We start from the raw sequence: 57,549 nt of genomic DNA, 5'->3' as shown, positions 1-57,549 counted from the left end.
GGCAAAATATACGCATATCTTCGAACGGGTTCATTGTCACGACCTGGTGGACAGTTAAACACTTTATAACGGCTTTTCCCCTTTTCAACACCCGTCTATGCTCTGTTCGCTGCAGGTGTATCCGTGGGAGCGAGCCTGCTCGCGAAGCGCTTCACTTTTAGAGCCTTCGCGAGCAGGCTCGCCCCCACGAATTCCCCTCTCTCATTTCGGAGTTTACCCATGCCCTTTCTCCTCGATCACCCCCTGTCCTGGGGTGCTGTACTGCTGGTGATCGACGCCGCGCTCTGGCATCTGGCGCCATTCAAGCAGCGTGTGACTCGGGTATGCGTGCGACTGGCACTGTTTGCGATGTTCAGCACAATCATCATCAACGCCGGAGTCAGCCCGTTGCAGGCGCCGCTGTTTACCGATGACCGCGTGGAGCAATTAGGGGCTACGGCGCTGGGAATTATGTGGTGGCTGTACGCGGCGCGGGTGCTTACGGAGGTGCTCGGCCTGGTGCTGATGCGCCGCATCGGTCACAGCGGCCGCCTGCTGCAGGATGTGATCGGCGCACTGGTGTTCCTGGCGGCTATCGTCGCCGCAGCCGGTTACGTTCTGGAGTTGCCGGTGAAAGGCTTGCTGGCGACGTCCGGGGTGGTAGCGATTGTGGTTGGCCTGGCATTGCAGAGCACCTTGAGCGACGTGTTTTCCGGCATCGTGCTCAACACCACCAAGCCGTATCAGGTGGATGACTGGGTGGTGATCGACGGTGTCGAAGGCAAGGTGCTGGATATCGACTGGCGCGCCACCCATTTGTTGACCAGCGCGGGCAGCACGGCGGTAGTGCCCAACTCCGTGGCGGCCAAGGCCAAGATCGTCAACCTGAGCCGGCCCACGAATCTGCACGGCGTGTCGATCAGCATTCAGGTGCCCAACCATGTTCGCCCGCGCCGGGTGCTCGATGCGTTGGAGCGCACGCTGCAGGGCAGCAGCAGTCTGCTGCTCAACCCTGCTCCCAAAGCGGTGCTCAAGGAGGCAGGTGAGATCATGTCCGAATACGTGGCCAGCGGGTTTATTGCCGAGCTGGCTAAAAAAAGCGAAGTCCGCAACCAACTGTTTGACCTGGCACATCGGCATCTTGAGGCGGCAGGTATTTCGCGCCAGCCTGACGCTGTGATCGAGCCCGCGGGTCGGGCACGGGCATTGCTCGACGAGGTGAAAATCTTCCGTTCGCTGAGTGCAGAAGAACGCGACCAGATCGCCCGTTCCATGGTTGCCCAGCAATACGCGGCAGGTCAGGTGGTGCTGGCTCTGGACGAGGTGCCGGACAGCCTGATGGTCATCGCCACCGGCGTGGTCAGCGTGACCGTGCCCAACGCCACGGGGCCTGTTGAAGCCGGGCGCATGGGGCCCGGAGAGATCATGGGCGAAGAAAGCATCCTCACGGACTCGCCGTCCCAGGCGACCTTTACTACCCTGACCTCAAGCATCATTTATCGGCTCGACAAGTCCGTGACCCGCGAATGCATGGGGCAACAGGCTGAGGTAGGACGGGCGTTGAATACGTTGCAGGCAGTACGTCAGCAGAGCAGCCGCATGGCGCTGATGGCCGCACCGGCACCGATCAGGAAAGGGGGGTTTTTGAGTTGGTTGCACAAGCGCTGAAAACATTACGGTGACATCTGTAGATACTCTGTTCCAGGTCAAGCCACTAGTGGGAGCGAGCCTGCTCGCGAATGATCTTCGCGAGCAGGCTCGCTCCCACACTTGAAGTATCTGCGCTGCCGCAGGCTGCGATGAGTTGCAAAGCGACCCCGGATTCCAAAAGAAAGCCAAGGTCCTGCGGCCCTTGTCGCAGCCTGCGGCAGCGGCTACAGAAGCAAATGTGCTGCGTTATTTTGCCGTCAATACCGAGTAGCTGTTCATCAGGTTGCGGTAGTTGGGAATGCGCGGCGACAGCAGGTTGGCCAGGCCTTCCATGTCATTGCGCCAGTCCCCCTGCAGCTCGCACGCCACCGAGAACCAGTTCATCAACTGTGCACCCGCTGCCGCCATCCGCGCCCAGGCGGCCTGTTGCACGGTTTCGTTAAAGGTGCCCGAGGCATCTGTCACCACAAACACGTCAAAACCCTCAGCCAGCGCCGACAGTGTCGGGAAGGTCACGCATACATCCGTCACCACGCCCGCAATGATCAACTGCTTGCGCCCGGTAGCCTTGACCGCCTTGACGAAATCTTCGTTGTCCCAAGCATTGATCTGACCGGGGCGCGGAATATACGGGGCGTCCGGGAACAGTTCCTTGAGCTCCGGCACCATCGGACCGTTGGGGCCGTTTTCAAAACTGGTGGTGAGGATGGTCGGCAGTTTGAAGAACTTCGCCACATCGCCCAGCGCCAGTACGTTGTTCTTGAATTCGTTCGGCGAGAAATCCTGGACCAACGAGATCAGACCGGTCTGGTGGTCAACCAGCAACACCACAGCATCATCTTTGTTCAGGCGCTTGTACGGAACATTGCTCATGTGAAACTCCTCGATGGATAGGTGTTACGGGATCAAAACGCGAAACACGAGCAGCCAAAGGCGCCCCAAAAGCCGGCAAAGTCGCTGACCGGCGCATTCGAAAGACGTGCTTTTTCATGGCCATGGGCATGCACCGCGCACGGCCCACTGCATTGGTGGGCCTGCGCCAGCAACGGCGCGCCAGGGCGCCAGTGGCCTGGGACGGTGACCACCGGTGACCAGTCGGGCAACACCGGTACACGGGCTGGCCCAAGCTTTTCAAAGTCGCCGGCGGCGTACACCACTTTGCCGCCCACCACGGTCAGCACGGACTCGATCCACTTGATGGTTTCTTCGTCGACGCTGAAGAAGTCCGCGCTCAGGGCCGCCACGTCTGCCAACTGGCCGACCTTGATCTGGCCCTTTTTGCCCTGCTCGGATGAAAACCAGGCGCTGCCGTGGGTGAACAGCTCCAGTGCGGTGAGCCGGGGCAAGCCTTCGGCGTGCAACTCAAGGCCGCCGACAGTGCGACCGCTGACCATCCAATACAACGAAGTCCACGGGTTATAGCTGGATACGCGGGTGGCATCGGTGCCCGCCCCCACCGGCACGCCTTCGGCCAGCATGCGCTTGATGGGGGGCGTAGCTTGGGCCGCTTTAGCACCGTAACGTTCGACGAAATACTCACCTTGGAATGCCATACGATCCTGAATCGCAATGCCCCCACCCAGTGCTCTCACACGCTCGATGTTATGCGGGGTGATGGTTTCGGCATGGTCGAAAAACCACGGCAAGCCATTGAACGGGATATCGCGATTGACCTTCTCGAACACGTCGAGCATGCGACTGATGGATTCGTTGTAGGTGGCGTGCAGGCGGAACGGCCAGCGTTGCTCCACCAAATGACGCACCACCGGCTCCAGTTCGTCTTCCATGGTTTGCGGCAAGTCCGGGCGCGGTTCAAGGAAGTCCTCGAAGTCCGCCGCCGAGAACACCAGCATTTCCCCGGCGCCGTTGTGCCGCAAGAAGTCATCGCCCTGGTGCAGTTTCACACTGCCGGTCCAGTTCTTGAAGTCGGTCAGTTCTTCCTTGGGCTTTTGCGTAAACAGGTTGTAGGCAATACGGATAGTCAACTGCTGGTCTTTGGCCAACTGTTCGATGACCTGGTAATCGTCGGGATAGTTTTGAAAACCACCGCCGGCATCAATCGCGCTGGTGAGGCCCAGGCGGTTGAGCTCGCGCATAAATTGGCGGGTGGAGTTCACCTGATACTCCAACGGCAACTTCGGCCCCTTGGCCAGGGTCGAGTAGAGAATCATCGCGTTGGGTCGCGCCACCAGCATGCCGGTCGGGTTGCCGTTGGCATCTCGCACAATCTCGCCACCCGGCGGGTTCGGGGTATCACGGGTATAGCCGGCAACCCGCAGCGCGGCCCGATTAAGCAAGGCCCGGTCATACAAGTGCAGGACAAATACCGGGGTATCCGGGGCCGCCTGATTGAGTTCTTCCAGGGTAGGCATGCGTTTTTCGGCGAACTGGAATTCGTTCCAGCCGCCCACCACCCGCACCCATTGCGGCGTCGGCGTGCGCTCGGCCTGTTCCTTGAGCATGCGCAACGCATCGGCCAGCGATGGCACACCTTCCCAGCGCAGTTCGAGGTTGTAATTCAGGCCGCCACGGATCAGATGCAGGTGTGAGTCATTAAGGCCAGGAATGACACAGCGGCCCTTGAGGTCGATAACTTGCGTACCCGCACCGCGCAGGGCCATCGCCTGAGCATCGGTGCCGACCGCCACAAAGCGGCCCTCGCGGATGGCCACGGCGCTGGCATGCGGGTTGTCGCGATCGACGGTATGAAATTGGCCATTGAATAAGATCAGATCGGCGTTCATCGCGTTTCCTTGGGCTCAGTGGGAGCCGTCAGCCAAGGCGCGAACACACGCGTCGCCATTGGCATAAACAGATAAACCACCGAGACAACGATGGTCAGCGTGATCACAAAGGTGGCAACCAGGTATTGGGAGAAAAAGGGGCTCAAGCCCAGCAAGGGCTTCCAGATCAGCGGCACCAGCAAGGTATGCGGAAAAATCACCATCAGCGTCAGCACTGCCTGTTTCCAGCGGGGTGGTGGCAGACGGGATTCGGTGAGGGGCGCGAACCAGAATTCGTTGGCCGGGTTGACCTCGGTCTGGTCGCCGTCCGCCAGCATCGGCGTGGCTTCGTTGACCAGTTCGCGACGTTGCGGCGAGTCCAGCCAGCGCTGCATGGCGTCAGTGGAGCAAAAGCGCAGTACGCAGGTATAGGTGTCCAGACCGGCACTCTTGCCGGGCACGACATCCACCCCCAGATGCCCTTCCCATTGCCCGGCAATGCGCACGATCTTGCGCAGCCAGTCGTTGTAGGGCACTTCAAAACCGGCCTTGACCCGATGCTTGACCACCAGGGTCACAACCTCATCGAAAACCCGGGTCGGCGGGTCGATCTCAGTGGATTCAGACATGCAAAAGGCTCCAAAGATATCCAGACGAATATCCCCTGTAGATACTTTAACCGTGGGCGCGCGCAGGCTCGCTCCCACAGGTGGCCTTGACCGGTAGAGTGTCTACAGGGTTTCCCGCGTATCAGCCCTTGAGAAACGCCAACAGATCGGCATTGAGCTGATCCTTGTGGGTATCAGTCAGCCCGTGGGGCGCGCCGGGGTAGATCTTCAGCGTAGAACCTTTGACCAATCCTGCCGCCGCGATGCCCGCGGCTTCAATCGGCACCACCTGGTCGGCATCGCCGTGGACCACCAGGGTCGGAATGTCGAATTTCTTCAGGTCTTCGGTAAAGTCGGTTTCAGAGAACGCCTTGATACAGTCGTAGGCGTTTTTATGGCCGCTGGTCATGCCCTGCATCCAGAACCAGTCGATCATCCCCTGGGAGGGTTTGGCCCCTGGTTTGTTGAAACCAAAGAAAGGACCGCTGGCGAGGTCGATATACAGCTGTGAACGGTCCGCCAGAGACGCCTTGCGAATCCCGTCAAAGACCTCAAGCGGCAGGCCGCCGGGGTTGGCTTCGGTCTTGAGCATCAAAGGCGGCACCGATGAAATCAACCCCGCCTTCGCCACCCGCGCCGTACCGTGGCGACCGATATAACGCGCCACTTCACCGCCGCCGGTAGAGAAACCGAACAACACGGCATCTTGCAGATCCAGCAGCTCGATCAACTGCGCCAGGTCATCGGCGTAGGTGTCCATGTCGTTACCTGCCCATGGCTGACTGGAACGACCATGGCCGCGCCGATCATGGGCAATGACCCGATAACCTTTAGAGGCCAGGAACAGCATCTGTGATTCCCAGCTATCGGCGTTCAACGGCCAACCGTGGCTGAAAACCACGGGCTGCCCCGTGCCCCAGTCCTTGTAGTAGATCTCGGTGCCATCACTGGTGGTGAAAGTACTCATGGGGCGGTCATCCTTGTGCAAGTGCAAAGAGTTCTCATCTATCTTGGCAGGCATGGATGACAGCGCAACTGCTCTGGTAGGAGCATTACGGCCATCTCGGTGCGCACAACGGACAATCGGGGCTAGCTGAACTGCTCTCGGTAGTGTGCGGGGGTCAAACCGAGCTTTTCATTGAACAGGAAACGCATGTGCCGGACGCTACCGAAGCCACTTTTGAAGGCCACTGTCTTGAGTGGCAACTCACTGGTCTCCAGCAGGCTTCTGGCGCGATCGATACGCGCGCCCTGGAGAAAGTCCATGGGTGTCATGTTGACCTCCCGGGCAAAAACCCTGGCAAAGTGCCTCGGGCTCATACTGGCCAACCTCGCCATGGATTCGATGCTGAAGGTCTGATCGAGGTGTTCGAGGATGTAGTTCTGAACTCGGGTTATCGGGGTTTCGAGCGTGCCTACGCTGGCCATCAACGGACTGAACTGCGCCTGCCCGCCCTGACGCTTCATCACCACCAGCAGCACTTTTGCCACGTCCAAGGCGACTTTTTTACCGTGGTCATTGGCTACCACCGACAGCGCAAGGTCGATACCGGCCGTGACGCCGCCAGACGTGATGAGGTTGCGGTCCTGCACGAAAATCTGGTCGATCTCAACGCTGGCTTTGGGGAAGGCCTTGATCAGCCGCTCGGTGTAATGCCAATGGGTAGTGACGCGGTAGCCGTCCAGCAAACCGGCGAAGCCCAGCACGAATGCCCCGGTACAGATCGAACCGTATTGCCCGGCCCGGGTGACGGCGCCCTTGAGCCACTCCAGCAAGGGCAGCGGTTTGTCGTTGTAGGCCCCTGGACCACCGGGTACCAGCAACAAGTCATAGTGCCCGCTGGCCTGATCAATATGTAGATCCGCCTGCAAACTCACACCGTTTGAGGCGCGCAGCAGGCCTGGCTCGGTAGCAACAGTGGTCAACTCATACTGCTGATCCGGATGTAAATAGCGGTTGGCAATAGAGAACACCTCCATAGGACCCGCCATGTCGAGCAGTAGGAAGTCTGGGAACAACACGATGGCCACGGTTTTCATAGGTCAGGTATCACTGTGAGCAGCTGCATGAACGAATTCCCCTGTGGGCTTACCGCTGTTGCACTGCCTACGGTCTACTGCTGAAGCGCAGATCATGAGCAAGCGTCGGGAAATAATACGTGAAAAATTCGCTAAAATTGTCAACCTCAAAGAGACAGTATTTCAATTTTAAGCTACTTAATTTACTCCACAGTAACCATTAACCTTCTCCTCACTCGGACGAATTAACGTCCACACAGGAGATGTCATCATGCTGACCCTTCGCAAAGCATCTGATCGCGGCGCCGCCAATCATGGCTGGTTGAAGTCGTTCCACACCTTCTCATTTGCTAACTATCGCAACCTCGATGAGCAAGGTTTCTCCGACCTGCTGGTGATCAACGACGACCGCGTGGCAGCGGGCAAAGGCTTCGGCCAACACCCCCACCGCGACATGGAAATTTTCTCCTACGTGCTCGACGGTGCGCTGGAGCACAAGGACACCCTGGGCACAGGTTCTGTGATCCGCCCGGGTGATGTGCAATTGATGAGTGCCGGCAGCGGCGTGGCGCACAGCGAGTACAACCACTCGCACAGCCAGCCTGTGCATTTTTTGCAAATCTGGATCGTGCCTGACATCGCCGGCGCCAAACCCCGCTACCAACAAGAGCACTTCAACACGCAAAAAAAACGCGGGCGTCTGCAACTGATCATCTCGCCCGATGGCGCCGATGGTTCGCTCCACGTACGCCAGGATGCCCGGGTGTATGCAGCCCTGATAGACGGTAAGGAAAACGCCACACTGGAACTCGCCGCCGACCGCTACGCCTATGTGCACGTAGCCCGAGGCAGCGTCGAACTCAACGGCATGGCCCTTCAGGAAGGCGACGGCGTGCGAGTGCGCAAGGAACAACTGCTGACCTTGAGCAATGGCAGAGACGCCGAGGTGCTGGTGTTCGATCTGCGGGCGCAGGAGTTGCCGCAGATGCCTTGAGGCCTAAGCCAAAACCCACTCGTCCAATCAGTAACGGGCGAGTGGGACACTTTGGGAAAGCTTCAGATATAGAGGTCGGTTGCGGGGGAGCATTGAACTCAAGCTCGATAAAACGGTTGGGGGAAAATCAGAAAATCACCGAAAATCGCCGAAAAACAGCTGAAAGCCTCACGCCTGGATCAATAGATGCAACTCCACCATTTAAAAAGCAGACATTGCGCCAGAATCTTCCACGACTTTTTGGCGCCCACGAAAAATCCCCTGAAATGTTTAACCATTTCAGGGGCTTAGTCTTGTTCAATAATGGCGGAGAGATAGGGATTCGAACCCTAGGTACTGTCGCCAGTACAACGGATTTCGAATCCGTCCCATTCGGCCACTCTGGCATCTCTCCAACGGCGCGAATAATAGCGCGGTTTTTGATTATGGCAAAGCCTTTTTTCAAAAAAACCGCGCTGTATCAGTTGCTTGCGCGCCTTTACAGCTTAAAGCGGGACGCCGAGACGGTTGGCAACTTCTTCGTAGGCTTCGATTACGTCACCCAGACCCTGACGGAAGCGGTCCTTGTCCATTTTCTTGCCAGTGGCCTTGTCCCACAGACGGCAGCCATCCGGGCTGAATTCGTCACCCAAAACGATGCTGCCGTCGTGGAAAACGCCGAATTCAAGCTTGAAGTCCACCAGCAGCAAGCCAGCGTCGTCGAACAGTTTGTTCAATACGTCGTTGACCTTGAGCGACAGTTCTTTCATGCGAACCAATTGCTCGGCAGTGCCCCAACCGAATGCCACTACGTGGGATTCGTTGATGAACGGGTCGCCCTTGGCGTCGTCCTTCAGGAACAGTTCGAAGGTGTACGGATTGAGCTTCATGCCCTCTTCCACACCCAGGCGCTTGACCAGGCTGCCTGCAGCGTAGTTACGCACAACGCACTCGACCGGGATCATGTCGAGTTTTTTGACCAGACATTCGTTGTCGCCCAGCAGTTTGTCGAATTGGGTCGGCACGCCGGCTTCTTCGAGTTTCTGCATGATGAAGGCGTTGAACTTGTTGTTCACCATGCCTTTGCGATCAAGCTGTTCAATACGCTTGCCGTCGAACGCCGAAGTGTCGTTGCGAAACAGCAGGATCAAGCGGTTTTCGTCATCGGTTTTGTAAACCGATTTCGCTTTACCGCGATAGAGTTCTTCACGTTTTTCCATGATGGGCTCCGCATGCTAAGTAAGTGGGCTAGGCGATTGTGCGCCAGTCGAGCCCTGAATCTTGATCGGCCAGTTGCAGCCAGTCCGGGTCGCACCCAAGGGTGTCGACGAAACATTGCCGGGCCAGCTGCGGCAGGTTGTTCTTGCTGCTGAGGTGGGCCAGTACCAGGTGTTGCAGGTCTTGCCAGCCCAACTCGGCCACCAGGCTTGCGGCCTGATGGTTATTCAAATGTCCTTCCTGGCCGCCTACCCGCCGCTTGAGAAAAGCCGGGTAGTGACCACGGGCAAGCAGGTCGCGGCAATGGTTGGCCTCGATCATCAATGCATCCAGGTTGCTATAGCTGTCCAGCACACCAGCGCAGTACGAGCCCAGATCGGTCAGCAGGCCAAAGCGCCGCTTGCCGTCACTGAACACGTACTGGGTGGGTTCCTGAGCATCATGGGCAACCAGGGTCACACTGATGGTCAACGCCCCTATCTGCAACGTCTCGCCACCTGCCACGTAACCGGCAGGCTCCAAGGGTTTGCGCATCCCGCGCTGAGTACCGCGACTCATGTACACCGGCAAATTGTAGCGCCGAGACAGCAAACCCACGCCATGCACGTGATCGGCATGTTCGTGGGTTACCAGTATCGCGCTCAATTGGTGCGCGCTAACGCCCAACCGGGCCAGGCGGCGCTCGGTTTCTCGTAACGAGAAACCGCAATCGACCAGTACATAAGTGTTGTCGCTGGTTATCAGCGTGCCATTCCCTTGGCTACCACTGCCGAGAACGGCAAAACGCATAGAATCAGCCCAGGTTGTCTTGAATCACGCCCAACACTTTGCGCGCCACTTCTGGCGAGGCAACGGTGTTGATGTTTTCTTCGACAGTGACCTGCACGCTGTCACCGACCTTGCTCAGGCGAACCTGATAGCGCTGGGCACGGGCTTCAACTTCTTCCTTGTCCGGCTTGCTGCCGAAGAGGCCAGAGAAGAAACCAGGTTTCTCGTCCTTCTTCTCGGCTTTTTCGGCGAGGTTGATGTAGTACAGGCCCAAGGTGCGGTTGATGTCTTCAACGCGCCATTCGCCCTGCTCAAGCGCACGCCCAACACCTGACCAGGCACGGTCGAGGTCTTCGGTCAGGGTCAGTACCGGGTTGCCGCTGCCGTCTTCGCTCAGGGTGACGCGGGCCGGGGTGTCGAAATCACGCGCTGCAAGCAACGAGACCGAACCGCCCTTCTCGGCGCTGCGGCTCATGCTGATCAGCATTTCATCAACCAGAGCAGCATCCAGACCGGTGTTGACCGAGCGGTTGCCGAAATCGACATTCGCGGTGCTGTCCGCTGGACGGTTGGCACTGACGACGTAGATTTCGCTGGTGTTGCGCTGCACACCCGGCTCGATGCGCACCCGCAGGCGGGTCTCGCTGTCGGAGGCCAGGCCGCTGCTGCCCACGTGACGGGCCATCGGAGCCGAAAGCTCGTCAGCACGCTGCCAGGTTGTGGTGAACTCGCCGGTTTGCGGGCGTTGCTCGTCGATACGGAAACCGTTGTCCTGGAAGAACTGCATCGCTACCGGCCAGACTTCGGATGGAGAGCGTTGCGCCATTACCCAGCGGCTGTCACCGCTTTTTTGCAGGCTGTAGTCGCTGGCGCTGGCAGCAACCGTCAATGGTTGTGGCCGCGGCACGTCAAACTCGCCCGTAACGGTGTCGTCGGGTACGTTGCTCGGGATCGGCAACAGCGGCACAAGGCGCTTGTCTGTCTGGACACCCGCTGGCAATTGCATCGGGGCGGTTTGACGCGCCTCCAGATAATCACTGCCACGGTCACGGAAGTACCCGTCTTGACCCCACAGCCAACCGCAGCCGCTGGTGCTCGAAATAATCACGGCTAGTGCGGAAAGTCCGGCCAATCGCTTCATGCGTAGTGCTTCCTCAATTAAACCAAAACACCGGACTGGCGCATTGCCTGACGCAGCGGTTCGTGGCAAGGCTCGCTGAGCCAGGTGAGTGGCAGACGGATACCGTCCGACATCAAGCCCATCTCGCTCAGAGCCCATTTCACGGGGATAGGGTTGGATTCGATAAACAGGGTTTTATTGAGCGGCATCAGCTTTTCGTGGATCGCGCGGGCAGTGACGGCATCGCCACGCATCGCAGCGGCACACATTTCGCTCATGTCACGCGGGGCAACGTTGGCAGTTACCGAGATATTGCCCTTGCCGCCGAGCAGGATCAGCTCGACTGCGGTGGCGTCGTCGCCGGAGTACACCAGGAAGTCATCGCTCACACCTGCGAGGATGACCGGTACGCGCGTCAGGTCGCCGGTGGCTTCCTTGATACCGATGATGTTCGGCACGGTGGAAAGACGAATGACGGTGGCCGGCAGCATGTCGCAGGCGGTACGGCCCGGGACGTTGTAAAGGATCTGCGGGATATCGACTGCTTCAGCGATGGCCTTGAAGTGCTGATACAGGCCTTCCTGGGTCGGCTTGTTGTAATACGGCGTTACCAGCAGACATGCATCGGCGCCAGCGGCCTTTGCATTAGTGGTGAGTTCGATCGCTTCACGCGTCGAGTTGGCGCCCGTACCGGCAATCACCGGAATACGCCCTGCAACCTGTTTGACAACGTGACGAATCACTTCGATGTGTTCGTTCACATCCAGAGTTGCCGATTCACCTGTAGTGCCAACGGCAACAATGGCGTTGGTGCCCTCTTGCAGGTGAAAGTCCACCAGTTTGCTCAGAGCGTCCCAATCAAGACGACCTTGTGCATCCATAGGTGTGACCAGTGCCACCATACTGCCCGCAATCATGCAACCGCTCCTGCCGGAAAAAGAGAGCCGTAATGGTACTGGCGCCATGACCCTTGCACAAGCAACAGCGCGCCCGATGAGCATTCCCCTTAGCGTTGCTTTTCGCTACCCTTCAGGCTTTGATTGGTACTGATGTGCGTGCGGGTCTGTTTCACGGCCCTTCACCAGACGCTCAAAGCCCCGCCCAAACGCCGCCGAGCGCGGTTTGCAGAGCCTGCAAACCGTCTGTAATGGCGTGTTCTCGGGGTTCAGGCGTTTGAGAGGCAACTGAATATTCGACTCGCAGCCCATCGACCGTACTGACCGCTCATCGTTTTAGGAAGGCTGCATGTCCACCCCCACAGTCCGCGAACAATTCCTTGTCATCAGTGCCCTTGGCGCCAACCCAATGGAGCTGACTAACGTCCTGTGTCGCGCCAGCCATGAAAATCGCTGCGCCGTCGTGACCTCGCGCCTGACTCGCCACGGCGAATGCAGTGCGCTGGTCCTGGAAATCACCGGTAGCTGGGACGCCCTGGCGCGCCTTGAAGCAGGCTTGCCAGCGCTGGCCAAAAAACATGCGTTCAGCGTCAATGTTGTGCGCAGTGCCGCCCTTGAAATCCGCCCTCAAGCGCTGCCGTATGTCGCTTACGTGAGTTCGGCCTACCGCTCGGACATCATCAACGAGCTGTGCCAGTTTTTCATGGACCACCAGGTTGAACTGGAAAACCTGACATGCGACACCTATCTGGCCCCACAGACCGGCGGCACCATGCTCAATGCCACGTTCACCGTAACCTTGCCAGCTGGCGTACAAATCAGCTGGTTGCGTGATCAGTTCCTGGACTTCGCCGACGCGTTGAACCTGGACGCACTGATCGAACCGTGGCGCCCACAGAACCCGATGTAAGGAAACCGACTTAATGGCCGTTGCAATTGACCAACCCGTAGACGACTTCCATATCCCGGCGACGAGTGAAAAAACCGTCAGCTTGTCGCAGCTCAAGGGCAAGCAGGTGGTGATTTACTTCTACCCCAAGGACAGCACACCGGGCTGTACCACCGAGGGCCAGGGCTTTCGCGACCATTACGCTGAGTTCCAGGCGGCCAATACTGAAGTGTTCGGCGTGTCCCGCGACAGCCTCAAGTCCCATGAAAACTTCAAGGCCAAGCAGGGCTTCCCGTTTGAGTTGCTGAGCGACAAGGACGAAGCCCTGTGCCAGCTGTTTGACGTGATCAAGCTGAAAAAGCTGTATGGCAAGGAATACATGGGCGTTGATCGCAGCACTTTCCTGATCGACAAGAATGGTGTGCTGCGCCATGAGTGGCGCGGGGTGAAAGTGCCAGGGCATGTCGAAGCCGTGCTGGAGCAGGCGAAGGCACTGAGCCGGATCTAAGAGCTCCGATCACTTTGTAGGCGCTGCCGAAGGGATACTTCAAGCGTGGGAGCGAGCCTGCTCGCGAAGAGCAATTCGCGAGCAGGCTCGCTCCCACGAGGGGATCGACCCGCAACAGAGTATCTACAGCATTTGCTGTTACTGACGCACCAACCGCACATTCTGGAACTCGACCGCTTCGGTGCTGCGGTACGGGTTGATATCCAGCCCGCCACGGCGCACATAGCGCGCATACACGGTCAACTTCTCGGGCTTGAGCAAGCGCTGCAAGTCGAGAAAGATCCGCTCCACACACTGCTCATGGAAGTCCGAGTGCTGGCGAAAGCTCACCAGATACGCCAGCAGGCTGGCGTGATCCAGCGCCGCGCCACGGTATTGCACCACAACAGTGCCCCAATCCGGCTGGCTGGTGACCGGGCAGTTGGATTTAAGCAAATGGCTGTAAACGCTTTCTTCAACGACCCGCGAATCATCGCACTTGAGCAGCTCAGGACGCGGCTGCGCATAATCGCTGACCGTGATGTCCAGGTCATCAATGCACACACCCGGCAAAACGGCCACGCCATCAGCCTGAAACTCATCCAGACTTCGTACGCGCACGCTGACAGGTTTACCAGATGCAGCTGACAGATCAGCCTGTAATGTGGCCACAAGGCTTGGCGTATCGGCAAACACACTCTGATTCAGCGAGTTCAGGTACAACTTGAACGACTTGGATTCGACAATATTTGGCGAATCAGCGGCAAAGCAGAACTCGCCAATGGCCACCACCGGCTTGCCCGATGGCAACAGCCATGACAGTTCGAAGCAGGTCCAGAAATCCACCCCGACGTAAGGCAGGGTTTCGGCGCTCAGGCCCAGCTCTGCCCATTTCGCCGCACGCGGGATCGGGAACAGCAAGGACGGGGTATAGGTGCTGATGTATTCACTGGACTTGCCCAGCGGGGAATGTTCGGCGGCGGGATGCATGACAAAAAACCTGGCTAGAAAAACCCGGTAATTCTATCGGGTTTAAGCCAGGCTTTCAGCGTTCACTGACGATCAGGGCGTTTTAAGGCGCCACTTTTACCTTGCCGACCATACCCGCCTGGTAGTGACCGGGCACATTACAGGCAAATTCCAGGTTGTCGGCCTTGCTGAAAGTCCAGGTCAGTTCAGCGGTTTTACCCGGCTCCACCAGCACACTGTTAGGGTCGTCGTGCTTCATGCCGGGCATCTCCATCGAACCGTGGCCCATTGCCGAGTGATCCATGGCCCCGCGCCCCATGCCGGTCGGCGTGAGCATGCCGCTTTGCTGCATTTCGAGCATTTCCTTCTGGTGCGCCGCGTGCATCGCCGCATTGCCCAGGTTGAATTCGTGCAGCAACTGCCCATTATTGACCAGTACAAAACGTACGGTCTCACCGGCTTTCACCTCCAGTGACTTTGGCGTGAAAGCCATGTCGGTCATGTCCACCTCCACCGTACGCGTGGCACTGGCGGCTGGCGCAGGCTGGCCGAAATCATAATGGCCGGCAGGCGAGGCCATCACCGGCAAACCCAAAGCCAATAAACAGGCCGCGAGCGACAAACGGATACGTACGGTCATACTTGCTCCCAGAAACCAAAAGTCATATCACCACTTTAAAATCCCGGTACTGGCATTCAACTGACCGTAAGATTACAACTTTGTCAGCTTGACCCTACATAACGAGCTGCAAGGTATAAGGCTGAGGTTAATTTTTACGATGAGTCGACCATGAAACTGCTGATTGTCGAAGACCAGGTTAAAACCGGCCAGTACTTGCGCCAGGGCTTGAGCGAGGCCGGGTTCACCGCCGAACTGGCTGCCGACGGTATTACCGGGCAACACTTGGCACTGACCGGCGACTACTCGCTGCTGATTCTCGACGTCATGTTGCCCGGTCGAGATGGTTGGCAAATCCTGCAAGCAGTACGCAGCGCAGGGCTGACCATGCCGGTGCTGTTCTTGACCGCGCGCGATGCCGTCGACGACCGCGTCCACGGGCTGGAACTGGGGGCCGACGACTATCTGGTCAAGCCGTTCGCGTTTTCCGAACTGCTGGCGCGGGTGCGCAGCCTGCTGCGTCGCGGCAGCAATACACCGCAGGAAACCAGCCTGCAACTGGCCGATCTGCGTCTGGACTTGATCCGCCGCCGCGCAGAACGCAACGGCCAGCGCATAGACCTCACCGCAAAGGAGTTCTCCCTGCTGGAACTGCTGCTGCGCCGCCAAGGCGAGGTGCTGCCCAAGTCCCTGATTGCCTCGCAGGTGTGGGACATGAACTTTGATAGTGACACCAACGTCATCGAAGTCGCGATCCGCCGCCTGCGCCTGAAAATCGACGACAGCCATGAGCAGAAGTTGATCCATACCGTCCGCGGCATGGGCTACGTACTCGAAGAGCGCAGCAGTTGATGCGCCGGCTGTCCCTGAGCAGCCGCCTGGCACTGTTGTTTGCAGGCTGCACTGCGGTGGTATCGCTGTTTGCCGGGGTGCTGTTCGGACGGGCCAGCGAAGTACATTTTGTCGAGCTCGATCAGCAACTGATGGAAAGCCGCCTCGCCGTCTTGCGCAGCACGCTGCAAGGGGCAGACACCCTGGAGCGCTTCACCCTGCGCCTGCCGGCACTGCAACAGGACCTGACCCACCAGCCGGATCTTGCAGTGCGGGTGCGCGGCCCGGACGGGCACCTGTGGTTTGACAGCTCACCGCGCCTGCCACTTGACCTTGAAACCCGACCGGGCCTGGGCAGCCTACAAATCAATGGCACCGATTACCGCGTGCTGGTGCCACAGAACGACAACCCAAACGCCCCGCATCTGACGCTGTTGCTGGACATCACCCACCACCAGCACTTTCTGCAGCGCATGCAACGCCTGATCTGGATGACTGTCGGCCTCTCAGCGCTGGCTACGGCAATTCTCGGCGCCTGGGCAGCACGTAGCGGCCTGCGCCCCTTGCGTCGCATGAGCGCGATTGCAGCCAGTGTTTCGGCTGACTCGCTCAACGCCCGCTTGCCCCAGGAACAAATGCCCAGCGAACTGGCGGACCTGGCCACTGCCTTCAATGCCATGCTTGAACGGCTGGACGAATCATTTCAGCGATTGTCGGCGTTCTCCGCCGATATCGCGCATGAGTTGCGCACTCCGCTATCCAACTTGCTGACCCACACTCAAGTCACCCTGACCCGCCCACGGGGCATTGAAGAGTATCGCGAGGCACTGCACAGCAACCTCGAGGAACTGCAATGGATGGCCCAGCTGGTCAACGATATGTTGTATCTGGCCAAGGCCGACCATGGCTTGCTTACGCCGCGCCGCGAGCCGCTGGACCTCAGTCATGAAGTGGAGGCGCTGCTGGAATTTTATGCGCTATTGGCCGAAGACTCGCAGATAGAGCTGAGCCGCAAAGGCAGCGCGCACCTGGCAGGTGATCGGAGCATGCTGCGCCGCGCCCTCTCCAACCTGCTGGATAACGCACTGCGCTATACGCCAAACGGGGGTGCGATCAAGGTCCTGATTGGCCAATCAACGACCGGGGTACGCATCAGCATCGAGAACACTGGCGACGGGATACCCGCCGAGTTGCTACCGCGCCTGTTTGACCGGTTCTATCGGGCAGACCCGGCGCGCCGTGAAGGCAGTAGCGAGCATGCGGGGTTGGGGCTGGCGATCACCCAGTCGATCATTCGTGCCCATGGTGGGCAGATTCGCTGTGAGTCGCAGGAAGGGATCACACGGTTTGTAATTGAGTTGCCTGCCTGACCTTCTCGCGTGGGAGCGGGCTTGCTCGCGATACAGGCGCTGCGGTCTGTCATGCTAACCGCAGTGATCCAATCGCGAGCAAGCCCGCTCCCACACATAACGGCGAATCCAATCAGGAATAGCGCAGCGCATGGGCCGGCTGGATTTTGGCTGCACGGTACGCGGGGTACAGCGTGGCCAAAAAGCTCAGCACAAAGCCCGCGCCACAGATCAACGCCACATCACCACCTTGCAACTCTGACGGCAGATTGCTGACGAAATACACGTCGGAACTGAAGATGTGCTGCCCGGAAACCCGCTCCATCCAACCCACCAGCTCACTGACATTCAACGCCGCAATCACCCCCAGCACGCCACCAATCAAGGTGCCGACGATGCCGATCACCGTACCCTGGACCATAAAAATCGCCATGATCTGGCGCGGTGTAGCGCCAATGGTGCGCAAAATTGCGATATCCGCGCCCTTGTCGTTCACCACCATGATCAGTGTGGCGATGATGTTAAACGCCGCCACGGCAACGATCATCAGCAGCAACAGACCAATCATGGTTTTTTCCATTTTCATGGCACTGAACAGACTGCCCTGGGTGTGGGTCCAGTCGTCCGCCTTGTAACCATCTCCCAGGCCCGCTGCCACCTGCTGCGAAACCTGCGGCGCCGCGTACAGGTCCTTGACCGCCAGGCGCACGCTTTGCACCTGATTCGGCTCCCAGTGTTGAATGGCAGCAGCATCGGCCATATGGATCAGGCCCATGGTGCCATCCAGCTCAGCCCCGACCTTGAAGATGCCCACCACGTTCAAACGCTGTAAACGCGGGGTGATCCCGCCCGGCGCAGTACTGGCCTCGGGCACGATCAAAGTGATCTTGTCACCGACCGCCAGGCGAAAACGCCGCGCTGTAATATCACCCAGCACCACACCGAACTCACCCGGTTTCAGGTCTTCGAGACTGCCCTGCGCAATATGCTGGGTCACGATCGACACCTTGCCTTCCTGAGCCGGGTCAATACCGCTGATCTGGATCGGCTGCATCAACCCCTTGAAGGACAGCATGCCGTCCAGCTCGGTGAAGGGCACAGCTGCCGTGACTTCAGGATTTTTCATCGCGGCATCGGCTACCGGGCGCCAGTCATCAATCGGTTTTACCCCAACGATGGTCGCGTGCGGCACCATACCGAGGATGCGGTTACTCATTTCACGTTGAAAACCATTCATCACCGACAACACCACGATCATCGCCAGCACGCCCAGGGCGAGGCCGATCATCGAGGTCATGGAGATAAACGAAACAAAACGATTGCGGCGCTTGGCGCGGGTATAGCGCGTGCCGATGAAAATCGATAACGGTCTGAACATTCGCGGGCACCGTATAAAAATTAAAGACCCGACACCTGCTGGCAGGCGCCGGGTTCTGGCCGATCAGATCGCGGTCAGGCAACCTTCCTGGAGGTGCAACACGCGGTCCATTTGGCGGGCCAGATTCATGTCATGCGTCACCACCAGGAACGCAGTGCGCATCGACGTGCTGAGCTCCAGCATCAGATCCTGAATGCCTTGGGCGGTGTGCGAATCGAGGTTGCCGGTGGGCTCGTCGAGCATCACCAGCCCCGGCTTGTTGACCAGTGCTCGGGCAATTGCCACACGCTGGCGCTCGCCGCCCGACAACTCCGACGGCTTGTGCTCCAGGCGATGGCCCAGACCCACCCGGGTCAACAATGCAGTGGCACGCTCACGCGCCTCTGGGATCGCCGTCTTGCCGATCAACAGCGGCATGCAGACGTTTTCCAGCGCAGTGAACTCGGGCAGCAAGTGGTGGAACTGATAAACGAAACCCAACGAACGATTACGCAACAGGCCACGGGCTTTTTCGCCCAGCGCTGACAGCTCTTCACCGGCCAGCCAGACGCTGCCGGTAGTCGGGGTATCAAGGCCGCCGAGCATATTGAGCAGGGTACTTTTGCCCGAACCCGAGGTACCGACAATCGCTACCCGCTCACCGGGATGCAGCTCAAGCTGCAGGCCCGACAGTACAACCACTGATTCCGGGCCTTCCTCATAGGACTTGCCCAGGTTGCGGCAACTCAACACTGCTTGTTCTTTCATGCCCAACTCACTCATAACGAAGCGCCTGCGCAGGCTGGGTGCGCGCAGCACGCCAGGCCGGGTACAAGGTCGCGAGGAAACTCAGAACCAATGCCGCACCGCACACCATCAACACGTCCTGCGCCTGCAATTGCGACGGGAGGTAGTCGATGAAATACACGTCGGCATTGAGAAACTTGTGCCCGATCAGACCTTCCAGGGCCGAGATCGCGGCGCTGACATTAAGTGCGGCAAACATCCCGACCACAGCCCCGATCGCGGTTCCGACCACACCGATCACCGTGCCCTGCACCATAAAGGTCGCCATGATTGTGCCCGGCGTTGCACCCAGGGTGCGCAGGATGGCGATGTCACCTTTCTTGTCATTGACCACCATCACCAGCGTGGAAATGATGTTGAACGCGGCCACGGCCACAATCAGCAACAGCAGCAGGCCGATCATGGCTTTTTCCATGCGAATGGCCTGGTACAGATTGCCGTGGGTACGGGTCCAGTCACGGGCGTAATACTGGTTTTCACCCAACTGCTGGGCGATTTCCCATGCGGTGCGCGGGGCCTCGAACAGATCATCGAACTTGAGCCGCAGGCCCTGCACCTGATCGGGTTTCCAGCGCTGCAAACGCGCCAGATCCTGCAGGTTGGTGATACCTAGATAACCGTCAATCTCACCGGCGCCGACATGGAAAATGCCCTGCACGGTGAAGCGCTTCATGCGCGGGAACATGCCTGCCGGGGTCACGGTGACTTCCGGCGCAACAAAGGTCAGCTTGTCACCAACGGCCACGCCGAGTTTTTTCGCCGCCTTGTCGCCAATGATGATGCCGAAGCTGCCCGGAGTCAGCGAATCGAGCTGCCCCTGCTGCATAAACTGATCGATGATCGACACGTTGCGCTCCTGCGCCGGGTCGATGGCATTGAGCAGTACCTTCTGCACATTGCCGTCATTGGTCAGCAAACCCTGCATCTGGGTGAACGGCGCAACCGCCTCCACCTTCGGGTTTTGCTTGACCTTGGCGGCCAGGCTTTGCCAGTCGCTGATCGGTTGATCGCCGACGATAGTCGCGTGGGGCACCATGCCCAGCACACGGGTGCGCATCTCATGATCGAAGCCGTTCATCACCGACAGCACCACAATCATCACGACCACGCCGAGGGCGAGTCCGATCATTGAAGTCAGAGAAATGAACGACACAAAATGATTGCGGCGCTTTGCACGGGTATAACGCGTGCCGATAAATAAAGAGAGAGGTCTGAACATGTCGGGGCTTGTTCGAGGGAAAAGAAGACGTCCTTGTGGCGGGGCCTGATAAGCAGCTTTACACTCAGACCACAGCCGCCATCACGGGTTCGCCATGTCGACATTAAATGACGCAGATCGCCGCGAATACTACCGTATCGAGGATCTGATCGCACTGGAAATAACCCCGCTGTCGGCCCCCGAAGCCGCGAGCAGCGAAGTGTTGCAGGATGCGTCGCCGTTGTTCAATTTGCTCAGTGAGTTGCACCTGAGCGAATTCGAGTCCCAACACCTGCTGCGCCAGATCAGCGAGCGTGATCGTGCACTTTCCAGCTACCTTAAAACTCTGAATAAACGCGTCGAACTGCTCAGCCAGATCGTCGCACAAACCGTGCTGGGCAAAATCGGCGAGCCGCAGCCAGTACAGCTGTCCGAAGCCGGTATCGCGTTTCATCACCCGCACGCATACCCGGCGGGCAGCCACCTGTCGATCAAGCTGGTATTGATGCCACAAGCCCTGGGCTTGCTACTGCGCGCCCGCGTCAGCGAATGCCTGGCGCAGGGTGCCGGTTACAAAATAGACACTGAGTTTGAATCCATCACCGATACGCAACGCCAGCTGTTGGCGCGCTATATTTTGCAAAAACAGGCACAGGCACGCCGCCTGGCCCGCGAACAACACGAATCTGCGGCCGAGCAAGCACCGGGCCGTGAGCACTAATTACAAGGAGCAATTGTGACCCTGATTTATGGCCACCGCGGCGCCAAAGGCGAAGCACCGGAAAACACCCTTGCCAGCTTTGAGCAATGCCTCAAGCATGGCGTTCGTCGCTGTGAGCTCGACCTGCATCTGTCCAAGGATGGCGAGCTGATGGTAATCCACGACCCGACACTCAAACGCACCACGGACCGGCGCGGTAAGGTGATCGAACAAACCGCTGCCGATCTGGTGACCTATGACGCACGCAAGGGCGGCCCGGGCTGGATGCATCCGTGCCCGATCCCGCGTCTTGAAGAACTGTTTGAGAAATGCAACTTCGAGCACTGGCAGCTGGAAGTCAAAAGCGCCTCACGCACCCGCGCAGCTACTACCGTGCTGGCGATTCGTGAAATGGCGGTACGTCACGGCATCCTGGACAAGGTCACCGTCACATCCAGTTCTCGCGAAGTGCTCAAGGCTGCGCTGGAGTTGACCCCGGATCTGTCACGCGGACTGGTAGCCGAATACGCCTGGCTCGACCCGATCAAGGTCGCCCAGAGCTATGGCTGCGAGATGTTGGCGCTGAACTGGACACTTTGCACACCTGAACGCCTTGAAAAGGCACAGCGCCAGGGCTTGCATGTGTCGGTATGGACAGTCAACGAGCCTGCGCTGATGCGCAGGCTCGCCGACTTCGGCGTAGATAGCCTGATTACAGACTTTCCCGGTTTGGCCACTGCCACCCTTGGGAATGGCTGAAATCGGTCTCCCCGGCCGGCTCAGGCCACCGGCCGGAGCCGCTTAAAAAAGCCGGTTTAGACCATCGTAAGCAGCTACCCGATAGGCTTCAGCCATGGTCGGGTAGTTGAACGTGGTGTTAACGAAGTACTTCAAGGTATTGAGCTCACCCGGCTGGTTCATGATCGCCTGACCGATGTGCACAATCTCCGACGCCTGATAACCGAAGCAGTGAACGCCCAGCACTTGCAGGGTTTCACGGTGGAACAGGATTTTCAGCATGCCCTGAGGCTCACCGGCAATCTGCGCCCGCGCCATGCTCTTGAAGAACGCCTTGCCCACTTCATACGGCACCTTGGCCTGGGTCAGCTCTTGCTCGTTCTTGCCGATCGAGCTGATCTCCGGAATGGTGTAGATCCCGGTTGGCACGTCATTGACGAAGCGCCAGCTGCCATTATCAACGATGCTGCCCGCCGCCGAACGCCCCTGGTCATGCGCGGCACTGGCCAGGCTTGGCCAGCCGATCACATCGCCTGCGGCATAGATGTTCGGCACTGTGGTGCGGTAATTCTCATCAACCGTAACCTGGCCACGGCCGTTGGCCTTGATGCCAATGTTTTCCAGGCCCAGCTGATCGGTATTGCCGGTACGGCCATTGCACCAGAGCAAGGCGTCGGCCTTGATCTTCTTGCCGGATTTGAGGTGCAGGATCACGCCGTTTTCAACGCCTTCAACCCGCTCGTACTCTTCGTTGTGGCGCACGGTGATGTTGTTGTTGCTGAAGTGGTAGCTCAGCGCTTGCGAGATCTCGGAGTCGAGGAAGCTCAGCAGTTGCTCGCGGTTATCCACCAGCTCAACCAAAACCCCCAGACCACTGAAGATCGACGCGTATTCACAACCGATCACGCCAGCACCGTAAACGATCAGCTTGCGCGGGGTGTGGCCCAGGCTGAGGATGGTGTCGCTATCGTAGATGCGCGAGTGGCTAAAATCGATATCGGCCGGGCGATATGGGCGCGAGCCGGTAGCAACGATGACTTGCTTGGCCATCAAGGTTTCAACCACGCCATTGGCGCAGACCACTTCGATAGTTTGCTCGTCGGTAAAGCTGCCGGTGCCGAAGAACAGGTCGATACGGTTACGTGCGTAGTAGCCCGTGCGGGAAGCGACCTGCTTGGAGATAACTTTTTCTGCGCTTTTCAGTACGTCCGGGAACGAGAACCAGCGCGGCTCACCAATGGCCCGAAACATCGGATTGGTGTTGAACTGCATGATCTGGCGGACCGAGTGACGCAGGGCTTTGGACGGGATAGTGCCCAAGTGCGTGCAGTTGCCACCGACCTGACGTCGGCTATCGACCATCGCTACCTTGCGCCCTGCTTTTGCGGCGTTCATTGCCGCACCTTCTCCTGCCGGGCCGGAACCCAGTACCACTACGTCGTAGTTGTAGACAGCCATGCGTACTCCTCAGAACAGGCCGTGGCACCCTGTGGGCACCTGCGGCTAAATCATGTCGCGGCCAGCGCCATGAAGGATCAAAACGTGGGGCACAGTCTATAGAAGCCTGAACGCCGCGAACATTAACCCTTGGTCTGGTCGTTGGCTATTTTTGTATTCACTACATAGGCGATTGAGCTTCACTCTTGTGTAGCCGCTGCCGCAGGCTACATTTCAATCGATCAGAGCCACCCATCATGCGCCAGATGTTGATCGTACTTTTGCTGATCTACAGCACCACCGGCGTGGCCGCCGAGCCTGCTCGATTAAAAGAAGCCAATTTTCCAGATCACTGGACAGACGGCTCGCAAGTCATGGAACGCAAAGGCCAGATCGTACTGACGTATTTGTGGGCCGACATCTACGCCGCCGCCCTGTTCACCCAACCTGGCATCACCCCGCAACAGGCCTTTAACGAACAGCTCGACTTGCGCATTGAGCTGTTTTATCTGCGCGACCTGGATCACGGTGATATCACCAAAGCATCCGCCACTATCCTCAAGCGCCAGCAATCAGCAGCCATCCTGGCCAGTCTCGACGGCCCATTAAAAAAACTGCAAGCCAGCTTCGGCGACATCAAACGTGGCGACCGCTATGCCCTGGACTACGTCCCGCAACGCGGATTGAACATCGAGCGCAATGGCGCGGTGATTTTCAACAGCCAGAATCAAGAACTGGCCAAGATCTACCTGGGGATCTGGCTCGCACCCGAAGGTCTGCCCGAAAACCTTCGCCTGAATTTATTAGCACAAAGCCCCTGACCCGCCCGTGTAGCAGCAACAAATGTTGCCTACAATTCTCGATACACATATTGTTACAAAACTGTTTTGCACCATGGCGCATGCCTTGAGCTTGCAGTGTGGACGAGTAAAAACATGGATTGCGCATAAAAACAGATAAGAGCAGGTGATTTCAGATGGCCTCCAGTACGGGCAAAGGCAAGGCGATTTTTCGCGTTGTCAGCGGTAACTTCCTAGAGATGTTCGACTTTATGGTCTTTGGCTTTTACGCCACGGCCATTGCCAAAACCTTCTTTCCAAGCGACAGCGCTTTCGCCTCATTAATGCTCGCCCTCGCGACCTTCGGTGCCGGTTTCCTGATGCGCCCACTGGGTGCGATCTTTCTCGGCGCCTACATCGACCGTCATGGTCGCCGCAAAGGCCTGATCATTACCCTCGCACTGATGGCCATGGGCACCGTGCTGATTGCCTGCGTACCGGGCTATGCCACCTTGGGCGTTGCAGCGCCGTTGCTGGTATTGGTCGGGCGCTTGTTGCAAGGCTTTTCGGCAGGCGTGGAACTGGGCGGCGTGTCGGTGTACCTGGCGGAAATCGCCACACCCGGACGCAAGGGTTTCTTTGTCAGCTGGCAGTCTGCTAGCCAACAAGCGGCCGTGGTGTTTGCCGGCTTGCTCGGGGTTGGCCTCAACCACTGGCTGAGCCCTGAAGAAATGGGTGAATGGGGCTGGCGCATTCCGTTTCTGCTGGGCTGCATGATCGTGCCGGTGATCTTTGTGATCCGTCGCTCAATGGAAGAAACCCCAGAGTTCGAGGCTCGCAAACATCACCCTACCCTGCGGGAAATCGTGCGTTCTATCGGTCAGAACTTTGGCTTGGTACTGGGAGGCATGGCCCTGGTAGTGATGACCACCGTGTCGTTCTACCTGATTACCGCCTACACCCCGACCTTCGGCAAGGCAGAACTGCACCTGTCAGATCTGGATGCCTTGCTGGTGACCGTGTGCATTGGCCTGTCGAACTTCTTCTGGTTGCCAGTCATGGGCGCACTGTCTGACAAGATCGGTCGCAAACCGTTACTGCTGGGCGCCACCATTCTGGCGATCCTGACCGCCTATCCAGCGCTGTCATGGCTGGTAGCCAACCCGAGCTTCAGTCACCTGCTGATCGTCGAACTGTGGTTGTCGTTCCTGTATGGCTCGTACAACGGCGCGATGGTCGTAGCCCTGACCGAAATCATGCCGATTGAAGTGCGCACCACAGGTTTCTCGCTGGCCTACAGCCTCGCGACTGCGACCTTCGGCGGCTTTACCCCGGCGGCTTGCACCTACCTGATCCACGTCCTGGACAACAAGGCCGCCCCCGGCCTGTGGCTGACCGGCGCGGCAATACTGGGGTTGATTGCAACCGTGGTGCTGTTCCGTGGCAATCAGCACCAGTTACGTACGGCGCAATCGGCGGTGCCAAGTAACGGCTAAAAGGCTTCACACAACCTGTGGGAGCGGGCTTGCTCGCGATGCAGGCGATGCGGCTTCACTAAAACGCTGCGGTGATCCAATCGCGAGCAAGCCCGCTCCCACACGTTTTTTCTGCACAAAAAAACGCCCCGACAAATCGGGGCGTTTTCAGTTGCGGCGAGCGCTTAGCGTGGGAACGCAGGCGGGTTAACCCCGGCCATGTCTTCCATCACGCGTACTACCTGGCAGCTGTAACCGAATTCGTTGTCGTACCACACGTACAGCACAACGCGGTTGTCATTGCAGATAGTGGCTTCAGCATCTACCACACCGGCGTGACGCGAACCTACGAAGTCAGTGGAAACCACTTCCTGCGAGCTCACGAAGTCGATTTGCTTGTGCAGATCGGAGTGCAGCGCCATGTGACGCAGGTACTCGTTCATTTCTTCACGGGTAGCCGGCTTCTCAAGGTTCAGGTTGAGGATGGCCATCGACACGTTTGGCGTCGGAACGCGGATCGCGTTACCGGTCAGCTTGCCGGCCAGTTCAGGCAATGCCTTGGCAGCAGCGGTGGCAGCACCGGTCTCGGTGATAACCATGTTCAGCGCGGCGCTACGGCCACGGCGATCGCCCTTGTGGAAGTTGTCGATCAGGTTCTGGTCGTTGGTGTACGAGTGAACCGTTTCAACGTGACCGTTTACGATGCCGAACTTGTCGTTGACAGCCTTGAGCACCGGCACGATGGCGTTGGTGGTGCAGGATGCCGCCGAAACGATCTTGTCGTCTGCGGTGATTTCGCCGTGGTTGATGCCGTGAACGATGTTCTTCAGCTTGCCTTTACCAGGTGCGGTCAACACCACGCGGTCGATACCAGGGCACTGCAAGTGCTGGCCCAGGCCGTCTGCGTCACGCCATACGCCGGTGTTGTCCACCAGCAGCGCGTTCTTGATACCGTACTGGGTGTAATCCACCTCGGTAGGGTTCTTCGCGTAGATCACCTGGATCAGGTTGCCGTTGGCGGTGATGGTGTTGTTGGCTTCATCGACAACGATGGTGCCATCGAACGGGCCATGTACCGAGTCACGACGCAGCAGGCTTGCACGCTTGACCAGATCGTTGTCGGCGCCTTTGCGCACAACGATGGCACGCAGGCGCAGGCCGTCGCCACCACCGGTTTTTTCGATCAGGATGCGCGCCAGCAGACGGCCGATACGACCGAAGCCGTACAGCACAACGTCGGTGCCTTTACGTGCAGAAGCGTTTTGCTGACCTACTACATCGGCCAGTTCATCGCGCACAAACTGCTCAGCCGTGCGGCCATTGCCTTCGGCCTTGAACTTCACGGCCAGCTTGCCCAGGTCTACCGAAGCAGCGCCGAGCTTAAGCTCGCTCATTGCCTTGAGCAGCGGGAAAGTTTCGTGCACGGACAATTCGATGTCATCGGACTGACGATGGCGAGCAAAGCGGTGAGCCTTGAGAATCGCAATGACTGAACGGTTGATCAGGCTGCGGCCATAGATCGAGCTAACCACATTGTTATTGCGGTAAAGCTGACCGATAAGCGGAATCATCGCTTCTGCGAGTGCTTCACGGTCGATCCATTCACCAAGACACTGGTCGGGCTTCTGAGTCACGGGAACCTTCCACATGTAGGGGCTGAAAAAAGGGGCTACATTATGCCGCTGCGCCCCTGCAGGGGCAATGCACGCCTGTCATACTCAGTTACTGAAACGATTAAGCACCAACAAATATTGGCGAAAATTTTTCTAACATTCACCCGTTAATTGACCTTCACCCCCTGAGTAGCCCCGCCGGCACCCCCATGCCCGCTATCTCGCGCTGATTTGCACCTGCTTGAACACTGCAACTGACAGCCAGCCCTTTGGCCCGCTACAATTGCCGACTTTGTCGCAACGCTTGGAGCTCAACCTTCCGTGCCCGTCCTGCGTCTACCGAAACTCCCTGCTACGGCAGGTAAACAGCACTGGAGCAACCTGCCCGGTGCTGCCCTGAGCCTCGCGATTGCCGAGGCTGCCAGCGCCGCCAAGCGCTTCACCCTGCTCCTGACCGCCGACAGCCAAAGCGCTGAACGCCTTGAGCAAGAGCTGAGATTTTTTGCGCCCGAGTTACCGGTGCTGCATTTCCCCGACTGGGAAACCCTGCCCTACGATCTGTTCTCGCCACACCAGGACATCATCTCCCAGCGCATCGCCAGTCTGTACCGGCTGCCGGAGCTGAGCCATGGCGTTTTGGTAGTGCCGATTACCACCGCCCTACATCGCCTGGCCCCGACCAAATTTCTGCTCGGCAGCAGCCTGGTGCTGGATATCGGCCAGAAGCTGGATGTGGAGCAGATGCGCACCCGGCTTGAAGCCAGTGGCTATCGTTGCGTGGACACGGTGTATGAGCATGGCGAGTTCGCGGTACGCGGCGCATTGATCGACCTGTTTCCGATGGGCAGCAAATTGCCGTACCGGATCGACCTGTTCGATGACGAAATCGAGACGCTGCGCACTTTCGACCCGGAAACCCAGCGCTCGATCGACAAGGTCGAGTCGGTCCGCCTGTTGCCCGCCCGCGAGTTTCCGCTGCAAAAAGACGCCGTAACCCGCTTCAAGGCCCGCTTCCGTGAGCGCTTTGATGTCGACTTCCGGCGCTGCCCGATTTTCCAGGACTTGACCAGCGGCATCACCCCCGCGGGCATCGAGTACTACCTGCCGCTGTTTTTCGATGACACCTCGACCCTGTTCGATTATTTACCGGCAGACACCCAAGTATTCTCGTTGCCAGGCATTGAGCAGGCGGCAGAGAACTTCTGGTCTGACGTGCGCAACCGCTATGAAGAGCGACGCATCGATCCTTCGCGGCCATTGCTGCCACCTGCCGAGCTGTTCCTGCCGGTCGAAGACTGCTTCGCCCGCCTGAAAAACTGGCCCCGCGTGGTCGCAAGCCAGGATGACGTCGACACCGGCAGCAGCCGTGAACGCTTCCCGGCGCAAACGCTGCCCAATCTGGCGATTGAAGCCAAGGCCAATCAGCCGCTGCATGCCCTGGCGAGCTTTCTTGAGCAGTTTGATGGCCGCGTGCTGTTTACCGCCGAATCGGCCGGTCGCCGTGAAGTGCTGCTCGAACTGCTTGAGCGCCTCAAACTGCGGCCAAAAACGGTCGATAGCTGGCCCGACTTCGTTGCCAGCAAGCACCGCTTGGCCATCACTATCGCCCCGCTGGATGATGGCCTGCTACTGGACGACCCGGCGCTGGCGCTGATCGCGGAGAGCCCGTTATTCGGCCAGCGCGTGATGCAGCGCAGGCGCCGCGAGAAACGCGCAGATGCCAACAACGATGCGGTGATCAAGAACCTCACCGAGCTGCGCGAAGGCGCGCCGGTGGTTCACATCGACCATGGTGTTGGCCGCTATCAAGGCTTGGCGACGCTGGAAGTTGACAATCAGGTAGCCGAGTTCCTGACCCTGGAATACGCCGAGGGCGCCAAGTTGTATGTGCCGGTGGCCAACCTGCACCTTATCGCCCGCTATACCGGCAGTGATGATGAACTGGCGCCATTGCACCGTCTGGGCTCGGAAACCTGGCAAAAAGCCAAACGCAAAGCCGCCGAGCAAGTACGTGACGTGGCTGCCGAACTGCTCGACATCTACGCCCGCCGTGCCGCTCGCGAGGGCTACGCGTTTGCCGACCCGAAAGCCGATTACGCCACTTTCAGCGCCGGCTTCGCGTTTGAAGAAACCCCGGACCAGCAAACCACCATCGAAGCCGTGCGCGCCGACATGCTGTCGCCCAAGCCGATGGACCGTCTGGTGTGCGGCGACGTGGGCTTCGGCAAAACCGAAGTGGCGATGCGCGCGGCCTTTATTGCCGTGCATGGCGGTCGTCAGGTGGCCATCCTGGTGCCCACCACCCTGCTCGCCCAGCAGCACTACAACAGCTTTCGCGACCGCTTTGCCGACTGGCCGGTAACGGTTGAGGTAATGAGCCGCTTCAAGTCAGCCAAAGAGATCAATGCCGCGGTGGCCGACCTGGCCGAAGGCAAGATCGACATCGTGATCGGCACCCACAAGCTGCTGCAAGACGACGTCAAAATCAAAAACCTCGGCCTGGTGATCATTGACGAAGAACACCGCTTCGGGGTTCGCCAGAAAGAACAGCTCAAGGCCCTGCGCAGTGAAGTCGATATCCTGACCCTCACCGCAACGCCGATCCCGCGCACGCTGAACATGGCGGTGTCGGGCATGCGCGACCTGTCGATCATCGCCACGCCACCGGCGCGCCGATTGTCGGTACGCACCTTTGTCATGGAGCAGAACAAAAGCACGGTCAAAGAGGCCCTGCTGCGTGAACTGCTGCGCGGCGGGCAGGTTTACTACCTGCACAACGATGTAAAAACCATCGAGAAATGCGCCGCCGAACTGGCCGAACTGGTGCCCGAGGCACGGATCGGCATCGGCCACGGGCAGATGCGCGAACGCGAACTCGAACAGGTGATGAGCGACTTCTATCACAAGCGCTTCAACGTGCTGATCGCCTCGACCATCATCGAGACCGGGATCGACGTGCCGAGCGCCAACACCATCATTATCGAGCGCGCCGACAAGTTCGGGCTGGCGCAATTGCACCAGTTGCGCGGCCGCGTCGGGCGCAGTCACCACCAGGCCTACGCCTACCTGCTGACACCACCACGCCAGCAAATTACCGGGGACGCGCAAAAGCGTCTGGAAGCCATCGCCAACACCCAGGACCTGGGGGCCGGTTTTGTCCTGGCCACCAACGACCTTGAAATCCGCGGCGCGGGCGAGCTGCTCGGTGACGGCCAAAGCGGCCAGATCCAGGCAGTCGGCTTTACCCTGTACATGGAAATGCTCGAACGTGCGGTCAAATCAATCCGCAAGGGCGAACAGCCCAACCTCGACCAGCCCCTGGGTGGCGGTCCGGAAATCAATCTGCGGGTGCCCGCACTGATCCCCGAGGCGTATCTGCCGGATGTACATACCCGGCTGATTCTCTACAAACGCATCGCCTCGGCCACCGACGAAGAAGGCCTGAAGGACTTGCAGGTCGAGATGATCGACCGCTTCGGCCTGCTCCCCGAGCCGACCAAGAACCTGGTGCGCATTACCTTGCTCAAGTTGCAGGCCGAGCAATTGGGCATCAAGAAAGTCGACGCCGGGCCACAGGGCGGGAGAATCGAGTTTGCGGCTGACACCCCGGTTGATCCGATGGTGCTGATCAAATTGATCCAGGGCCAACCCAACCGTTACAAATTCGAAGGCGCGACCCTGTTCAAGTTCATGGTGCCAATGGAGCGCCCAGAAGAACGCTTCAATAACATTGAGACGCTGTTTGAGCGCCTCACGCCGAAGTCGCCCTGAATGAAATACCCATGCCCCTGAGCCAGACACCCCGACTGACCAAGCCGCTCGCACCGACTTGGGTCAGTCGCTTCAAAGAACAAAGCCTTGAGCGTGGCCGCCGCTACGCCAAGGAAAACCGCGTCAGAATCGTCCAGATCGGCGACAGCATGATCAACGCCAGCTGTCAGGGCTCAGGCGAAAACACCTACCGTCAGACCATACATTTACGCGAATCCGCCAAAGGCACTCTGCTGTTGGTGGACGCAACCTGCACCTGCCCGGTACGCACCAATTGCAAGCACACCGCAGCCGTCTTATTGAAGATTGAAGAAACCTTGAACTACCCTGCCGCCGCTCAGGATGCCGAGCTTCTGGAGAAACTCCAGGCCGTACTCGACTCACGTCGCCCCAACAACCTGCCCGAGCAATTGGTCGACGATGTCCAGCCAGTGCCACGCCTGTGGCTGGCCAGCGCCGAGTTCAGCGCCTTCGAACCGCGCAACGGCAAGATGCAACGCTATATCCAGCACCGCGCCGCATTGTCGTTCAACTACTTGGACCAGTACGTCAGCGGGCAAAAAAACACCGACATTCTGCTGCGCCAGGAACAGCAGACCCTACGGATCAAACGCCAGCCAGACACCGAGAATGTCTACCGAGAGCAGTTGCGCAGCCTGGGCTTCAAAATTGCCACCCGCCAGAGCAAAGCGCTACCCGAAAGTGCCGGCGAGCTGTTTGAGCTGGTCAATGACAGTGCCTGGCTGAATTTCACCCTCAACCAGATGCAAGCCCTGCGCGAACAAGGCTGGGAGTTGCAGATCGATGAGGGCTTCGGCTTTGACCTGAGCCCGGTCGAAGACTGGTACGCCAATGTCGATGAAGCCCCGGAGCGTGACTGGTTCGACCTGGAACTGGGGATTATCGTCAACGGCCGCCACCTGAGCCTGCTGCCGATACTGCTGAACCTGATGCGCTCCCACAACGACATCCTCAACCCGGAGAAACTTGCCCGGCGCCGAGATGACGAACTGATTCTGGTAAACATTCCGGCCAACCCTGGCAGCGGCCACGGCGCGCTGCAAGTTGCCTTGCCGTTTGGGCGTTTAAAGCCGGTACTCGCAACCCTGGACGAGTTCTATCTGGGCGAGCCGGATGCCACCTCGCTGCGAATCAAAAGCGCCGACGCGCTGCGCCTCAACGCTCTGGATGCCCTGCCCTTGCGCTGGGAAGGTGGTGAGCAGATTCGCGGCTTTGCCCAGCGCCTGCGTGACATCAAGGACTTCAGCGTCGAAGTGCCCGAGGGCCTCAACGCCAACCTGCGCCCCTACCAACTCGAAGGGCTGAGCTGGATGCAGTCGCTGCGCCAGCTTGAGGTCGGTGGCGTGCTGGCTGACGACATGGGCCTGGGCAAAACCCTGCAGACCCTGGCGCATATTCTGTGCGAAAAAAACGCAGGTCGCCTGGATCGCCCGGCCATGGTGGTGATGCCCACCAGCCTGATCCCCAACTGGCTCGACGAGGCCGCGCACTTCACCCCGCAGCTCAAGGTGCTGGCGCTGTATGGCGCCACCCGCAAAAAACACTTTGCGCACCTCAATGACTACGACGTAATCCTGACCACCTACGCTTTGCTGCCCAAGGACATCGAGCACCTGGCCAAACTGCCCTTGCACTTGCTGGTGCTGGACGAAGCCCAATACATCAAGAACCCAGGCAGCAAGGCCACCCAGGCTGCCTGCGAGCTGGTTGCGCGGCAACGCCTGTGCCTGAGCGGCACACCACTGGAAAACCACCTGGGCGAGTTATGGTCACTGTTCCACTTCCTGCTCCCCGGCTGGCTGGGCGACGTTAAAGCCTTCAATCGCGACTACCGGGTGCCCATCGAACGCCAGGGCAGCGCCGAACGCCTGCAACACCTGAATGCACGGATCAAACCGTTTTTGCTACGCCGCACCAAGGAACAGGTGGCCACCGAACTGCCGCCCAAGACCGAGATCATCCATTGGGTTGACCTCAATGAAGCGCAGCGCGATGTATACGAAACCATGCGCCTGGCGATGGACAAAAAAGTGCGCGACGAAATCACCCGCAAAGGTGTCGGGCGCAGTCAGATCATCATCCTGGAAGCGCTGCTAAAACTGCGCCAGGTCTGCTGCGACTTGCGGTTGGTCAGCGACACTGCGCCGAAAAAAGGCAGCACCTCGGGCAAGCTCGATAGCTTGATGCTGATGCTCGAAGAACTGTTTGCCGAAGGGCGGCGCATTTTGCTGTTCTCGCAGTTCACCTCGATGCTTGCCCTGATCGAAATCGAACTGAAAAAACGCAACGTCCGTTACGCCATCCTTACCGGGCAAACCCGCGACCGGCGCGCGCCGGTCAAGGACTTCCAGAGTGGCACGCTGCAAATCTTCCTGATCAGCCTCAAGGCAGGTGGCGTTGGCTTGAACCTGACTGAAGCCGACACGGTGATTCACTACGACCCGTGGTGGAACCCGGCGGCAGAAAATCAGGCTACCGACCGCGCCTACCGCATTGGCCAGGAAAAACCGGTATTTGTGTACAAGATGATTGCCCGCGGCACCGTGGAAGAGAAAATCCAGCACTTGCAGCAGGAAAAATCGGATTTGGCAGCAGGCGTACTGGACGGTCGAATCGCCGGAGACTGGAAACTCCAGGACGACGACATCGACGCCCTGTTTGCACCGTTGCCGCCTAAAACCGAGAAGCGCTGAACTCCACTGTAAAACATAAACCAGTGGATGCTCTGTTCCAGGTCAAGCCCCAGTGGGAGCGAGCCTGCTCGCGAATGTTTTTCGCGAGCAGGCTCGCTCCCACGCTTGAAGTATCTCTGTAGCCGCTGACGAGTAGAACGAGGCTGCGTTCAGCTGCGCAGCAGTCGCAAATCCTGAGCACCGGATTTAATTGGCACACCGCAGCGTCTGATCTCACGACAACTACGTCGCCGATCGCAGCCTCGCTCCGCTCCTCAGCGGCTACAAAACGATGCAGGGCTGATGATCAGCCCTATACCGCCAATAATTGCTTAAGCCCTGGTTGAGGGATGCCGTCAATCTATTAGCTGAGCATCCTTCAGAGCGCCCATCGCCACCAACCAACGCGGGCTCTGGCGATAATCGGTGCTGGCCCAGGCCTGGCCGCGCATGCGCGCGATCCGGGGCGAAGGAGTGACCTTCAAGCGCTGCGCTGCGCTGAGGGCAAGCTCTGCGGCAGCACGGTCGTTGCACACCAGCCCCATGTCGCAACCAGCCGACAAGGCAGCCTCAATACGGCTGGCGGCATCACCCACCACGTGCGCGCCGGCCATCGACAGGTCGTCACTGAAGATCACGCCGTCAAACTGCAATTCGCCGCGCAGGATGTCCTGCAACCAGCGCCGGGAAAAACCGGCTGGCTGGCTGTCCACTTGCGGATAGATCACGTGAGCTGGCATGACAGCTGCCAGATGCTTGCTCAGACGCGCAAAAGGCACCAGGTCATGGGCGCGGATCTGCTCAAGGCTGCGCTCATCAGTCGGAATGGCGACGTGGGAATCAGCTTCTGCCCACCCGTGCCCCGGAAAATGCTTACCCGTAGCAGCCATACCCGCGTCGTTCATCCCGCGAATAAAAGCCCCGGCCAATGTAGCTGCGCGCTCCGGGTCGCCCTCGAACGAACGGCTGCCAACCACAGCGCTGCGCTGGTAATCCAGATCCAGCACCGGAGCAAAACTCAAGTCCAGCCCTACGGCCAGTACTTCAGTCGCCATGATCCAGCCACACTGCTCGGCCAGGTACTCGGCGTTAGGGTTATCGGCAATGGCACGCATCGCTGGCAGGCGCACAAAGCCCTGACGCAAGCGCTGCACCCGGCCGCCTTCCTGGTCAACCGCCAGCAGCAGGTCCGGGCGCAACGCACGAATCGACGCACTCAACTCACGCACCTGGCGCGGATGCTCGATATTGCGTGCAAAAATGATCAAACCGCCCACTTCAGGCTGGCGCAGCAATTGCCGGTCTTCGGCCGTCAGCCAAGTACCGGCGACGTCCACCATCAAGGAGCCTTGCAAGGCAGAACTCATGGGAAATCCTTAAGAAAGAGAGTGCTCATTACCCGATCCGGATACGCGGGCACAGGCTTGCGCACCGCACTCCAGAGAGGCAGCGGAAAAATGAGAGACGGGAATAAGTCAGGGCTGGGCATGGCAGCTAGCTTAGCGGAACAAAGCTGCCACGCCCACCCGCAGCAGGTCAGACCTTGACGGTAACCGGCACGGTTTTACTGCGCGGGCGAAGCTGGGCAGAAGCCATCGCAGGATCAACAACGCCACTTTCAGCACGCATGCCTGCCGCGAGGAACGGGACCATCAGGCGCATCACCTGCTCAATTGAGGTGTTGACGCCAAAATCGGTCTCGGCGATGGCACGCAATGCCTTGATCCCCGACATGCTGAACGCCGCCGCACCCAGCATAAAGTGCACGCGCCAGAACAATTCGATAGGCGGAATTTGCGGGGCAGCTTCGTTGACCAGCAACATATAGCGGCGGAACACCTTGCCGTACATGTCTTCAATATAACGTCGCAAGTGACCTTGGCTCTGGCTGAACGCCAGCCCCAGCAAACGCATGAAAATCGACAGATCATTGCCACTGCGCGGCTGGATCACCAGTGCCTGCTCGACCAGCATTTCCAGTAACTCTTCAAGGCTGGGCCGGCCCTGAGGCTTGGCCTGACGGCGTTCCAGTTCGCGATCCAGGTTGGCGCAAAAAGGCCCCAGAAAACGCGAAAAAACCGCCTGGATCAGCGCCTTTTTCGAACCAAAATGGTAATTGACCGCCGCCAGGTTGACCCCGGCCTTGCTGGTAATCAGCCGCAATGAGGTTTCAGCAAACCCTTTTTCCGCGAACAGCTGCTCGGCAGCATCAAGGATACGTTCAACGGTTTCCGACTGGGCCATGACTACTCCGCCTGACATACATTTAAACACTTGTTTGAAACATACGTTTCAGCTTGTAAAAAGTCAAGATGACGTATTCGTTTTGCGACCGGGCGGTTTCGTATTTAACCACAGCCTCGGCCAGCCAGGCCCCACCTGATAAAGTACGGGCCGCACCGCGTATCAACGACCGTCCAGCGGACTGCTGGAAATGGGTGATTGCCAATAAGCCTTCACTGTATATAATCCCAGTCACTGTATAAAAAGACAGAGCGATCAATATGCTAAAACTGACGCCACGCCAAGCTGAGATCCTGGCCTTCATCAAGCGATGCCTGGATGACAACGGATACCCGCCCACCCGTGCCGAGATCGCACAGGAGCTGGGCTTCAAGTCCCCCAACGCCGCCGAAGAGCACCTCAAGGCCCTTGCTCGCAAGGGTGCCATCGAGATGACCCCCGGTGCCTCGCGCGGGATTCGCATCCCTGGCTTCGAAGCCAAATCTGACGAGTCAACCTTGCCCATCATCGGCCGGGTGGCTGCAGGCGCCCCGATTCTGGCGCTGGAGCATGTCGAAGAGTCGTGCAACATCAACCCGACGTTCTTCCATCCGCGAGCCGATTACCTGCTGCGGGTGCAAGGCATGAGCATGAAGGATGTCGGCATCTTCGATGGCGATCTACTTGCTGTGCACACTTGCCGTGAAGCCCGTAACGGCCAGATCGTTGTGGCCCGCATCGACGACGAAGTCACGGTAAAACGCTTCAAGCGTGAAGGCAACAAGGTCTGGCTGATTGCCGAGAACCCTGAATTCGCCCCGATTGAAGTCAACCTCAAAGACCAGGAACTGGTCATTGAAGGCTTGAGCGTCGGCGTAATTCGCCGCTAAAGGAGGCTTCATGCAGTTCCCACACACACCGCTGCCAGCACAACTCACCCTGTTCGAAGCGTTCATGGCACAACCCATGGCCCCTGCGATCAAGGACGTGCTCGACTCACCCTGGAGCGCCGAACCTGAAGTATTCAGTGAACTGTCGCTACGCGGTGCCGCCGGAAACTGCCTGAACCTGCTTGCTCCCATGCTGCGCGAACTTAGCGAGCAACAAAATGCCCGCTGGCTGACACTGATCGCACCGCCTGCAAGCCTGACTCAAAGCTGGTTACGCGACGCCGGGCTGAACCGCGAGCGTATCTTGCTGCTGCAGCCCAACGGCAATAAAAGCGCCTTGCAACTCACCTGCGAAGCGCTGCGCCTGGGTCGCAGCCACACCGTGGTGAGCTGGATCAACCCACTGAACAGCGCAGCACGCCAACAGTTGATCAGCGCAGCACGCACAGGCCACGGGCAAAGCTTGAATATTCGCTTGGGCTAAAACCTGACGCCGCCACAGGGCCAGTGCAGAACGCAATGGCCTGGCTGTGGCACACGGTTCAGGGCCGCTTAATGAAGAATGCGCGGCCCATCGTCTTTTTCGAGGTCGCCTTCGGCCAGTCGACCCGCCATTTGCACACCAACGCTGAGCATGGCTTTGGCCACCTCTACGTGCTGACCCTGAAGAAATGCCTTGGCATCTTCAGAAAAATTCAGCGTTACCAAAGACCCTTCGTCTTCAGCACGGCGCAACTCGATGCGGCCGTCTGGCAACTCGACAATTTCTAGAAAGGACGTTGGCATATAAATTTGTTCTCCACGAAAGCGCGGGAGTATATCAGCCATCCCGTGGAAAATTCCCGGGATCTGTAGCGCTTTGCATTACAGACTGATGAATGACTGTACCGTTTCGGTTTAGACCTTTAACACTCATTGAGTCCGTCACGAAACCGGATAGCCAGACCTTTAAGGTTCTGACGCCACTCCTCCATTGTTTCGCGGCTCAACGCCTGGGGCGCCTCGTCTTCCAGGTTGACCGCAACGATCAAAGGCTGGAACACATCCGCCTTGACCTTTTTCGGCGCCTGCAGCGGCTGATACAGCGCGGCATGGGTGGCCACCAGCTGCGCCAGCCAGGTCTGCGGCGCTTGCGCCAACTCAACCAGTTCTGCGAGCTCAGGAATAGCCTTCTGATCAAGCACTTGCTGAGTGAGCAGCAACTCGACCCGAGGTGCATTGGCCTGGGGCAGGCGATAAAAGCCCGCTATCTCGTGACACAAACCCAGCAGCGCGCCATACAAATGAAACACCGCCGACTCGCGCTCAGCCTGAACCAGAGCCTGAGCATTCATGGCTCGCCCCTCCCCCGCCTTGTTCATCGCCTCAAGGGCCAGGCCTGCAAAATAGATCTTCTGATTAGTGCGGGTATAGAGTTCGTGAGCCATGCGGGCGCTCCACAGCGAAAGGGTAAAGGCAGGTTGTGCAGTCTCAGGGATCAGGCTGTGCTGGCGCAAGGACTAACAACCCTCTGTAGCAGCTGCCGAAGGAACGAGGCTGCGTTCGGCGGCGCAGCCGTCGTAAAACCAGAGGCCGCAATCTACCTGAGAGGCCGCATGTTCAGGTTTTACGACCGCTTCGCGCTCGAACGCAGCCTCGTTCCTTCGGCAGCTGCTACAAGGCCTTGCACCAACAAAAAACCGCGCAAGGCATGCAGCCCTTGCGCGGTTTTTTATTCAGCTACCAGCTCGGATCAAGCGTCTTTTTCTTTACGCTTGTCTTCTACCTTCCAGCTATTACCGTCGTAGAACGCACGCCAGCCAGTCGGCTTGCCGTCTACTTCCGTCTGCACGTACTGCTCTTTCGTCTTGCGACTGTAGCGAATCACTGCAGGGCGGCCATCCGGGTCTTTCTTCGGCGCTTCACACAAGAAGTGGTACTTGGGATCAATCTCGTCCTTGTGCGGAACAATCTCGATCACCAGCGGCGCACGGGTCTCGCGGTTTTTCGGGAACTGGCTCGCTGCCAGGAACAACCCCGAAGCACCGTCACGCAGGATATACGTGTCGTTGACCTTCTCGCACTTCAGCTCCGGCATTTTCACCGGGTCCATTTTCGGCGGCGCAGCTTCACCGCTTTTCAGCAGCTTGCGGGTGTTTTTGCATTCTGCATTGGTGCAGCCGAAGAACTTGCCGAAACGGCCGGTTTTTAGCTGCATCTCGCTGCCGCACTTGTCGCATTCAAGGCTCGGACCTTCGTAGCCCTTGATGCGATAGTTACCTTCTTCGATTTCGTAGCCCACGCAATCCGGGTTGTTACCGCAGATGTGCAGCTTGTGCTTCTCATCCAGCAGGTAAGCATCCATCGCCGTGCTGCAAATCGGGCAACGGTGTTTGCCCAACAGCACCAAGGATTCGGACTCGCCTTCGTCGTCCGCAGCGATTTCGTCGCCCGGCACCAGGTTGACGGTGGCCTTGCAACGCTCTTTAGGCGGCAGGCTGTAACCCGAGCAACCCAGGAATACACCGGTAGAAGCCGTGCGAATCTGCATCGGACGACCGCATTCCTTGCATGGAATATCAGTCATCACTGGCTGGTTGGCACGCATCCCGCCTTCCGGCGCCGCCGCTACTTCAAGCTTCTTCTTGAAGTCGCCGTAGAACTCGTCCAGCACGTTTTTCCAGTCGCGCTCGCCCTGAGCCACATCGTCGAGGTTCTCTTCCATACCGGCCGTGAAGCCGTAGTCCATCAGGTCGGAGAAGCTCTCGGACAAGCGTTCGGTAACGATGTCGCCCATTTTTTCGGAGTAGAAGCGGCGGTTATGCAACGCCACGTAACCACGATCCTGAATGGTCCCGATGATCGCGGCGTAGGTCGAAGGACGACCAATACCGCGCTTTTCCATCTCTTTTACCAAGCTGGCTTCAGAGTAACGCGCAGGCGGCTTGGTGAAATGCTGGCTCGGATCAAGTTCGATCAGTTTCAGCACGTCGCCCTGGACCATGTCCGGCAGTACGTCATCGTCGCCCGGTTTGGCAATTTGCGGCATCACACGGGTGTAACCGTCGAATTTCAGAATGCGGCCCTTGGCACGCAGCTCGAAATCACCGGCAGCCACACTGACAGTGGTCGACAGGTATTTGGCCGGTAGCATCTGGCAAGCCACGAATTGGCGCCAGATCAGCTCGTAAAGGCGCTCAGCGTCGCGCTCCATGCCCGACAGCTTGCTCGGGTGCATGTTTACGTCAGAAGGACGAATCGCTTCGTGAGCCTCCTGTGCGCCTTCCTTGCTGCTATAGACGTTCGGTGCTGGCGGCAGGTAGTCCGCGCCAAACTCGCCTTCGATGTAGGTACGCGCCATCTCGACTGCATCAACCGACAGGTTGGTGGAGTCAGTACGCATGTACGTGATGTAGCCCGCTTCGTACAAGCGCTGAGCCATCATCATGGTTTTCTTCACCCCGTAGCCCAGACGATTGCTCGCGGCCTGTTGCAGGGTGGAGGTGATGAACGGTGCCGACGGCTTGCTACTGGTCGGCTTGTCTTCACGCTTGACGATGCTGTAGTTCGAAGCCTTGAGCTTCTCCAGCGCCGCCATGGCCTGAGCTTCGTTCAGCGGCTTGAACGCCTCGCCTTTTTCACGGGCGACGTCGAAGCGCACTTTCGCACCCTTGGCAGTACCAAGGTCGGCGTGAATTTCCCAGTACTCTTCAGGGTTGAACGCACGAATCTCGCGCTCACGCTCAACCACCAGCTTCACGGCGACCGATTGCACACGGCCAGCCGACAGGCCACGGGCAACCTTGGCCCACAGCAGCGGTGAAACCATGTAACCCACTACGCGGTCGAGAAAGCGGCGTGCCTGTTGGGCGTTAACCCGGTTGATATCCAGCTCACCCGGCTTGGAGAAGGCTTCCTGAATCGCCTTCTTGGTGATTTCGTTGAACACCACGCGCTTGTAGCGGCTGTCATCACCACCAATGGCTTCGCGCAGGTGCCAGGCAATGGCTTCCCCCTCGCGATCCAAGTCGGTTGCGAGATAGATGGTGTCAGCATCCTTGGCGAGCCGGCGCAGCTCTTCGATGACCTTTTCCTTGCCGGGCAGGATCTCGTACTTGGCTTTCCAGCCATGTTCGGGATCGACGCCCATGCGCGAGATCAGCTGCTTTTGAGCCTTCTCTTTTGGCGACAGGGCCGACGCTTCGCCCGCCGCTGCCTTGCCACGCTTGGCAGCCGGTTCTTTGCTGGCGCTAGCCGAACCGCTGGTGGGCAGGTCTCGGATATGGCCGATACTCGACTTCACCACGTACTCGTTACCCAAGTACTTGTTGATGGTCTTGGCCTTAGCCGGGGATTCCACAATGACCAGCGATTTGCCCATGGATCAGAAAATTCCTGAATTCTAGAAGTGAAAGGCGGTTCGCGCCTGACGCGGCACCGCTATATATAGTGGCTACAAGGTGAGGTCAAGCACAGGGTTCTGCGCGACCTTGCCTTATGGCCGGGAAAAAAGGCTGGTTTCGGCCTGAATCAGGGCAAAGCGCGGGACTTGTTCACCCTCGACGATGACTGACTCCAGGAACATGCTCAGCGGGCGCACCCAAAAGCCGTAATCGCCATACAGGGCTTGGTAGAACACTACGTCCTCTTCGGTTTCAGAATGGCGAGCCACACTGAATACCCGATATTGCGGGCCTTTGTAGTGCTGATAGAGCCCAGGTTGTAGCGGCATGTTGCGGCCCCTCTGCAAATAAAAAAATAAACTCGCTTAAAAACAAAAACCGGGGCACAAGGCCCCGGCTTCCATCAACGCAACGCTTAGACGCGTTCGAAGACGGTGGCAATGCCCTGGCCAAGACCAATGCACATGGTGGACAACCCGAAGGTACCGCCATTTTGCTTCATTACATTGAGCAAAGTGCCGGAGATACGCGCACCTGAACAACCAAACGGGTGACCCAGAGCGATGGCACCGCCGTGCAGGTTAACCTTCTCATTCATCTTGTCGAGCACTTTCAAATCTTTCAGCACTGGCAGAGCCTGTGCAGCGAAAGCTTCGTTAAGCTCGATGAAGTCGATATCGGCCATATTCAAGCCCGCACGCTTCAATGCTTTTTGTGTAGCCGGTACTGGACCATAGCCCATGATCGCTGGATCCACACCGGCAACCGCCATCGAGCGGATGACTGCCAACGGCTCCAGACCCAAGTCTTTGGCACGCTGGGCAGACATCACAATCATGCACGAAGCACCATCGGTGATTTGCGACGAAGTGCCTGCAGTCACGGTGCCGCCTTTAGGGTTGAACGCAGGTTTCAACGCCGCCAGGCTTTCCAAGGTGGTATCTGGACGAATGGTTTCATCGTAGTCGAAAACTTTCAGGAAACCGTTTTCGTCATAACCCTGCATCGGGATGATTTCGTCCTTGAACTTGCCTTCTACCGTCGCCTTGTGGGCGAGTTGGTGAGAACGCACGGCAAAGGCATCCTGTTGCTCACGGGTAATACCGTGCATCTTGCCCAGCATTTCCGCGGTCAAACCCATCATGCCCGAGGCTTTTGCCGCGTACAGCGACATGTGCGGGTTAGGGTCAACGCCGTGCATCATGCTCACGTGGCCCATATGCTCGACGCCGCCAACCACGAACACGTCACCATTACCGGTCATGATCGCTTGCGCTGCAGTGTGCAGGGCGCTCATGGACGAGCCGCACAGGCGGCTCACGGTCTGCGCAGCAGAGGTGTGCGGGATCTGGGTCATCAGCGACGCCATGCGCGCGATGTTCCAGCCCTGCTCCAGGGTCTGGTTTACACAGCCCCAGATCACGTCTTCCACTTCGCCCGGGTCAACCTTGTTGTTGCGCTCCAGCACTTTGCTGATCAAGTGCGCAGACATGTCTTCAGCACGGGTGTTGCGGTGCATGCCACCCTTGGAGCGGCCCATCGGGGTGCGACCGAAGTCTACAATCACCACGTCTCTAGGATTCAAGCTCATAATTTCACTCTCACTCTAATGGGGCGCTTAACCGAAGAAGCTCTGGCCGTTTTTGGCCATCTCACGCAGCTTCGCCGTCGGGTGGTACAGCGCGCCCAGTTCAGCGTACTGATCAGCCAGTGCTACAAACTCTGCAACACCGATCGAGTCGATGTAGCGCAGAGCGCCGCCACGGAACAGCGGGAAGCCAATACCGTACACCAGGCCCATGTCGGCCTCGGCTGCAGTTTCAACGATACCGTCTTCCAGGCAACGCACGGTTTCCAGGCACAACGGGATCATCATCCAGTTGATGATGTCTTCGTCGCTCACGTCGCGCTGCTCGTAAACGATCGGCTTGAGTACTTCAAGCACGCTCGAATCAACCACTTTCTTCTGCTTGCCGCGTTTGTCTTCTTCGTAGGCGTAGAAGCCCTTGCCGTTCTTCTGACCCAGGCGCTTGGCCTCGTACAGAGCGTCAATCGCCGAACGACGGTCGTCTTTCATACGGTCCGGGAAGCCTTCAGCCATCACGTCACGACCGTGGTGGCCGGTGTCGATACCGACCACGTCCATCAGGTACGCCGGGCCCATTGGCCAGCCGAATTTTTCCATGACCTTGTCGATGCGCACGAAGTCGACACCGGCGCTGACCAGCTTGGCAAAACCGCCGAAGTACGGGAACAGCACACGGTTGACCAAGAAGCCCGGGCAGTCGTTAACTACGATCGGGTTTTTACCCATTTTCTTGGCGTAGGCAACGGTGGTTGCTACAGCCAGATCGCTGGACTTCTCACCGCGGATCACTTCCACCAGGGGCATCATGTGCACCGGGTTAAAGAAGTGCATGCCGACGAAGTTTTCCGGACGCTTGAGGGCTTTGGCCAACAGGCTGATGGAAATGGTCGAGGTGTTGGAAGCCAGAATGGCGTCTTCGCGAACGTGATTTTCCACTTCCGCCAGTACGGCTTGCTTGACCTTCGGGTTCTCGACTACCGCTTCGACCACCAGGTCGACGTTGCCGAAATCGCCATAAGACAGCGTAGGACGAATGCCATTCAGCACTTCGGCCATTTTCGCTGGGGTCATGCGACCCTTGTCAACGCGACCTACCAGCAGCTTGGCGGCTTCAGCCAGCCCTTGCTCGATGCCGTGCTCGTTGATGTCTTTCATCAGGATCGGCGTACCTTTGGAAGCCGACTGATAGGCAATACCGCCCCCCATGATGCCAGCGCCCAGAACGGCAGCCTGCTTCACGTCTTTGGCGATCTTGTCGTAGATTTTTGCTTTTTTCTTCAGTTCCTGATCGTTCAGGAACAAGCCGATCAAACATTGCGAAGCTGAGGTCTTGGCCAGTTTGGCAAAACCTGCGGCTTCCACTTCCAGCGCCTTGTCACGACCGAAGTTCGCGGCTTTCTGGATAGTCTTGATTGCTTCGACCGGTGCCGGGTAGTTTGGACCCGCCTGACCAGCTACAAAACCTTTGGCGGTTTCGAAAGCCATCATTTGTTCGATTGCGTTGAGCTTGAGCTTTTCCAGCTTCGGCTGGCGCTTGGCCTTGTAGTCCAGCTCGCCACTGATGGCACGCTTGATCAGGTCCAGCGCGGCAGCGCCCAGCTTGTCAGCAGTCACCACAGCATCGACGGCGCTGACTTTCAGAGCATCTTCGGCGCGGTTTTCTTTGCCCGAGGCAATCCACTCAACCGCGTTATCAACGCCGATCAGACGCGGCAGGCGCACGGTGCCGCCAAAGCCTGGGTAGATGCCCAGCTTGACTTCCGGCAGGCCGATTTTTGCGCTATCAGCCATGACCCGGAAGTCAGCAGCCAGACACATTTCCAGACCGCCGCCCAACGCGATGCCATTGATGGCCGCGACGGTAGGCACATTGAGGTCTTCGAAATCACTGAAGATCTTGTTGGCTTCCAGGTTGCCAGCGATCAGCTCGGCATCCGGCAATTTGAAGTTTTCGACGAATTCGGTGATGTCGGCGCCGACGATAAACACGTCTTTACCGCTGGAAACGATGACGCCCTTGACCGAAGCATCTGCCTTGATCGCATCTACCGCCTGACGCAATTCGTTCAGGGTTAGACGGTTGAACTTGTTGACGGACTCACCCTTGAGGTCGAACTTCAGTTCGACGATGCCACTTTCAAGAGCCGTAACCGTGATGGCTTTACCTTCGTAAATCATCAACTGATCTCCAGGATATGGAAGCTGAACAGTACACGTCGCACGCCTGCGTCTGGCTGTCATTGACCTTTGCGTCAAGGTTGATGCCAATACGCCAGACACACCCGCCAACGCGATAATCGGGGTTGAATGAGAGTCGTCTGACATGACAAACACTCAATTCATACGCCCGTTTGATTTGGGTGTCGACACCTTCACGGAAAAGCGATCGATTGTCAATTGTCCAAAACAATGATGACAAAACGACCCGGTAGTCAGTTCAAAAACACATTTCGCCTGTGGGATGCGAGCCTGCTCGCGATCGCATCACCTCGGTGTAACTGATAGACCGCACCGCCTGCATCGCGAGCAGACTAGCTCCCACACAGGGTGTGCAGGTGCTCATGCCAGCGCCTTAAGCACTTCATCAATCGCCTTCAGCACTTGCGCCTCGCCCTTCTCGCCCCATACCAGCACGATCATTTGCCCATCGGCCTCAACTTTATAGACGTTGGCCGGAAGCTTTTTGAACTGCTCCAGCAAGCGCTCATCCTCACATTCTTCTTGCCAGCGATTGAGCCATTTTCCCGGTGCCGATTGCCAATAGCACCAAACATCAGGCTTAGTACTGCGGCGCGGGCGGTGATACTGCGCGCAAGAACCGGGCGGCTGCGGCTCAAGCCAATGCGGCCACTCCTGAGGCGCCAGCTGCATGGACAAACCAATGCGCCGTGCCTCCATGCGCAAATCCATCCGCCCGCTTTGCCCCCGGGAAGGCCGCAACCAGGCCAAAGGGCTGAGAACCAGTGCCAGGATTGACACCACTATCCATACCGTCATATCTGTACTCTCATAACTTGATAAACGAGTGACCCGGACTTGAACCAAGGCTCTGGAAAAGGGCCATACTCATAACTGATCGCCATTTACAGGAGCACCCCACATGCCCTACGAACATATTTTGGTCGCTGTCGACCTGACCGACGAATGCGACCCCGTGATCAACCGCGCCAGCGAAAGCGCCAAGGCCAACGGCGCCAAACTGTCGCTGATACACATCGTAGAACCGATGGCGATGGCGTTTGGCGGCGACGTGCCAATGGATCTCTCGCAACTGCAACAACAACAGTTCGATCAGGCCAAGGAACGCCTTGAGCGGCTGATCGCCAAGTACCCGCAGTTGCACAAGGATTACTGCCACCTTAACTACGGCCAGCCGCGTCAGGAAATCCACGCCTTGGCCAAAGCGCAAAAATGCGACCTGATCGTGGTCGGCAGCCACGGCCGTCACGGCCTTGCCCTGCTGCTGGGCTCTACCGCCAACGACGTACTGCACGGTGCTCCGTGCGACGTGCTGGCTGTCAGCCTGAAAAAACCTGATTAAGTTTATCTGCATGTAACAACAAAAAAGCCCGGCACCTTGTTAAAGGGCCGGGCTTTTTCAATTCAGCACAGGGTCAATCAGGCATCCAGCTCAGCCCAGCGCTCAACCAGCTGCTCAAGCTCGCCTTGCAGCTTTTCAAGCTTGGCGATCACTTCAGCGGTTTTAGCAGCAGGCAGCTGATAGAAACCAGCGTCGGCCATTTCTGCTTCAACAGCAGCAATCGCCTGTTCTTTGGCGTCGATATCAGCCGGCAAAGCTTCCAGCTCACGCTGCAGCTTGTAGCTGAGTTTCTTTTTCGCCGCAGGAGCAGCCTGAGCCGCCACAGGAGCCGGTGCAGCCTCGACCACGGCCGAGTTCAGGTCGGCCTTGCCGGACTTGCTCTCGGTTACGCCCAGCAGGCGCGGTGAACCGCCCTGACGCAGCCAGTCCTGATAACCACCCACGTATTCACGAACCTTGCCTTCGCCCTGGAATACCAGAGTGCTGGTAACCACGTTGTCGAGGAATGCCCGGTCGTGACTGACCATCAGCACAGTGCCCTTGAAGGTCAGCAGGACCTCTTCGAGCAGCTCCAGGGTTTCAACGTCCAGGTCGTTGGTTGGCTCATCGAGCACCAGCAGGTTAGCTGGCTTGCTGAACAATTTGGCCAGCAACAGGCGGGCACGCTCACCACCCGACAGCGCCTTGACCGGCGTGCGGGCACGCTGAGGGCTGAACAGGAAGTCGCCCAGGTAGCTGAGCACGTGGCGGCTTTGGCCGTCGATATCGATAAAGTCGCGGCCTTCGGCCACGTTATCGATCACGGTTTTTTCCAGATCCAGTTGATGACGCAGCTGATCGAAGTAAGCCACGTCGATGCGCGTACCCTCTTCAACTGTACCTTCGGTTGGCACCAGGCCGCCCAGCATCAGCTTGAGCAGTGTGGTTTTGCCCGTACCGTTGGCACCCAGCAGACCAATACGGTCGCCGCGCTGAAGCACCATCGAGAAGTCCTTGAGCAGGAACGGACCACCCGGGTGAGCAAAGCTGACGTTTTCCAGCACCATTACTTGCTTGCCGGACTTGTCGGCCGTGTCCAGCTGGATGTTGGCTTTACCGGTACGCTCGCGACGCTCGCTGCGCTCTACACGCAGTTCCTTCAGGGCGCGTACGCGGCCTTCGTTACGGGTGCGACGAGCCTTGATGCCTTGGCGGATCCAGACTTCTTCCTGGGCCAGACGCTTGTCGAACAGCGCGTTTGCGGTTTCTTCCGCGGCCAGTGTGGCTTCCTTGTGGACCAGGAAGCTGGCGTAGTCGCCGTTCCAGTCGATCAGGCCGCCACGGTCCAGTTCCAGAATCCGGGTAGCCAGATTTTGCAGGAATGAACGGTCGTGGGTAATAAACAGAACCGCGCCCTGGAAGCCCATCAAGGCCTCTTCGAGCCAGGCGATTGCACCGATGTCCAGGTGGTTGGTCGGTTCGTCGAGCAGCAGCAGATCCGGTTCGGAAACCAGTGCTTGTGCCAACAGAACGCGACGACGCCAGCCGCCAGACAATTCGGCAAGGGTTTTATCAGCCGGCAACTGCAGACGGCTCAAGGTGCTGTCGACCAATTGCTGCAAGCGCCAGCCATCACGGGCTTCGAGGTCTTGCTGGACGTGCATCAGCTTGTCCAGGTCAGCATCGGTGACGATGTTCTGGCTGAGGTGATGGTACTGGGCCAGCAACTCGCCAACACCGTCCAGACCTTGGGCCACAACGTCGAACACGGTCCGCTCGTCGGCTACCGGCAACTCTTGCGGCAATTCGCCAATCTTGAGACCGGGCGCGCGCCAAACAGAGCCGTCATCGGGTTTTTGATCACCTTTAACCAGCTTCATCATGCTGGACTTGCCGGTACCGTTGCGGCCGATGATGCACACCCGCTCTCCACGGGCGATCTGCCAGGACACCTTGTCCAACAACGGCATAGAGCCGAAAGCAAGGGACACATCGCTGAATTTGAGCAGGGTCATGAGCTTCTCCAAAAACTGGGCGCGCATTCTACCTGATTTGTACCCTTGGGCGGCCGGGTATTTCTTGTACGGTGCCCTCTTCCCTTCATTTAGTGCCAAGTTGCACCCGTTGGCCTGCAAGGCTTTCACGCGCCGCTGGCAAAAGGCTAAGCTACGTAACAATCAGTGCTGGCCCGCCCCGCACTCGTCACGTTTTTTATCTGTACGGAAGCCTCATGCGCAGTCGTCTCTTCAACTTTTTATCCTGCCTGCTTCTCACTAGCTGTGCCGTGCAAGCCGCCCACGGCGCAGACCTGACTCAACAACGCCAACTCTACGACCAAGCCAAGCTCGCACTGGCCAAAGGCGATTCCGGCCCTTATTTTCAGAATGCTTCAGCCCTGCGCACTTACCCGCTGACACCCTACCTGGCCTATGACGAGCTGACCGCACGCCTGAAGTCAGCCAGCAACACCGAAATCGAGCAGTTTTTGGCTGAACACGGCGACCTGCCGCAAGCCAACTGGATGAAACTGCGCTGGTTACGCTGGCTGGCAGACCGTGGCGACTGGGCTACTTTCGAAAAGTATTACGACCCCAAGCTGAATTTCACCGAACTGGACTGCCTCAATGGCCAGTATGAGTTGCAACACAACCGCAAGGCCGAAGGGTATGCCAACGCCGAAAAACTGTGGCTGGTCGGTAAAGCGCAGCCCGCAGCCTGCGACGCGCTGTTCAGCCAGTGGGCCGCCGAAGGTCAGTTGACCGAGAAAAAACGCTGGCAGCGGGTCAAGCTCGCTGCCGAGGCGCGCAATTACGCCCTGGCGACATCATTGGCCAATGGCCTCAATACCCTGGGCCCACAGGCCAGACTGATGATTGATGTGGCGCAAAAGCCCGACATGCTGAGCCAGCCATCGCGCTTTGCCCCAGCCAGCGAGGCAATGTCTGACGCCGTAGGCCTGGGCCTGCGCCGCCTGGCCCGCCAGGATCCGGAAAAAGCCGCAGCCCTGCTCGACACCTACGCCACCAATATGCATTTCTCGCGCGACGAAAAAGTCGCCATCGCCCGGGAAATCGGCCTGACGTTCGCCCGCCGCTACGACAGTCGCGGGCTGGACATCATGACCAAGTATGACCCGGAGTTGCGTGACAACACCGTCACCGAATGGCGCCTGCGCCTGCTGCTGCGCCTGGGTCGCTGGGAAGACGCTTACCAGTTGACCCGCAAACTTCCGCAAGATCTGGCAACCACCAGCCGCTGGCGTTACTGGCAAGCGCGCAGCCTTGAACTGGCCGAACCGAAGAACCCACAAGCACTGGCGCTGTTTAAAAAAGTATCCAACGAGCGCGACTTCTATGGCTTCCTGGCCGCTGATCGGGCGCAAACGCCTTACCAGCTCAATAACAAGCCACTGATGCTCAGCCCGCAACTGATCAAAAAAGTACGCAACACTGCAGGTGTGCAGCGCGCACTGGAGTTTCATGATCGCGGGCAAATCGTCGATGGTCGCCGTGAGTGGTACTACGTCAGCCGCCTGTTCAACCGCGACGAGATGGTCGCCCAAGCCAAGCTTGCCTATGACCTGAAGTGGTATTTTCCGGCTATCCGAACCATCAGTCAGGCCCAGTACTGGGATGATCTGGACATTCGCTTCCCGATGGCCCACCGCGACACGCTGGTGCGTGAAGCCAAGCTCCGCGGCCTGCATTCCAGCTGGGTATTCGCCATTACCCGCCAGGAAAGCGCCTTTATGGATGACGCCCGCTCCGGCGTGGGTGCCAGTGGTCTGATGCAATTGATGCCAGCCACCGCCAAAGAGACTGCACGAAAATTCAATATCCCGCTGGCATCACCGCAGCAGGTGCTGAACCCGGACAAGAATATCCAGTTGGGCGCGGCTTATCTGAGCCAGGTACATGGCCAGTTCAATGGCAACCGGGTGCTGGCCTCAGCGGCCTACAACGCCGGGCCGGGACGCGTGCGTCAATGGCTCAAAGGTGCCAACCATCTGGGGTTCGACGTATGGATCGAAAGTATCCCGTTCGACGAAACACGCCAGTACGTGCAGAACGTGCTGTCTTATTCGGTGATCTACGGCCAAAAACTCAACGCACCACAGCCCGTGGTGGACTGGCATGAGCGGTATTTTGATGATCAGTAACTGATGCCCACCCGCACACCGGAAGGTGTGCGGGGAATCAAATCCTGTGGGAGCCGGGCTTGCCCGCGATGGCCTCAATGCAGACTGCATGAGAGACCGCGTCGCTTGAATCGCGAGCAAGCCCGCTCCCACAGGGGTAGGTAGCGTTATTCCAGAATCGTTACAGGCATCCCGACTTCCAGCACGCCATTGCTGTCGTTCACCAGGTTCTGACCGAACATGGTGCCCTCTTCCTGCTTGCGATAGGTCATCAGGGTCGCCAGCGGTTCACGCTGCTCATCACGGACACCGGTTTGCGGATCGACGGTGGTCAGGATGCAACGCGAGCAGGACTTGACCAGGCGAAACTCGACATCACCGATACGGATGCGCTTCCAGCCGTCTTCGGCAAAGGCCTCGCTGCCTTCAATCACCAGGTTGGGCCGAAAGCGCAGCATGTCCAAAGGTCGTCCGACCTTGTGTGAAATGTCATCCAGAGACGCCTGACCAATCAGCAACAGCGGGTAGCCATCGGCAAACGCGACCTTGTCATCATCACGGCCATAGCCCGCCTGAGTGGTGCGTGCCCGCTCCAGTGGCACGTGCACCAGCCGCACCGGTTTTTCCACAAAGCGGCTTAGCCAGTCGGCAGCGGCATCCCCCGCATCCGGCACACGCAAGGTGTCACGCCAGATGGTCACGCCCCGCAGATCGGTATCCACCTCAGGCACTGCCACATCCAGCGCCTCAAACCCCTGAGCATTCAAGGTCAAACCGCCTGCCGCATTCCAGAGCGCGGACAGCTGGCTCATTTTTGGATCGGCACGCTGGGTAAGAAAACGCCCGCTTGCTTCATCCACCAGCATCCAGCGTCGATCACCGACCAGCCCCAACTTGTCCAGCCGGGCCTGAGGCAGGCTTTCACCCTTGCCGGATTTCAGTGGAAAACGATAAAGCGCGCTTAGACGCAGCATGACGCATGCTCCCTGCAGGGTAAAAAAAGGCCACAATATACGAGCCAATCACCAATGCAAAGATACGCAGCTTCACGCAGGCACTTGGTCCAGCATCAGGCGCTGACGCACAACATCCACCAGTTTGTCCGGCTGGAATTTGGACAGGAAATTGTCGCAACCGACCTTTTTCACCATTGATTCGTTGAAGCTGCCAGACAGCGAGGTATGCAGCACCACATACAGGCTGCGCAAACGCGGATCGTTGCGAATTTCAGTGGTCAACCGATAGCCATCCATTTCCGGCATTTCGGCATCGGTAAATATCATCAGCAGCTTGTCGGTCATGACCTGACCGGTGTCGGCCCAGCCCTTGAGCATGTTCAATGCTTTAAGACCATCGCTGGCGATGTGCATTTTGATCCCCAGTTGCGAGAGCGTTTCGCGCAGTTGCGCCAAGGCCACGCTGGAGTCGTCGACCAGCAGCACTTCACGCCCCCGCACCTGCTCAAAGATCGGATCAGCAAGCTTCTCCCGCGACACCTTGGCGTTGTACGGCACGATTTCAGCCAGGACTTTCTCCACATCAATGATCTCGACCAATTGGTCATCAACATTGCTGATAGCGGTCAGGTAATGCTGGCGCCCGGCACTGGTGGGCGGTGGCAGGATGGCCTCCCAGTTCATATTGACAATGCGGTCGACCCCGCCCACCAGGAAGGCCTGCACCGAACGGTTGTACTCGGTCACGATGATGGTGCTGTCTGGGCCTGGCACCAGAGCACGCATGCCAATAGCCCGGGACAGGTCGATCACTGGCAGGGTTTTGCCGCGCAAATTGACCACGCCACAGACATGGGGATGGCGGTGTGGCATCAGGGTCAGTTTCGGCAGTTGCAGAACCTCCTGCACCTTGAATACGTTGATCGCGAATAGCTGCCGACCTGCCAGGCGGAACATGAGAAGTTCCAGTCGGTTTGCACCGACCAACTGAGTGCGCTGGTCTACCGTGTCGAGGATGCCGGCCATGAGTAACTCCTGAGCGTAGGAACTTGATGACCAACCTTATCGGCCGAATTCCCGCAACCTTGATATCGGATAGCCACCAACTATCCCGCAACGCTTCACTGGCCCAGCAATGGCGACCCCACCGGCAAATGAACCTTCAAGGCGCCCTTGCGCACCGTAAAGCGCATGGCGTCACCCTCAAGCGGCTCGCCATCGAGATTCATTGAAAGACCCTCGGCAGCCTTGATTTCAATCCAGGGCAGGCGCGCCCGAACAAACAGATTATCCAGCCCCCAACCCTCTGCCATCAGACTCTTCAGGGTGCCTACGATTTCCTGGGGCGCAGGCAAGATACTGATGTCCAGCAAGCCATCATCGACCAGGGCTTCAGGGCACAACGCTTGCCCGCCTCCCGCCTGGCGACCGTTGCCGATTCCCAGCGCCAGCAGCTCGCCTTTCCAGTGAAAATCGGGGCCCTGCAACTCGGCGTACGCCGCGTGCAGCTCACTGAAGCGCGACAGGCCGGTAAACAGATAGGCCGCGCCGCCCAGGACTTTTTTCAAGTCTTCGGACGTATTCGCCGTCACCTGGCTACCAAAGCCTCCGGTGGCCATGTTCAAAAACAACTGACCACCGACCTCCCCCAGGTCAATCGCCCGGGCAGGCGTATCGAGCAAGGCCAGGGCTTCGTGGGGCTCCAGCGATACACCTGCCGCTCGCGCAAAATCATTGGCAGTGCCCAGCGGCAACAGCCCCAGACTGGCTTCGGTATCGGCCAGCGCCATGGCCTCACAAATATCGCGCAAGGTGCCATCACCGCCGCCAGCGATCAGATGGGTGTAGCCAGCATCCAGCGCTTCGCGCACCAGACGCTGTGCATCCCCGGCCTCCCATGTCAGGCGTACTGCCAACTCCCAGCCTGCCGCACGCTGATGCTCAACGGCCGCCCGCACCTCTTCGTTAAGGGCTTGCTTGCCATGCAAAATCAAAAACGCCTTACCTGAACTCATGCTCCATCCCTCGTCATAAACGGCCTGAATGCTTGGACAACAGCCAGAGCAGAAAGACCCATACCGTCATGATTTAACAACCACAGGTCGATCAAAGCCGCAGAACCCGTCAGACTTCAACGTCTGACAGCAATTCAATGATTCTAGAGGCGTTCTGAATGAGCACACTGGTTCCCTGCATCATCGCCGGTGGCGCTGGCACCCGGCTGTGGCCAGTGTCGCGTGAAGCCATGCCCAAGCCCTTTATGTGCCTGCCAGACGGCCAGAGCCTGCTGCAAAAGACCTTCAGTCGTGCAATCGGCCTACCTGATGTCGGCCAATTATTGACTGTGACCAATCGCGACGTCTTTTTCCGCACGCTCGACGATTACCGCCCACTGAATGCCTGCGGCGTCGAGCTGGATTTTATCCTTGAGCCTTTCGGCCGCAACACTGCCCCGGCGATTGCCGCCGCCGCCCTGCAGGTGGCGCAACGCTACGGTGGCGATGCACAACTGCTGGTGCTGCCCGCCGACCATCTGATCACCGACATCGCGGCCTTCGGTCAGGCGGTCGACAGTGCCCGGCAATTGGCTGACCGGGGCTGGCTGGTAACATTCGGCATTTTGCCAACCCGAGCCGAAACCGGTTTCGGCTATCTCGAGAAAGGCCCGGCGCTGAGCAGTGGCGGCTTTGAAGTGGCGCAGTTTGTTGAAAAACCTGACACCCGGACGGCCCAGGACTACCTCGATGGCGGCCTGCATCTGTGGAACAGCGGCATGTTCTGCATGCGCGTCGACAGCGTGCTGCGCGAATTCAAGACCCACGCGCCTGAGGTACTGGCCGCAGTGATCCATTGCCTGGAACACAGCCAGGTGTTCCAGGGCCAACAGCAGCGCCACCTCGAACTGGATAGCCCGAGCTTCGCCCTGGTGCCCGATATCTCTATCGACTACGCACTGATGGAGCATTCACAAAAAGTGGCCGTGGTGCCCTGCCAACTGGGCTGGAGCGATATCGGCTCCTGGCAGGCGGTACGCGAACTGAGCCCGGCAGACGCCAATGGCAACCAGTGCAATGGCGAACACGTGCTGCACGACGTGCATAACTGCTACATCGATTCACCCAAGCGTCTGGTGGGCGGGGTGGGCCTGCATGACCTGATCATTGTCGACACACCGGATGCGCTGCTCGTCGCCGATGCCAAGCGCAGCCAGGACGTTAAATATATTGCCCAGGCGCTCAAGCTTCAGGGCCACGATGCTTATCGCCTGCACCGCACCGTGACCCGCCCGTGGGGGACTTACACCGTGCTGGAAGAAGGCCCGGGGTTCAAGATCAAGCGCATCGTGGTCAAACCTCTGGCCGCGCTGTCCTTGCAAACGCACCAGCACCGCAGCGAACACTGGATCGTGGTCAGCGGCAGGGCGCAGGTGACCAACGGCGACCTCGATTTTGTCCTCGATACCAACGAGTCCACCTTTATCAAACCCGGCAGCCCTCATCGCCTGAGCAACTGCGGGGCGGTTGATCTGGTGATGATCGAAGTGCAAAGCGGCGAGTACGTGGGCGAAGACGATATCGTGCGTTTGAGCGACAGGTATGGGCGCGCGCCGATTTCGTAGCAGCTGCCATAGGAACGAGGCTGCGTTCGGCGACGTAGTCGTCGTAAACTCTGAGAGCTGGGTTTTACTGGCACACCGCAGTGCCTGATTTCGCGACGACTACGTCGCCGAACGCAGCCTCGTTCCTACGGCAGCTGCTACAAGTTCTCCGCCCCACAAGGCGTCAACCCAGCACTTCACTCAACGGGATAAAGCCCACCCAGTCGCCTTCAACCAGGGTGCGCTCTTCGAGCACTTCCACCAGCCCGTCGGCCCAGGCCGCGCTGCGTAACACGCCCGAACTCTGGTTCTTGTAGATCAGCGCACGCCCTTGCTCCAAGCGACCGCGCAAGTACTCGCGGCGATTGCCCGGCTTGGGCCATACAAAACCGGCTGGCACCTGGAACTTCAGCGGTTCGACCGCTTGCACGCCCTGACGGCGCAGCAGGTAAGGTCGTGCAAGCATCGCGAAAGTAACCAGGGTCGAGGCCGGATTGCCCGGCAAACCAATCACCGGCACGCCGCGGAAATGCCCACAGGTCAGGGGTTTTCCCGGTTTGATTGCCAGTTTCCACAAGGCCAGCTCGCCTTCTTCGCGCAGAGCAACGCCCAAATAATCGGCCTCGCCCACCGACACCCCGCCGGTAGACAAAATCAGGTCAACCGCACTCAGCTCACCCAAGCGCTGACGGGTCGCAGGCAAGTCATCGGGCAAAATCCCCGCATCGACCACTTCACACCCCAATCGCGTCAGCCAACTGCAGAGCAATACGCGGTTGCTGTTGTAGATTTGCCCAGGGCCCAATGGCTGACCCGGCTCAACCAACTCATCACCCGTCGACAACACGGCAACTTTGACCCGACGAATCACTTGCAGCGTGGCGCAACCCAGGGAAGCGGCCAGCCCCTGTTCAACCGGCCCCAAACGGGTGCCTGCCGACAGGACTACTTCGCCAATGGTGGTTTCTTGCCCTTGTGGGCGAATGTTCTGACCGGCATGCAAGGCTTGAGTAAAGGCCACACGACCGTCAGCCTGCACCTGGGCGTTTTCCTGCATTTCGACGCAGTCCGCCCCCTCAGGCACAGGCGCGCCGGTAAAGATCCGCGCACACGTCCCGGGAGCCAAGGGCTCTGGCGCCGCGCCCGCAAAAATACGCTGGCTGACCGCTAGCGGCTCACCCGACCAATCGGCCACATTCAGCGCATAACCGTCCATCGCACTGTTAGGCCACGGTGGCAGATCAAGGCTTGAAATCAGGTCATGGGCCAACACCCGGCCAGCACTGGCTGCCAGCAGCACCGACTCGGTATCGCGGATCGGCGCAGCTTCGGCCAACGCCAGCAAGCGCGCCAAAGCCACTTCGACGGGCATCAGCTCGCCCGTACGGCCTGGCTTACCCACGGGTTTCACAGGCCGGTGCCTGCTTCAAGTGGGCGACGAAGTTACAAGGGCTATGGCGTGAGTCCAGTTGCTCGGCCAAAATTGCGTCCCAACCGGTGCGTACCGCGTTGGTCGAACCCGGCAGGCAGCACACCAGCGTACCGTTGGCCAAACCGGCCAAGGCCCTGGACTGCACGGTCGACGTACCAATGTCAGCCAGCGAAATTTGACGGAACAACTCGCCAAAGCCATCAACCTGTTTATCCAGCAGGCAACTCACGGCTTCAGGCGTGCTGTCGCGTGCAGTAAACCCTGTGCCGCCAGTGATCAGCACCACTTGCACCTCATCCTCGGCAATCCAGGTCGCGACCTGGGCACGGATTTTATACAGGTCATCCTTGAGCAGCACCCGAGCAGCCAGGTTGTGCCCGGCATCACTCAGGCGGTCGACAAAGACCTGGCCAGAAGTATCGGTTTCGAGAGTCCGGGTATCACTGACGGTCAGAACGGCGATATTTAAAGGTACGAAAGGTGCATCAACCTTGGCTTTCATAGACGAGGTCCAGTTGTAGGAGAAACAGCCCGGTGTTATATCACAGCCCTTCTTTTTGCTGGTTGCGCGGAGTCCTTTATGCACCAGTTTCAATGCTCCATTTTGCTGCTGGCAGGCGGACGCGGCCAGCGTATGGGCGGTCAGGACAAAGGCCTGGTGACGTGGCAGGGCAAACCATTGATCGAGTTCGTACAGCGCATTGCTCGCCCGCTGACCGATGATCTGATCATTTCGTGCAATCGCAACCACGACCGGTACGCAGAATATGCCGACCAGTTAGTCAGTGATGGCAATGAAGATTTTGACGGCCCTCTGGCGGGGATCCGAGTGGGTCTGGCCGCGGCCAAGCATTCACACTTGCTGGTGTTGCCGTGTGATGTACCCAACATGGACAGCGACTTGCTCGGCGCACTGCTTGGCGCGGCTGGCGAACACCCCGATCAACCGTTGATGGTGCGTCACGGCGAACAGTGGGAGCCGCTGCTGTGCGTGATCCCGACTGCACTGGCACCCGCCTTCGAAGCTGCATGGGCGAGGGGCGAACGCAGTCCACGCAAAATCATGCTGCAGCTCAATGCTCGGGCCTGGCAATGCGCGGACAATGACTCTCGACTGACTAATTTCAATACGGCGGACTTCCTGAAATAATCCGCG

General features: G+C 58.5%; 50 protein-coding genes and 1 tRNA gene (1 of these 51 cut by a window edge). 18 read left to right on the top strand and 33 right to left on the bottom strand.

Annotated features, from left to right (window positions below):
• Positions 1-34: the start of a LysR family transcriptional regulator gene (locus tag N7D90_RS06980; RefSeq protein ID WP_261741477.1), read on the bottom strand. Its footprint begins 863 nt before the window's first position; the window shows 34 of its 897 coding nt (coding positions 1-34); its start codon is at positions 32-34; the stop codon falls past the left edge of the window.
• Positions 35-219: 185 nt separating this feature from the next.
• On the opposite strand from N7D90_RS06980, the gene N7D90_RS06975 reads away from it, so the two are divergent.
• Complete coding sequence (locus tag N7D90_RS06975; RefSeq protein ID WP_261741476.1) at positions 220-1,647, top strand: mechanosensitive ion channel family protein; 1,428 nt, start codon at positions 220-222, stop codon at positions 1,645-1,647.
• Between the two features lie 228 nt (positions 1,648-1,875).
• Here N7D90_RS06975 and ycaC read toward each other — a convergent pair whose 3' ends face one another.
• The 5 genes from ycaC to N7D90_RS06950 form a co-directional block, all read right to left on the bottom strand.
• A complete protein-coding gene (ycaC, locus tag N7D90_RS06970) occupies positions 1,876-2,502 on the bottom strand; it encodes an isochorismate family cysteine hydrolase YcaC (protein ID WP_261741475.1) in 627 nt (208 codons plus the stop codon).
• 32 nt (positions 2,503-2,534) lie between these two features.
• On the bottom strand, positions 2,535-4,373 hold the full coding sequence (locus N7D90_RS06965) for an amidohydrolase (RefSeq protein WP_261741474.1): 1,839 nt from the start codon (positions 4,371-4,373) through the stop codon (positions 2,535-2,537).
• Entirely contained in the window at positions 4,370-4,981 is a 612-nt protein-coding gene (locus N7D90_RS06960) for an antibiotic biosynthesis monooxygenase (protein WP_261741473.1), read from the bottom strand. The genes N7D90_RS06965 and N7D90_RS06960 overlap by 4 nt, the downstream gene beginning before the upstream one ends.
• A 121-nt stretch (positions 4,982-5,102) precedes the next feature.
• Complete coding sequence (locus N7D90_RS06955; protein ID WP_261741472.1) at positions 5,103-5,927, bottom strand: alpha/beta fold hydrolase; 825 nt, start codon at positions 5,925-5,927, stop codon at positions 5,103-5,105.
• A gap of 122 nt (positions 5,928-6,049) precedes the next feature.
• The gene (locus tag N7D90_RS06950; RefSeq protein ID WP_261741471.1) at positions 6,050-7,000 is read right to left on the bottom strand and encodes a GlxA family transcriptional regulator; all 951 of its coding nucleotides are present in this window, start codon (positions 6,998-7,000) and stop codon (positions 6,050-6,052) included.
• A gap of 250 nt (positions 7,001-7,250) precedes the next feature.
• Here N7D90_RS06950 and N7D90_RS06945 point away from each other — a divergent pair, with 250 nt between their 5' ends.
• Positions 7,251-7,973 (top strand): pirin family protein, encoded by a 723-nt coding sequence (locus tag N7D90_RS06945; protein ID WP_261741470.1) that lies wholly within the window; start codon positions 7,251-7,253, stop codon positions 7,971-7,973.
• Between the two features lie 304 nt (positions 7,974-8,277).
• Here the strand turns inward: N7D90_RS06945 and N7D90_RS06940 are convergent.
• The 5 genes from N7D90_RS06940 to dapA all read right to left on the bottom strand — a co-directional run bounded on the left by N7D90_RS06940 (position 8,278) and on the right by dapA (position 11,975).
• Positions 8,278-8,367 (bottom strand) — tRNA-Ser (locus N7D90_RS06940).
• 91 nt (positions 8,368-8,458) lie between these two features.
• A complete protein-coding gene (gene purC / locus N7D90_RS06935; protein ID WP_019410660.1) occupies positions 8,459-9,172 on the bottom strand; it encodes a phosphoribosylaminoimidazolesuccinocarboxamide synthase in 714 nt (237 codons plus the stop codon).
• A 28-nt stretch (positions 9,173-9,200) separates the two neighbouring features.
• On the bottom strand, positions 9,201-9,959 hold the full coding sequence (locus N7D90_RS06930) for an MBL fold metallo-hydrolase (protein ID WP_261741469.1): 759 nt from the start codon (positions 9,957-9,959) through the stop codon (positions 9,201-9,203).
• 4 nt (positions 9,960-9,963) lie between these two features.
• A complete protein-coding gene (bamC, locus tag N7D90_RS06925; protein WP_261741468.1) occupies positions 9,964-11,079 on the bottom strand; it encodes an outer membrane protein assembly factor BamC in 1,116 nt (371 codons plus the stop codon).
• 17 nt (positions 11,080-11,096) lie between these two features.
• The gene (dapA, locus tag N7D90_RS06920; protein ID WP_261741467.1) at positions 11,097-11,975 is read right to left on the bottom strand and encodes a 4-hydroxy-tetrahydrodipicolinate synthase; all 879 of its coding nucleotides are present in this window, start codon (positions 11,973-11,975) and stop codon (positions 11,097-11,099) included.
• A 328-nt stretch (positions 11,976-12,303) separates the two neighbouring features.
• Here dapA and N7D90_RS06915 point away from each other — a divergent pair, with 328 nt between their 5' ends.
• Together N7D90_RS06915 and N7D90_RS06910 are read left to right on the top strand one after the other, a co-directional pair.
• On the top strand, positions 12,304-12,864 hold the full coding sequence (locus N7D90_RS06915) for a glycine cleavage system protein R (protein WP_261741466.1): 561 nt from the start codon (positions 12,304-12,306) through the stop codon (positions 12,862-12,864).
• Positions 12,865-12,877: 13 nt separating this feature from the next.
• Positions 12,878-13,351 (top strand): peroxiredoxin, encoded by a 474-nt coding sequence (locus N7D90_RS06910; RefSeq protein ID WP_261741465.1) that lies wholly within the window; start codon positions 12,878-12,880, stop codon positions 13,349-13,351.
• A gap of 138 nt (positions 13,352-13,489) precedes the next feature.
• Here the strand turns inward: N7D90_RS06910 and queF are convergent, their stop codons facing one another.
• Positions 13,490-14,320, bottom strand: a complete 831-nt coding sequence (gene queF / locus N7D90_RS06905) for an NADPH-dependent 7-cyano-7-deazaguanine reductase QueF (protein WP_261741464.1) — start codon at positions 14,318-14,320, stop codon at positions 13,490-13,492.
• 82 nt (positions 14,321-14,402) lie between these two features.
• The gene (locus tag N7D90_RS06900; RefSeq protein WP_261741463.1) at positions 14,403-14,939 is read right to left on the bottom strand and encodes a cupredoxin family protein; all 537 of its coding nucleotides are present in this window, start codon (positions 14,937-14,939) and stop codon (positions 14,403-14,405) included.
• A gap of 150 nt (positions 14,940-15,089) precedes the next feature.
• Here N7D90_RS06900 and N7D90_RS06895 point away from each other — a divergent pair, with 150 nt between their 5' ends.
• The gene (locus N7D90_RS06895; protein WP_261741462.1) at positions 15,090-15,770 is read left to right on the top strand and encodes a heavy metal response regulator transcription factor; all 681 of its coding nucleotides are present in this window, start codon (positions 15,090-15,092) and stop codon (positions 15,768-15,770) included.
• Positions 15,770-17,119, top strand: coding sequence for a heavy metal sensor histidine kinase (locus N7D90_RS06890; protein WP_315968152.1), 1,350 nt, complete (start codon positions 15,770-15,772; stop codon positions 17,117-17,119). The genes N7D90_RS06895 and N7D90_RS06890 overlap by 1 nt, the downstream gene beginning before the upstream one ends.
• Positions 17,120-17,231: 112 nt before the next feature.
• Here the strand turns inward: N7D90_RS06890 and N7D90_RS06885 are convergent, their stop codons facing one another.
• The 3 genes from N7D90_RS06885 to N7D90_RS06875 all read right to left on the bottom strand — a co-directional run bounded on the left by N7D90_RS06885 (position 17,232) and on the right by N7D90_RS06875 (position 20,481).
• Complete coding sequence (locus tag N7D90_RS06885) at positions 17,232-18,476, bottom strand: lipoprotein-releasing ABC transporter permease subunit (protein WP_261741460.1); 1,245 nt, start codon at positions 18,474-18,476, stop codon at positions 17,232-17,234.
• A 63-nt stretch (positions 18,477-18,539) separates the two neighbouring features.
• The gene (gene lolD, locus N7D90_RS06880; protein WP_261742393.1) at positions 18,540-19,223 is read right to left on the bottom strand and encodes a lipoprotein-releasing ABC transporter ATP-binding protein LolD; all 684 of its coding nucleotides are present in this window, start codon (positions 19,221-19,223) and stop codon (positions 18,540-18,542) included.
• A 7-nt stretch (positions 19,224-19,230) separates the two neighbouring features.
• On the bottom strand, positions 19,231-20,481 hold the full coding sequence (locus tag N7D90_RS06875) for a lipoprotein-releasing ABC transporter permease subunit (RefSeq protein ID WP_261741459.1): 1,251 nt from the start codon (positions 20,479-20,481) through the stop codon (positions 19,231-19,233).
• Positions 20,482-20,575: 94 nt separating this feature from the next.
• Here N7D90_RS06875 and N7D90_RS06870 point away from each other — a divergent pair, with 94 nt between their 5' ends.
• Complete coding sequence (locus N7D90_RS06870) at positions 20,576-21,181, top strand: PilZ domain-containing protein (protein WP_261741458.1); 606 nt, start codon at positions 20,576-20,578, stop codon at positions 21,179-21,181.
• Between the two features lie 15 nt (positions 21,182-21,196).
• Positions 21,197-21,919 (top strand): glycerophosphodiester phosphodiesterase, encoded by a 723-nt coding sequence (locus tag N7D90_RS06865; RefSeq protein ID WP_261741457.1) that lies wholly within the window; start codon positions 21,197-21,199, stop codon positions 21,917-21,919.
• Positions 21,920-21,961: 42 nt separating this feature from the next.
• Here N7D90_RS06865 and sthA read toward each other — a convergent pair whose 3' ends face one another.
• Positions 21,962-23,356: a Si-specific NAD(P)(+) transhydrogenase gene (gene sthA, locus N7D90_RS06860; RefSeq protein WP_261741456.1), complete on the bottom strand. Its 1,395-nt coding sequence runs from the start codon at positions 23,354-23,356 to the stop codon at positions 21,962-21,964.
• Positions 23,357-23,592: 236 nt separating this feature from the next.
• Between sthA and N7D90_RS06855 the strand changes: the two genes are divergently transcribed.
• Together N7D90_RS06855 and N7D90_RS06850 are read left to right on the top strand one after the other, a co-directional pair.
• Positions 23,593-24,156 (top strand): chalcone isomerase family protein, encoded by a 564-nt coding sequence (locus N7D90_RS06855; RefSeq protein WP_261741455.1) that lies wholly within the window; start codon positions 23,593-23,595, stop codon positions 24,154-24,156.
• A gap of 155 nt (positions 24,157-24,311) precedes the next feature.
• Positions 24,312-25,610, top strand: a complete 1,299-nt coding sequence (locus tag N7D90_RS06850; RefSeq protein ID WP_261741454.1) for an MFS transporter — start codon at positions 24,312-24,314, stop codon at positions 25,608-25,610.
• Between the two features lie 164 nt (positions 25,611-25,774).
• Here N7D90_RS06850 and N7D90_RS06845 read toward each other — a convergent pair whose 3' ends face one another.
• Complete coding sequence (locus N7D90_RS06845) at positions 25,775-27,238, bottom strand: glyceraldehyde-3-phosphate dehydrogenase (protein ID WP_261741453.1); 1,464 nt, start codon at positions 27,236-27,238, stop codon at positions 25,775-25,777.
• Positions 27,239-27,523: 285 nt separating this feature from the next.
• On the opposite strand from N7D90_RS06845, the gene mfd reads away from it, so the two are divergent.
• Entirely contained in the window at positions 27,524-30,973 is a 3,450-nt protein-coding gene (gene mfd, locus N7D90_RS06840) for a transcription-repair coupling factor (RefSeq protein ID WP_261741452.1), read from the top strand.
• A gap of 11 nt (positions 30,974-30,984) precedes the next feature.
• Positions 30,985-33,687, top strand: a complete 2,703-nt coding sequence (locus N7D90_RS06835) for a DEAD/DEAH box helicase (protein ID WP_261741451.1) — start codon at positions 30,985-30,987, stop codon at positions 33,685-33,687.
• 335 nt (positions 33,688-34,022) lie between these two features.
• Here N7D90_RS06835 and nagZ read toward each other — a convergent pair whose 3' ends face one another.
• A complete protein-coding gene (nagZ, locus tag N7D90_RS06830; protein ID WP_261742392.1) occupies positions 34,023-35,021 on the bottom strand; it encodes a beta-N-acetylhexosaminidase in 999 nt (332 codons plus the stop codon).
• Between the two features lie 181 nt (positions 35,022-35,202).
• Positions 35,203-35,910: a TetR/AcrR family transcriptional regulator gene (locus N7D90_RS06825; RefSeq protein ID WP_261741450.1), complete on the bottom strand. Its 708-nt coding sequence runs from the start codon at positions 35,908-35,910 to the stop codon at positions 35,203-35,205.
• 260 nt (positions 35,911-36,170) lie between these two features.
• Here N7D90_RS06825 and lexA point away from each other — a divergent pair, with 260 nt between their 5' ends.
• Complete coding sequence (gene lexA / locus N7D90_RS06820; RefSeq protein ID WP_019827486.1) at positions 36,171-36,779, top strand: transcriptional repressor LexA; 609 nt, start codon at positions 36,171-36,173, stop codon at positions 36,777-36,779.
• 10 nt (positions 36,780-36,789) lie between these two features.
• The gene (sulA, locus tag N7D90_RS06815; RefSeq protein ID WP_261741449.1) at positions 36,790-37,263 is read left to right on the top strand and encodes an SOS-induced cell division inhibitor SulA; all 474 of its coding nucleotides are present in this window, start codon (positions 36,790-36,792) and stop codon (positions 37,261-37,263) included.
• Positions 37,264-37,331: 68 nt separating this feature from the next.
• On the opposite strand, the gene N7D90_RS06810 is transcribed toward sulA, so the two are convergent.
• From N7D90_RS06810 to N7D90_RS06780, 7 genes are all read right to left on the bottom strand, one after another.
• A complete protein-coding gene (locus tag N7D90_RS06810; RefSeq protein ID WP_261741448.1) occupies positions 37,332-37,565 on the bottom strand; it encodes a hypothetical protein in 234 nt (77 codons plus the stop codon).
• A 119-nt stretch (positions 37,566-37,684) separates the two neighbouring features.
• Positions 37,685-38,206, bottom strand: a complete 522-nt coding sequence (locus tag N7D90_RS06805; protein WP_261741447.1) for a DUF6586 family protein — start codon at positions 38,204-38,206, stop codon at positions 37,685-37,687.
• A gap of 305 nt (positions 38,207-38,511) precedes the next feature.
• Positions 38,512-41,139 carry a type I DNA topoisomerase gene (topA, locus tag N7D90_RS06800; RefSeq protein ID WP_261741446.1) on the bottom strand — a complete coding sequence of 876 codons (2,628 nt, stop codon included), beginning with the start codon at positions 41,137-41,139 and terminating at the stop codon, positions 38,512-38,514.
• A gap of 114 nt (positions 41,140-41,253) precedes the next feature.
• Complete coding sequence (locus tag N7D90_RS06795) at positions 41,254-41,490, bottom strand: DUF1653 domain-containing protein (RefSeq protein WP_261741445.1); 237 nt, start codon at positions 41,488-41,490, stop codon at positions 41,254-41,256.
• 86 nt (positions 41,491-41,576) lie between these two features.
• Positions 41,577-42,752 (bottom strand): acetyl-CoA C-acyltransferase FadA, encoded by a 1,176-nt coding sequence (gene fadA, locus N7D90_RS06790; RefSeq protein ID WP_261741444.1) that lies wholly within the window; start codon positions 42,750-42,752, stop codon positions 41,577-41,579.
• 27 nt (positions 42,753-42,779) lie between these two features.
• On the bottom strand, positions 42,780-44,927 hold the full coding sequence (fadB, locus tag N7D90_RS06785; protein ID WP_261741443.1) for a fatty acid oxidation complex subunit alpha FadB: 2,148 nt from the start codon (positions 44,925-44,927) through the stop codon (positions 42,780-42,782).
• Between the two features lie 381 nt (positions 44,928-45,308).
• Positions 45,309-45,746, bottom strand: coding sequence for a hypothetical protein (locus N7D90_RS06780; protein ID WP_261741442.1), 438 nt, complete (start codon positions 45,744-45,746; stop codon positions 45,309-45,311).
• A 103-nt stretch (positions 45,747-45,849) separates the two neighbouring features.
• Here N7D90_RS06780 and N7D90_RS06775 point away from each other — a divergent pair, with 103 nt between their 5' ends.
• Entirely contained in the window at positions 45,850-46,290 is a 441-nt protein-coding gene (locus tag N7D90_RS06775; protein WP_019827477.1) for a universal stress protein, read from the top strand.
• 77 nt (positions 46,291-46,367) lie between these two features.
• Here N7D90_RS06775 and N7D90_RS06770 read toward each other — a convergent pair whose 3' ends face one another.
• On the bottom strand, positions 46,368-48,284 hold the full coding sequence (locus tag N7D90_RS06770) for an ATP-binding cassette domain-containing protein (RefSeq protein ID WP_261741441.1): 1,917 nt from the start codon (positions 48,282-48,284) through the stop codon (positions 46,368-46,370).
• A 215-nt stretch (positions 48,285-48,499) separates the two neighbouring features.
• On the opposite strand from N7D90_RS06770, the gene N7D90_RS06765 reads away from it, so the two are divergent.
• Entirely contained in the window at positions 48,500-50,428 is a 1,929-nt protein-coding gene (locus N7D90_RS06765) for a transglycosylase SLT domain-containing protein (protein ID WP_261741440.1), read from the top strand.
• A 146-nt stretch (positions 50,429-50,574) separates the two neighbouring features.
• Here the strand turns inward: N7D90_RS06765 and N7D90_RS06760 are convergent, their stop codons facing one another.
• The 3 genes from N7D90_RS06760 to yegS all read right to left on the bottom strand — a co-directional run bounded on the left by N7D90_RS06760 (position 50,575) and on the right by yegS (position 53,378).
• On the bottom strand, positions 50,575-51,381 hold the full coding sequence (locus N7D90_RS06760; protein ID WP_261741439.1) for an MOSC domain-containing protein: 807 nt from the start codon (positions 51,379-51,381) through the stop codon (positions 50,575-50,577).
• Between the two features lie 72 nt (positions 51,382-51,453).
• Complete coding sequence (locus N7D90_RS06755; RefSeq protein WP_261741438.1) at positions 51,454-52,389, bottom strand: chemotaxis protein CheV; 936 nt, start codon at positions 52,387-52,389, stop codon at positions 51,454-51,456.
• Between the two features lie 95 nt (positions 52,390-52,484).
• Entirely contained in the window at positions 52,485-53,378 is an 894-nt protein-coding gene (gene yegS, locus N7D90_RS06750; protein ID WP_261741437.1) for a lipid kinase YegS, read from the bottom strand.
• Between the two features lie 158 nt (positions 53,379-53,536).
• Here yegS and N7D90_RS06745 point away from each other — a divergent pair, with 158 nt between their 5' ends.
• The gene (locus N7D90_RS06745; protein ID WP_261741436.1) at positions 53,537-54,982 is read left to right on the top strand and encodes a mannose-1-phosphate guanylyltransferase/mannose-6-phosphate isomerase; all 1,446 of its coding nucleotides are present in this window, start codon (positions 53,537-53,539) and stop codon (positions 54,980-54,982) included.
• Between the two features lie 163 nt (positions 54,983-55,145).
• Here N7D90_RS06745 and glp read toward each other — a convergent pair whose 3' ends face one another.
• Together glp and moaB are read right to left on the bottom strand one after the other, a co-directional pair.
• Entirely contained in the window at positions 55,146-56,372 is a 1,227-nt protein-coding gene (glp, locus tag N7D90_RS06740) for a gephyrin-like molybdotransferase Glp (RefSeq protein ID WP_261741435.1), read from the bottom strand.
• The gene (moaB, locus tag N7D90_RS06735; protein ID WP_261741434.1) at positions 56,356-56,895 is read right to left on the bottom strand and encodes a molybdenum cofactor biosynthesis protein B; all 540 of its coding nucleotides are present in this window, start codon (positions 56,893-56,895) and stop codon (positions 56,356-56,358) included. Before moaB ends, glp begins: the two co-directional genes overlap by 17 nt.
• Before the next feature lie 78 nt (positions 56,896-56,973).
• Between moaB and mobA the strand changes: the two genes are divergently transcribed.
• Positions 56,974-57,543: a molybdenum cofactor guanylyltransferase MobA gene (mobA, locus tag N7D90_RS06730; RefSeq protein ID WP_261741433.1), complete on the top strand. Its 570-nt coding sequence runs from the start codon at positions 56,974-56,976 to the stop codon at positions 57,541-57,543.
• Positions 57,544-57,549: the final 6 nt, after the last annotated feature.

Source organism: Pseudomonas fragi, assembly GCF_025426255.1.
Taxonomy (GTDB): domain Bacteria; phylum Pseudomonadota; class Gammaproteobacteria; order Pseudomonadales; family Pseudomonadaceae; genus Aquipseudomonas; species Aquipseudomonas kulmbachensis.
This window is presented reverse-complemented; position numbering and strand designations above follow the sequence as displayed.

Bases quoted from the DNA above. Each gene is read 5' to 3' on its own strand.
- N7D90_RS06770 (WP_261741441.1), bottom strand. From the start codon at position 48,284: ATGACCCTGCTCAAATTCAGCGATGTGTCCCTTGCTTTCGGCTCTATG.
- N7D90_RS06945 (WP_261741470.1), top strand. From the start codon at position 7,251: ATGCTGACCCTTCGCAAAGCATCTGATCGCGGCGCCGCCAATCATGGC.
- N7D90_RS06780 (WP_261741442.1), bottom strand. From the start codon at position 45,746: ATGACGGTATGGATAGTGGTGTCAATCCTGGCACTGGTTCTCAGCCCT.
- N7D90_RS06760 (WP_261741439.1), bottom strand. From the start codon at position 51,381: ATGCTGCGTCTAAGCGCGCTTTATCGTTTTCCACTGAAATCCGGCAAG.
- moaB (WP_261741434.1), bottom strand. From the start codon at position 56,895: ATGAAAGCCAAGGTTGATGCACCTTTCGTACCTTTAAATATCGCCGTT.
- N7D90_RS06900 (WP_261741463.1), bottom strand. From the start codon at position 14,939: ATGACCGTACGTATCCGTTTGTCGCTCGCGGCCTGTTTATTGGCTTTG.
- N7D90_RS06765 (WP_261741440.1), top strand. From the start codon at position 48,500: ATGCGCAGTCGTCTCTTCAACTTTTTATCCTGCCTGCTTCTCACTAGC.
- N7D90_RS06810 (WP_261741448.1), bottom strand. From the start codon at position 37,565: ATGCCAACGTCCTTTCTAGAAATTGTCGAGTTGCCAGACGGCCGCATC.
- N7D90_RS06965 (WP_261741474.1), bottom strand. From the start codon at position 4,373: ATGAACGCCGATCTGATCTTATTCAATGGCCAATTTCATACCGTCGAT.
- mobA (WP_261741433.1), top strand. From the start codon at position 56,974: ATGCACCAGTTTCAATGCTCCATTTTGCTGCTGGCAGGCGGACGCGGC.
- N7D90_RS06805 (WP_261741447.1), bottom strand. From the start codon at position 38,206: ATGGCTCACGAACTCTATACCCGCACTAATCAGAAGATCTATTTTGCA.
- N7D90_RS06955 (WP_261741472.1), bottom strand. From the start codon at position 5,927: ATGAGTACTTTCACCACCAGTGATGGCACCGAGATCTACTACAAGGAC.
- N7D90_RS06910 (WP_261741465.1), top strand. From the start codon at position 12,878: ATGGCCGTTGCAATTGACCAACCCGTAGACGACTTCCATATCCCGGCG.
- N7D90_RS06795 (WP_261741445.1), bottom strand. From the start codon at position 41,490: ATGCCGCTACAACCTGGGCTCTATCAGCACTACAAAGGCCCGCAATAT.
- N7D90_RS06755 (WP_261741438.1), bottom strand. From the start codon at position 52,389: ATGGCCGGCATCCTCGACACGGTAGACCAGCGCACTCAGTTGGTCGGT.
- dapA (WP_261741467.1), bottom strand. From the start codon at position 11,975: ATGATTGCGGGCAGTATGGTGGCACTGGTCACACCTATGGATGCACAA.
- N7D90_RS06850 (WP_261741454.1), top strand. From the start codon at position 24,312: ATGGCCTCCAGTACGGGCAAAGGCAAGGCGATTTTTCGCGTTGTCAGC.
- lexA (WP_019827486.1), top strand. From the start codon at position 36,171: ATGCTAAAACTGACGCCACGCCAAGCTGAGATCCTGGCCTTCATCAAG.
- N7D90_RS06845 (WP_261741453.1), bottom strand. From the start codon at position 27,238: ATGTGGAAGGTTCCCGTGACTCAGAAGCCCGACCAGTGTCTTGGTGAA.
- N7D90_RS06775 (WP_019827477.1), top strand. From the start codon at position 45,850: ATGCCCTACGAACATATTTTGGTCGCTGTCGACCTGACCGACGAATGC.
- sthA (WP_261741456.1), bottom strand. From the start codon at position 23,356: ATGGCTGTCTACAACTACGACGTAGTGGTACTGGGTTCCGGCCCGGCA.
- ycaC (WP_261741475.1), bottom strand. From the start codon at position 2,502: ATGAGCAATGTTCCGTACAAGCGCCTGAACAAAGATGATGCTGTGGTG.
- fadB (WP_261741443.1), bottom strand. From the start codon at position 44,927: ATGATTTACGAAGGTAAAGCCATCACGGTTACGGCTCTTGAAAGTGGC.
- purC (WP_019410660.1), bottom strand. From the start codon at position 9,172: ATGGAAAAACGTGAAGAACTCTATCGCGGTAAAGCGAAATCGGTTTAC.
- N7D90_RS06960 (WP_261741473.1), bottom strand. From the start codon at position 4,981: ATGTCTGAATCCACTGAGATCGACCCGCCGACCCGGGTTTTCGATGAG.
- N7D90_RS06890 (WP_315968152.1), top strand. From the start codon at position 15,770: ATGCGCCGGCTGTCCCTGAGCAGCCGCCTGGCACTGTTGTTTGCAGGC.
- N7D90_RS06870 (WP_261741458.1), top strand. From the start codon at position 20,576: ATGTCGACATTAAATGACGCAGATCGCCGCGAATACTACCGTATCGAG.
- N7D90_RS06825 (WP_261741450.1), bottom strand. From the start codon at position 35,910: ATGGCCCAGTCGGAAACCGTTGAACGTATCCTTGATGCTGCCGAGCAG.
- N7D90_RS06975 (WP_261741476.1), top strand. From the start codon at position 220: ATGCCCTTTCTCCTCGATCACCCCCTGTCCTGGGGTGCTGTACTGCTG.
- fadA (WP_261741444.1), bottom strand. From the start codon at position 42,752: ATGAGCTTGAATCCTAGAGACGTGGTGATTGTAGACTTCGGTCGCACC.
- N7D90_RS06885 (WP_261741460.1), bottom strand. From the start codon at position 18,476: ATGTTCAGACCGTTATCGATTTTCATCGGCACGCGCTATACCCGCGCC.
- N7D90_RS06875 (WP_261741459.1), bottom strand. From the start codon at position 20,481: ATGTTCAGACCTCTCTCTTTATTTATCGGCACGCGTTATACCCGTGCA.
- N7D90_RS06915 (WP_261741466.1), top strand. From the start codon at position 12,304: ATGTCCACCCCCACAGTCCGCGAACAATTCCTTGTCATCAGTGCCCTT.
- N7D90_RS06950 (WP_261741471.1), bottom strand. From the start codon at position 7,000: ATGAAAACCGTGGCCATCGTGTTGTTCCCAGACTTCCTACTGCTCGAC.
- N7D90_RS06835 (WP_261741451.1), top strand. From the start codon at position 30,985: ATGCCCCTGAGCCAGACACCCCGACTGACCAAGCCGCTCGCACCGACT.
- sulA (WP_261741449.1), top strand. From the start codon at position 36,790: ATGCAGTTCCCACACACACCGCTGCCAGCACAACTCACCCTGTTCGAA.
- bamC (WP_261741468.1), bottom strand. From the start codon at position 11,079: ATGAAGCGATTGGCCGGACTTTCCGCACTAGCCGTGATTATTTCGAGC.
- yegS (WP_261741437.1), bottom strand. From the start codon at position 53,378: ATGAGTTCAGGTAAGGCGTTTTTGATTTTGCATGGCAAGCAAGCCCTT.
- topA (WP_261741446.1), bottom strand. From the start codon at position 41,139: ATGGGCAAATCGCTGGTCATTGTGGAATCCCCGGCTAAGGCCAAGACC.
- N7D90_RS06855 (WP_261741455.1), top strand. From the start codon at position 23,593: ATGCGCCAGATGTTGATCGTACTTTTGCTGATCTACAGCACCACCGGC.
- queF (WP_261741464.1), bottom strand. From the start codon at position 14,320: ATGCATCCCGCCGCCGAACATTCCCCGCTGGGCAAGTCCAGTGAATAC.
- N7D90_RS06930 (WP_261741469.1), bottom strand. From the start codon at position 9,959: ATGCGTTTTGCCGTTCTCGGCAGTGGTAGCCAAGGGAATGGCACGCTG.
- N7D90_RS06745 (WP_261741436.1), top strand. From the start codon at position 53,537: ATGAGCACACTGGTTCCCTGCATCATCGCCGGTGGCGCTGGCACCCGG.
- N7D90_RS06895 (WP_261741462.1), top strand. From the start codon at position 15,090: ATGAAACTGCTGATTGTCGAAGACCAGGTTAAAACCGGCCAGTACTTG.
- lolD (WP_261742393.1), bottom strand. From the start codon at position 19,223: ATGAAAGAACAAGCAGTGTTGAGTTGCCGCAACCTGGGCAAGTCCTAT.